The sequence below is a fragment of the Novosphingobium sp. UBA1939 genome, from assembly GCF_002336885.1.
GTDB lineage: Bacteria > Pseudomonadota > Alphaproteobacteria > Sphingomonadales > Sphingomonadaceae > Novosphingobium.
This window is the reverse complement of sequence record NZ_DDFB01000126.1, coordinates 1-57,671: the sequence shown is the minus strand read 5'-3', so window position 1 is coordinate 57,671 and position 57,671 is coordinate 1. Positions and strand designations below refer to the sequence as shown.

The window sequence follows — 57,671 nt, the reverse complement described above, 5'->3', positions numbered from 1 at the left end:
ATAGACGTTGAAGTGGTTGAGCCAGAACGCGGTGAGCTGCTCGCGCAACTGACTGGGCGCATAGAGCGCGCGCAGAAGCAGTCGGGTCTGGTCCTGCTTGAAGGCATCGCCGAGCAAGTCGCGACGTACTTCCTGCGGGGTGGGCGGGGCCGGGGGTTGCGTAGCCGTGGCACCGGATGGCCCGGCCTGCAACGGGTTCGGAGCGGCCGGACCGTCGGAGGCAACGCCTTGACCCGGCGGCGACATTGTCGCCTGCGCCGCCTTCGCCGCTGTTACCTGTTCGCGGAAATCGCGCACCAGAGCGACGGTGCTTTGGCCGCGCATCGGCAAGGCATCGACCATTGCCTGGGCTGCGGGGGGCAATCGTTCTGAAGCGGGTGGATGCAGCTCCGCCTGCAACCAGGCTTCCGCACCCATCGCCCGCATGCGCTGCACCTCGGCTGAGGTTGCCCCCCAGGTCAGCCGGTTGACCATGGCCAGGTCGAGATCGGGGGAGGGCTCGTCCTCGGCGAGCGCCGGTCTTGCGACCAGCGCCAGGGCAAGGGCGGCCAAACTCTGTCCCAGCAGCGGACGACGCATGGGCGGGCTCCGTTCGGTATCGTCACGGTTCCATGATCCGTGCGCCCTTGCGCGGAGATGAATAGTGCGGATCGGTCATGCCGATGACCGATATTTCATGAAATAGATAATATATTACAGTTTTTTACCGCAGCATCTTGAGGTCCGGCCGCCGGTGGGCCAACCGGCTCCGCCGCGACGGAACCGGCTTGTCCGATCACTTGCGCGGTTCGGGCGCGGGCGTGAACAGCAGGTCTTTGTAATCGAAACTGAAATCGGCGATGGGCGATACTGGCTTCGCGGAAATGGACGATACCTTGCCGTCGGCATCGAGCTGGAAGGTGAGATAGGCCTTTTCGATCCCCGGATCGTCGAACTGGGCGATGAACGTATCGTACTGATAGTGGACAAGGCGCCCGCTCATGCCGGCCGTGGGCACGAAGCTGACCGTCAGCCCCTTGGCGTCCGAACCGATCGCCAGCTTGCCGTACCAGGGATCGCTGTAGGTCCCGGCATAGCGGTCGAGCGGCAGCGAAGGGCCAACCTGCGCCGGCGTGGTCGCCGCCTGCTTCATCGCCGCAACGGCATCGACGATGCGCTTGGCGCGATAGTCGTGAAAGCGCTGCGGCCAGTCCTGCCGGGGCAGGCCCAGGTAATGATCGAGCAGTTCGTACATCAGCCCGTGGCGCGGCTCGCTTTCCTCGGCGTTCACCTCGATGGCGAAACCGACGTTCTTCTCGGGGATCAGGCACACGATCGAGGTGAAGCCGAGCAGCCCGCCGGCGTGCCAGACGATGCGCGTGCCATGATAATCGCGCACTTCCCAGCCCAGCGCATAGGCATCGAACGTCGGCGTGGTCGCCGCGATCGGTTCGGGCGCCGGGGTGATCGGGATCGGCGTGACCGGCGACCACATCTCCTTGCCGGCCGCCGCGCTGAACAGGTGGCCGCCTTCGGGCAGCGCGCTGCCGGCAAGCTGGATCTGCAACCAGCGCGCCATGTCGTTTGCGCTCATCGCGATCAGGCCCGCCGGGGCCATCGCCCGACCCAGCTGGTCGCGCTCGTCGAGTACGACTTGCGGGCCATCGCCGCGCACCATGCCGACCCGGCCATGCGGCTGCGCGCGATTGGGCGCGGAGGTCTGCGTCCTGAAGTCGGCCGCCGCATCGCGCATCCCGGCCGGCGCGAAGACATGCGCCTTCATGTAATCTTCCCAGCTCTGCCCGCTGACGCGCTCGATCAGCAGCCCCGCCACGCCGTAGAGGATGTTGTCGTAGGCATAGCCGCTGCGAAAGCTCGTTGCCGGCTTGATGTAGCGCAGCCGGCGCATCAGGTCGTCGCGCGAGATCGCGCCGCGCGGCACGGTGAGCAGGTCTCCCGCTCCCAGCCCCAGCCCGCTGCGATGCACCAGAAGGTCGCGGATCGTCATCTCGCGCGTGACCCAGGCGTCGTACATCTGGAAATCGGGGATGTGGTCGATGACCTTGTCGTCCCAGCCGATCTTGCCGGCATCGACCAGCGTGGCGAGCGCGGCGGCGGTCAGGGCCTTGCCGGTCGAACCGATCATGAAAATCGTGTCCGCGTCCACTTTCGCGGGCGCGCCAAGCCGGCGTTCGCCATAACCCTTGGCGAGCACGACCTTGCCGTTCTCGACGATGGCAACGGCCATGCCCGGCGTGCCCGAGGACTGGCGGATTGCCTCGATCCGCGCATCGATGTCTGCCGGCGGCGCGGCAAGGGCAGCGTGGGGAACCGAGGCGGCAAGGCAAAGCCCTGCCAGCAGGGACAGACGTTTCATCGGGCTTCTCCTGGGGCGAGCTGGCCATTGCGGAACCGCCAGAGACCGATCGTCAGCAGCGGCAGGATGTAAAGGGCAAGGAGCACGAAGGCGAGCGCGCGATAGCCGTTGGCAATCAGCGCGATCAGTCCGACGCGGTCGGCCACCACCATGCACAGGACCAGCAGCGCGATCGTGATCGCGGCCCGCAACGGCACCGTCGGCGGGGCGCCGCGGTTGTGCCGCCAGGCCGCGGCGATGCGTTCGTTGATCGCATGGACGGCACCCGTGCCGCTTTCGAGCAGCGCGGAGAATATCATCAGCTGGAACAGCACATGGAACAGGGGCTGGCCAAGCTGGCGCAGCAGAAAGTCCGAAGGCAGCGCCTCGCCGGCGATGCCGGGCAGGAAGGCGGCCATGCACACGAAGAACATCAACGCGGGCAGCATCGCCAGCGGCCCGGCGATCGCCCCGGCAATCACCGCGTCGCGGTTGCTGGCGAGGTGGCGGGTGACCGGCAGGATCACGATCGCGCCGATGATGTTGTAGCTGGCATATGTCAGCCCGCCCCCGAACCAATCGGCAAACCAGCCGTGACCGGCCGGCGCGCCTTGGGCAAAGGCGGCGGCGATGCGGTCTCCGAAGCTCGACAGCGCGAGGACGAGGAACACCGCATAGACGCCGTAGAGCAGCACCGAAACCCAGGTGAAAAGCCGCTCGACAGCCGTGTTGCCGAAGGCGGCGAAGCCGGCGATGCCGGCCATCAGCGCAACCGTACCGGCCATCGGCGGTAGGCCGGCGGTGTGAACGATCTCGCCCGCCGCCGCGCCGAACACCGCGAGCAGCAGCATCACGAACAGCGCATAGGCGATCTCGAACAGGATCCAGCCACGGCCCAGCAGCACTTTGAAGAAGGCGCGATAATCGCGCGCCCGCGCCGCACGGGCGACAAGGAACGTCGCCACGCAGACCGCGCTCCAGATCGCCGTTGCCAGCGCGATCGCGGCGATCCCGCCCCAGGCGCCGGCCGGCAGGAAGAACTCGGCGATCTCGCGCCCGGTGGCATAGCCGCCGCCGATCACGACGGCCTTGAACGATAGCCCCGGCAGGAGGAGCCGCTTGAACCAGCTCTCCGGAGCGGCTTGGCTCATCCGGTGCAGGCGTCGAGCAGGCGCTCGAACGCCATGCCGCCGCGGATCGGATCGGCAACGGGCAGGCTTAGACGCGCGGCCACGGCGGCGATTTCCGCTGCCGCCGCATCCTCGCTCATGCCCGCAGTGTTGAGGCTGACACCGGCGCAGCGGATCGCCGGATTGGTCAGCCGGCCCAGCGCGATCGTTTGCGCGATGACATCCTCGATCGCCGGAACGGCATAGTCGGGCATGCCGAGGATGCGTTCGCGACCAGGCTGGTGGCAGACGACGAAGAGATCGGGTTGGCTGCCGTGAAGCAGGCCGAGCGATACTGCCGCATAGGCGGGGTGATAGAGCGAACCCTGGCCCTCGATGACGTCGATATGCGCCGGATCGGCCGCGGGAGTCAGCGCCTCGGCGGCACCGGCGACGAAATCGGCCACGACCGCGTCGATCGGGATACCCGATCCCGCGATCATGATCCCGGTCTGCCCGGTCGCCCGGAACGTGGCATCCAGCCCGCGCTCCTGCAGCCCCCGGGCGATGGCCAGTGCCGTGTATTTCTTGCCGAGCGCGCAATCGGTGCCAACGGTCAGCAGGCGCCTGCCCGAACGCTTGCGGCCGGTCGCCACACTAACGCCCTCGGGCGGGGTGCGGACATCGACAAGCCGGCGGCCGTTGTTTTCGGCCAGGCGGCGCAGTTCGGGAATGGCGTTCAGCTTCACATGCATGCCGGCGACGATGTCGAGCCCGGCATCCAGCGCGGCGAGCAAGCTCGGCACCCAGTGCGGCGGGATTGCCCCGCCGGGACTGGCGACGCCGATCAGCAATGCACGGGCGCCACGGGCATAGGCCTGCTCCAGTTCGAGCCGTGGAAGGCCGGTGGATACTGCCGCACCCGGCAGCACGAATTCCCCGACGCAGCGCTCCGGCGCCCAGTCACGCAATCCGAACGCGGTCTTGGCAAATCCCGGTTCGGTCGTGTCACCGAGAAAGAGCAGGTAAGGGCCGGGCAGCGTCAGGCTGCCCGACGCCTTGGCGGCCGGTGCGGCGGCCAGTGGAAATTCAGTATTGAGCACTGAGCGAAAGTCCGAATGTGCGCGGGCGGATAACGCCGGTGATGATCGCCCCGCCCGGGTTCAATGGCAAGCCATTCGCGGTCAGCGCGCCGGTCGAGGTCTTGCCTTCCGCATCGGTCAGGTTGCGGACGTAGGCCTCGATGCCGAACTTACCGAAATCCAGGCCCGCGCGCAGATCGACGGTGGCGTAGGAAGGAAGCTGGCGCTGCCGGCCGTTTGCGGCGCGGAAGGTGGCGTCGAAGCTGCCGCTCTGCTTGGATAGGAAGCGCAGCGAACCCCCTATGAAGGCCTTGGTGGTTCCGCCAAGATCCCAATCGTAATCGCTGTTGAGCGAGATGGCATACTTCGGCGTGAATGGCAGTTGATCGCCCTTGCGGCCGCCCACCAGCGCCGGCGCGTCCGCCTTCAGCTTGGCGTCGGTATAGGCGCCGTTGAACGAAACCACGAAGCCCTTGGTCGGCCGCATGGTCAGGGTGAATTCGGCGCCCTGACTCTTTGCGCCGGCGCCATTGATGTTCACGCCGAAGCCGTTGACCACCGTCAGGAGCTGGATCTTGTCCCAGTCGATATGGAACACCGCCAGGTCCAGCCCGAGGCTGCGATCCGCCGTCTCGCCCTTGAAGCCTACTTCGTAGCTGACGGCCGTGTCCGGATCGAAGCTGGACGGGGTTCCCGCCGGGGCATTCGGCGCGATCACGTTGGGGCCGCCCGGACGATAGCCCTTGGCGACGCGGGCATAGAGCGTCGCGCGGTCGCTGATCTTGAACTTGGGCGCCACCGAATAGGTGAAGACGTTATCGGACGAGCGCAGGTTGCTGTTGACCGGCACATTGCCGGCAAGGACGCCGCTCGCCGCCTGGCTGGCGACCTGCTTGTTGTGGCTATAGCGCCCGCCGAAATCGACGTCGAACATGGTGCCGAGATGCAGGGTCAGGTTGGCGAAGCCCGCATATTCCTTGTACTTGGATTGCAGATCGACATGGCCCAGCACGAAGGGGAAGGCGATCGGTGTCGTCGTGCCCGGCGTATAGGCGGCGTAGTCCTGCAGCAGCAGGCCCTTCTCATCGTTGTAATAGCCGCCGATCAACCAATCGAGGCTGTTCCCGACCGCACCGGCGAGCCGCAGTTCCTGCGTCCACTTGCGCGTGTTGACCTTCTGGTTGAGCACGAAATCGTTGGCCGGCGCGCCCAGCAATGCCTGCACGATGCCGCTGAGATTGAACGTCGCGTCGTCGCGGAAGGTCTGCTTCTGCGTCGCGTAGCTGGTTGCGCTGGTCAGGGTGGCGAAACCGAGGTCGGCAGTGATCGTGCCGCTGTAGACCCGATAATTGACATTGGTGAATTCGGGCGAGAACTGCGACTGGGTGGGGCGGCCATAGAGCGTGCGCAGCGTGGCCGGATCGCTCTCCACCGAAGAATCGGCATTGGCGCGGATGTTCTGGAGATAGGCCGTCAGACGGACGTCGAACATCTCGTTCGGCTTGAACAGCAGCGAAGCGCGGCCGCCATAGACCTTGGAGTCGTTGATGTTGCTGGCGACGTCTGAGGTGACCGGGCTGGCGAACGACGTGCCCGATGTGCCGATGGAATCGATCCAGCCGCCGTTCTTGTGGTAGAAGCCCGATGCGCGGAACGCGAGCGTCTCGCCCAGTGGCAGGTTGATCATGGCGTTGCCGTGGTACGACATCGCGCCGCCCTTGGTCGCCTCCGCCGCGCCGCGCACCGCGCCTTCGGTGGCGCCAAGCTTGGGCGCGTTGGTGACGTACTTGATCAGGCCGCCCAGCGTGGAGGCGCCATAGAGCGTGCCCTGCGGCCCGCGCAGCACTTCGACGCGCGCGATGTCGAAAGTATCGAAATCGCCGGCCAGCACCGCGCCGTTGGCGAGGGCCGTCGACGAGCCGAACGGCGTTTCGTCGACATAGACACCCACCGTCGAGGCGACGCCGCCGGTGTTGAGGCCACGCAGCACCAGACGGCCCGCGCCGGGTGTGGCCTGATTGAGCTGAAGGCCCGGGACGTGGTTGAGAAAGTCCTGGAAGTTGTTGGCCTGCGATCGTTCGAGAAGATCGCCAGAAACGACCGAGATCGATTGCGGCACGTCGATCAGGGTCTGTTCTCGCTTCTGCGCGGTCACGACGATTTCATCGTCGCCGAACGTGCCCTTTTCGGAATCGGTCGCCGACTGCGCCAGGGCCGGGCCGGATGCGATGGCCGTCAGGCAAGCGGTCATCAGCAAGGTGGTGCGAGCTCGTCTCATGGTATTCCTCCCGAATTCGGGTCCGTTGGGACAAGGCGTGCCGGAAGGGCCCTATGTGAACCCCACACCCGTCCGGAACGCCGCGTGACATTATTATCCTGATAAGGACGTTATTGTCTCAATAGGAAAACTGTCAATCCATTTCGGCCGATTTGCGCACATTCTGCGCTGTCCGTTGTTCGATCGTCTCTGTCGGGGCGCTCAGAAGGCGGAGGAGCAGGGCGGACAGGCAGGCCAGCCCGGCAAGGACGAGAAAGAACGGCGCGGGAGCGAGGCGGCTCCACAACGTGCCGACCACGCCGGCGCTGAGGCTGCCGGTGAAGGTGATGAAAAACCAAGCCGCAACGGTAGTCGCGCCAAGGCTCAGAGGCGCGAGGCGCGCGAACAGGCCCAGACCGGTCGGCAGGATGAACAGTTCGCCGAAGGTGAAAATCAGGAAGAACGCGGCAAGCCACATCCAGTTGGCCCGCGCTGGTCCGGTCGTCCAGGCGATGGTGGCGAGCATCGCGTAGGCACCGGCGACGATCAATGCGCCCATCGCCATGCGGTGTAGCGGCGCGGTATCGCCCGCGGCTTCCGCCCGGCGGCGCCAGAAGTGGAGAAGGGGCGGGGTCAGCAGCATGACGAACAGCGGATTGAGCGACTGGAACCACGTCATCGGTATGGCAAGGCTGCCCGCGCTCCGATCGATCCCGCTGTCGGCCCACAGGGCAACGGTGTTGCCCACCTGTTCGTAGGCGGAGCGGAACAGCGTTACCGCCAGACCGATGCCGAGCAGGACGGCGGCCACTTTCGGATCGAAGGCGAGCGGCCGCGCCTCGGTGGCGCGGGCGGGCTTGCGTTCGGGGGGCAGGTGGCGCTGGCCGGACAGGTAGATCACCAGCCCCAGACCCATCCCGATCCCGGCCACGCCGAAACCGTAATGCCAGCCATAGACCTCGCCCAGCGTGCCGCAGATCAGCGGCGCCAGGAAACCGCCGATGTTGATGCCGACGTAGTAGACGTTGTAGGCCCAGCCACGGCGTTGATCGTCGGGCTTGTAGAGATCGCCGACCTGGCTTGGCAGGCAGGGCAGAAACAGGCCGTTCCCGATCGCGATCGTGGCGAGCGCGGCATAGAACAGCGGCTCGAAGGTCATCATGAAGTGCCCGGCGCACATGATCGCGCCGCCCAGCACGATGGCCCGTCGCTTGCCGAGCACACGGTCGGCGATCAACCCGCCGAGGATCGGGGTGAAATAGGCGCCCGCCGTATAGGCGCCGTAGATGAACGACGCGTGGGCCTGGCCCAGCAGGAGCTGCTTGGTCATGTAATAGACCAGCAGCGCCCGCATCCCGTAGTACGAGAACTGCTCCCACATGTTGGTCAGGAACAAGACGGTCAGCCCGCGCGGCTGACCGAACCAGGTCTGTTCCGGCATCATGCGGTAACGGGCGCGCCCGATCCCCACACGGCCGGGCCGGCGAAAATATCGCCGTTGGCATAGGTGACGCCCGGCACCCGGTCGCGGGCGAGGAAGGTAGGCCCGTCGAGATCGACGACATCGCAGAGCTGGCCCAGTACGAAGCCCGGCGCCATGGCCAGACTAGTGCCGACCATGTTGCCCACCATCACGTCGAGACCGAGCGCGCGCGCCTTTTCGGCCATGAGCAGGCCTTCGGTAAGCCCGCCACACTTGTCGAGCTTGATGTTCACGACCTGATAACGGCCGACCGCACCGGGGATGTCGTCGAGCGAGAGGATGCTCTCGTCGCCAGCGATCGGGATAGGCGAGGCGAGCCCCTCCAGATCGGCCTCGCGTCCGCGCGCCACCGGCTGTTCAAGCAGCGAAACCCCCTCGGCGACCAGCACCTCGATCAGCGGTCCGAGATCGGCCGCCGCAAAGCCCTGGTTCCCATCCACGCCCAACCAGACATCAGGCCGCGCGGCGCGGATGGCCCGTACCCGCGCGCTGTCGAGGTCCAGATGGCCGGTGAGCTTGACCTTGATCGCGCGGGCTTCCGCGTAGTTCACCGCGCCCCGCGCCATAACGTCGGGCGTATCCGCGCCGAGCGTGAAGGTTGTCCGCAAGGCCCGCGGGCTGGACTGCCCGGCAAGCTGCCACACCGGCACGCCCGCCCGGTTCGCTTCGAGTTCCCACAGCGCGCAATCCACCGCGTTGCGCGCGCCGCCCGGTGGCATGATCGTGCGCAGTTCCTCGCGCCCGATCCCGCTTTCGATAGCGGACCGCGCCGCCGCGATTCCGGCAAGCATATGCGGAACGTCATCGCCCAGGAAGAACACGCCGCCGCCTTCGCCGCGCCCGGCGTGATCGCCATCGTCCAGGGTTACGACAATCACCTCGGAACATTCGAACACGTGGCCCGCAATGCGGAAGGGTTGTGCCAGCCGCAGCGTCTCCGTCGCGACCGTGAGCGTGAGGGCGGCCATCAGTAGGCCACCGTCATCGCCACCAGCCCGAAGGTGACCGCGAAGTAGAGCACCATCAGCGAGGCGAGCAGCAAAAGAACGGCCCACAGCTTGCTGAACCAGCCGCGTTTGCCCTTCCACGCTTGCCAGGCATTCCAGGCGGCGATCGGCACCGCGCCGAAGAACGCGATCAGGCCAAGGATCTGCAATACCCACAGCCAGGGATCGAGCCCGCCCGCCAGGAAACTGGCGCTTTCCAGCAGGAGCGAGAAGGCCACGACCCAGCCGATCAGCACGGCAACGGATACGGCACTGACGACGCGCACCGCCCGGTATGCCTTGAGAGCACCGCGTTCGAGGCCAAAGGCCGCCTTGTAGCGCCGCCGCGTGAACCAGCCCCATGGCCAGGCGATCAGCGTCAGCACAAGTACGCCAAGGCTGGCGTAGAGTGCCGGCAAGACCCACGTGGCCGACCGGCTGGCGGGCACGCGATCGAACACTTCGAACGGGGAAAAGAAGTCCATCGACCAGCGGACGACCTTGCCGTCCACCACCTTGGCGGCCAGGCGATCATGGCCGAACTTGTCGCGCCAGACGAAGGGCGCGATCTCGACCCATTCGCGCGGGCGGCCGTTCGGCCCTTTCAGGCCGGGGATGACCAGCTCGCCCTTGTCGTTGGTAGCGACCTTGAACTGGCCGAGCAGGTTCACCACGGAGAAATAGTTGGTCTGCCACCGGCGGCTCGCATCCCAGCTGCCCGCCATCATCTTCGCGTGTTCTTTCGCCGTTGCGGCATCGACGCGTCCGTCGGCCGGGCCGGCATAGGGCAGGTAGCGATCGGCGAAATCCATGAACAGCGCGTTGCGCAGGTCGCCCGAAGCGCCCTGCCGCCCGCCGCTGTTGAACGAGACGTAGAAGCCGATCCCGTCCTTCATGAACAGGTGCAGCGAGGTGTGGAAGGCCTCGGTATCGCCCAGATGCCCGATGACTTCGCGCCCGTTGACGTTGGTTTCGAAGAACCCGAGTTCCATACGGTTGAGCGGCGGCACCAGCGAGAAGGGGTCCACCTTGGCGAGCGGGCTGTTGTGCATCATGTCCGCCGTTTCCGGCTTCAGGACGCGCTGGCCGTCGATCTCGCCACGCTGCAGGTGGGCGATCATGAAGCGGCCCATGTCGGTGCCCGATGCGGAAAGCGATCCAGCCGGCCACGGCCCCAGAATCTCGAAGCCCTCGGTCGGCTTGCCATCCTTGTAGCCAATCGACATGTCGGGCACGAGCCGCTGGGGCAGGGGCTGGCGCATCGACGACTGGCGCATCCCGATCGGCCCCAGAACATGCCTTTCGGTATAGGCGAAGAAGTCCTCGCCCGAGGTGCGCTGCACGATATAGCCGGCGAGGGCGGTCCCCCAGTTCGAATAGGCGGGGGTCGAACCGGGCGCGAAGATGCGCACGGGGATGGCGCGCTTCAGGTAATCCCCCAGCGGCATGTCCCACTTCTTGTCGTAGAAGATGATGCCCTTGCCGGTTTCCTCGAAGCCGCCGGTATGCGTCATAAGCTGGCGCATCGTCACCGGCTTGCCCTGGTACGGCGGAATCCGGAAATCGAGATAGGCGTTGACGTCGCGGTCCAGGTCGATCTTGCCCTGTTCGACCTGCTGCATCACCGCGGTCCAGGTGACCAGCTTCGATACCGAGCCGGGCCGGAACAGCGTGCGTTCGGGATCGACCGGCTTGCGCGTGGCGACATCGGCATAGCCGAACCCGCGCGCGGTCAGGATCTTGCCGTCCTTGACCACGGTGACCACCGCGCCGGGAATATCCCCGCTACGCAGCGCTTGCGGCATATAGCCATCGAGCCAGGTATCCACGTCCGATTTGGTGAGCACGGCCGGCGCCGGCTGCGCCGTGGGTTGGGGTGCCGCGCCAGCGACAGTGGGAGAGGGGGCCTGTCCCTGGATCAACCCACCGCCGCACAGCAACAAAAGTCCGCCGACGATGGCCTTGCGCCATGTTCGCATGATCCTGAACTCCCTTGATGCTCACCGGGATTGCTCTGGCCACGCCAGACCAGTACAGTGTGCAAATGCTCCAATTGGGATTAATTTATCCTGATTGGAAAATCAGTCAACGAATAAGGATCGTCCGGATGTCCGCAGCTACTCCCACACTCGGCGCGCTGGTACGCGGATTGCGCAGCCGTAACGGGTGGACGCTCAAGCAAATGAGCGAGAAGGCGGGCATTCCGGTCTCCACCTTGTCGAAGGTCGAACACGATCGGCTTACGCTGACCTACGACAAGCTGCAGCAGATCAGCCAGCGGCTTGGCTTGCGGATGTCCGAACTGTTCGCCGAAAGCAGCCGCGAGGAAACGCCGGCCGCACAGGTCACCGCCCGGCGCAGCAAAGGTCTCCTGAACGAAGCGCTGCGCGTCGAAACGCCCAATTACGACTATTACTACCTCTGCACCGAGCTGCGGCGGAAGCGCATGATCCCGGCGATCACCAAGATCCGTGCCAAGACGCTGGAACAGTTCGGCGATCTCGTGCGCCACGCGGGCGAAGAGTTCGTCTATGTGGTCCGTGGCAGCGTGGTGGTCGTGACGGAGTTCTATGACGCGATGGTGCTTAACGAGGGGGAATCGCTCTACATCGATTCCAGCATGGGCCATGCCTATCTCGCCGCGGAAGGCTGTGATGAGGCCGAGGTGCTTGGCGTGATGTCGAGCAGCGATGCCGAGCTGCTGGATTCCCTGCTCGACATTCACGAGGAACAGCTCGGTGGCGCGCCCGAGAAGCGGCAATCCCGCAAGGCCATGGCTTTGCCGCGCCTCTAGAGGTTTCGGCCGGATGGAGACGGGCCTTGGCGCCGGTCCCGGAAGGCGTCCATAACGGTGATAATAGAGATTATGTAAANNGTGCGCGCCTGTCATTGCGCGATACGCTTGTATCCGCCATCGTTTCCGGCAACGGACGAAGGCCGTGCGGCTTGCGGTGGCCAGGATTCGAAGAAGCCCGGCCATCACGCCGGGAACGTGAGAGGAAAACGCATGAAGACCGTGTTCGATGGCGTCACCATCACCACGCAGGATGCCGTCGCGATCGTCAGTTTTTCGCGCCCGCCGCTCAATTATTTCGATGTCGATCTTATCAATGCGCTGGCCGATGCGCTGGAAGAAATCGATCGTACCGATGATCTGCGCGCGGTCCTGCTGCGTTCCGAAGGCAAGGTCTTCTGCGCCGGCGCGAGCTTTTCCGGCCGCGAAGGGTCTGGCCAGGGCGAACTGGCCGATCCGGGCGATCTCTATCGCCAGGCGGTCCGCTTGTTCCGGACGCGCAAACCCATCGTTGTCGCGGTTCAGGGCGCCGCCATTGGCGGAGGGCTTGGCCTCGCCATGGTGGGCGATTTCCGGATTGCGGCGGAAGACGCCCGGTTCGCCGGGAATTTCGTCAAGATCGGCATCCATCCCGGCTTCGGGCTGACCCATATCCTGCCGCGCGTGATCGGCCATCAGAACACCGCGAAGCTGTTCTACACCGGCCGCCGATATACCGGAGCCGAAGCCGCGGCCATGGGCCTGGTGGACGAGGTAGTGTCCGCCGAGCACCTGGCGGAAGCCGCCCTCGCCTTTGCCACCGAGATCGCCGAAGGCGCTCCGCTTGCGGTCGAAGCCACGCGCGCCACGCTGCGCCACGGGCTTGCCGATGCGGTGGCCGCGCAGACGGAACGGGAATGCCGCGAACAGATCGCGCTGTTCGCCAGCGCGGACTTCAAGGAAGGCGTACAGGCGGTCGCCGAACGCCGGCCGGGGCGCTGGCAGCGGCGATAAGAGTAGCGCCCTGGCCTGTGCCGCCGCGGCGTGCCATGTTCTAATCGAGCCGTTGCAGCCAGCCATCGATCGACCAGCGGCCCGGGCCGGATTGCCACAGAAAATAAAAGCCGCCGGCGGTAGCGAAATCCTTGGTGAAGAAGGCCAGTTCGCCGGGATCTGCCAGATTGTTGTGGTAGAGCGAAGCCGCCACCAGGCAGAAGCCGCCAAGCAGAAAAGCGGCCCAACGGGTAGCCGCACCCAGCCACACCGCCAGCCCGCACAGAATCTGGAAGGGGATGACCAGATAGATCATCTCCCCCGGCAGACCGCCCTTTTCGATGTAGGCGGTCATCCTGCCCATGTTGGCGTATTTCATCACGCCGAAAATCACGAATGGCAGCCCCAGCAGCAGCCGGGCCACCAATGCCCCCAGCGATCGGAACGCCGTGCTTTCCAGCGCTTTGCGAATGCTGTCCGTCGCGGCCATGGTCCTCTTCCTCCCGTCCCTTATTGCTTTAGTGCTAAGATAAATCCGGCCGCCTTCAAGCGCCAGCGGAATTGCATCTTGGCGCCACTGGGCGATTGCGCATCGTCTGGAAAGCGGCCATTTCCGTGGCGATCCCGCACCGGCCGGATGAACCGGCCGGCCCTTCGTTGGTAGAATCATGCAATCCAGTGCCAAGCCGCTTCCGACCAAGTCCCGCGCCAGATCAACCAGCCCGGCCGAGCAAGCCAAACTGCAAATGGCCAGCCACGAACAGCGGCTGGACGCGGCGGTCGATACGCTGGTGGACGAATGGGCGGATGTCATTCCGGGGCTGGACCGCGATGTCCGCGCGATTGCGGCGCGGATTGCCCGCATCGACGACCGGCTGCGCGCCGGCGTGGGCAAGATTCTCGATCAACACGATCTTTCGGACAACGAATTCCGCCTGCTGGCAGGGCTGATGCGCAGCGGTGCGCCTTATCGCTGCGCGCCCAGCGATCTGGCGGGGCGCTATGTCCCTGTAACGTCGGGCGGCCTTACCGGCGTGGCACGCCGGCTTGAAACGCGCGGCCTTATCCGCCGCTGCGCCCATCCCAGCGATCAGCGTTCCATGCTGATAGAGCTGACTGCGCCGGGCAAGGAATTGGCGATGGCGGCGATGGAACAGTTCGCCGCAGTGGAATCCGCGCTCATGAACGGCCTGTCCGCATCGGCCCGCGCCAATGGCAACGCCTTCTTGCGCAAGCTGATGCTGTCGATCGAAATGACCCTCCCATAGGAGGGGTCAGGACCTGTTCACCGGGATCGTGTCGACGGCGATCGCCCCTTCTGCCGAACGGGAGAGCCGAACATGCCGGACCCAGCTTTCGTCCTGCAGCGGGAAATCCGTGCGCCCGTGGCCGCTGCGGGTTTCCTCGCGAGCGAGCTTGGCGGTGGCTACCAGTTCGGCGGTCAGCGCCAGATTGCGCAAATCCTCGGCCGCGACGATGTCTGACGTGTCGATGCCGCTGGCGGCAATCCGGCGGATTTCCTGCAATTCGGCAATCGCCTCGGTCAACTGCTGGCGGTTGGACACCACGCCCGCCTTGCTCCACATGATATTCTGCACTTGTGCGAACAGGCTGGCGGGGCTGATCGTCCCGCCTCCGCCCGACAGCCGCGCCTGCTCTTGCGCAACAGTATCCGGCGCGATCGACGGGGACTTCTGACCTGCGGCGAAGCCGGCGGCGCTGCGCCCCGCAATCGCGCCGAAGGTCTGGGTTTCCAGAAAGCCACAGCCCTGCATCCGGTCGCCGCCGTGGATGCCGCCCGAAGCCTCGCCCGCGGCGAACAATCCGGCGATCCGGGTTGCGGCATTGGTATCGATCCGCGCGCCGCCCATCAGGCGCTGGAACATCAGCGTGATCGGCACGATCTGGCCGCCCTCGTAAGTGCCGACCGGCGCGCGGGAACGCGCGACCTGCCCTTCCTCGACATGCCAGACCACCGGTCCGCGCCCCTCGAAGTTCTCGGTATAGACAGCGCGCGCCATCATGTAGCGCGGGGCGCATTCGAGATTCTCCGGATCGTATTTCTCCATGATCCGTTCGCCCAGCGCATTGACGTAAGCCGCGCCAAAGATTGGCCCGGCAGGCGGGGAATCGCGGAACTGGGCGAATTCCATATCGATCAGCGGCACTCCGGCGTGGAAGGCCAGACTGTAGGAATCGCCGGTCGTGCGGGCCTTGGGATCGACCACCTCTTCGCACAGGATCGAATAGAGGCGGTTGACTCCGCCCGATGCCAGCACCACCGCCTTGGCGCGGATCACATAATGCACGCCGTCCGGACCAACGGCATAGGCGCCCGCCACCGTATCCCCGGCCAGCAACAGGCGGGTGATCATCGTGTTCTCGTGCAGTTCAATGCCCGCGTCGAGCATGGCCTGCCGCATCGGCTGGATCACATTGGCGTGAACGCCCTTTCCGTGCCCCTGCGCCATCAGCGTGCGCCGCACCGAATGGCCGGCACGCTTGGAAAGGAACCAGCTGCCATCGGCATTGCGGATGAATTCCACCCCGCGCCGCTCCATATCCTCCGCTAGGGAACGGCCGTGCGCGGCACATTGCGCCACCAGATCGCGATCGCAGATCCCACCGCTTGCCGCCGTCCAGTCGTCCAGGAAAAGCTCCGCGGTGTCCGCCTCGTCCAGCAGTGGTACGCTGAAGCCCACCAGCGCATGGGGGCTGGACCCGCTCTCGCCGATTTCCCCCTTGTCGACCAGCAAGACCTGCGCGCCGGCGGTCGCTGCTTCCAGAGCAGCCCGCGTCGCAGCGGAACCGCCGCCGATGACCAATACGTCAGTCTCTACCATCTGGACCACGGCTGTTCTTCCTGTTCTGCGGGTGCGGGACGATCCGCCCCGACGGGCCGGCGTGCGGTTATGCAGACTCCCTATTTTTGCTCGATCACGCTGTCAATATATCTTAGCACTAAGATAGTTTCATGATCGCGTCCGGGCGATTCGGGCGCGGCGAGGGCTGCCAGGGAGGTCGATGCGCGATGGATGAAGGCGCGGTACAAAAGCCGGCAACGGGAGGCTCCGGGAACGATCCCGGCACGACCGGACCCGCCAAGTCCGACCTGCCCGAGGCGGGAAGCTTTGTCGTGGAATTGGCCCGTTCCGGCCTGACGCTGACCGTACCGGCAGGGGAATCGATCCTGGACGTGGTGCGCGCGGCGGGCGTGCAAGCCAATTCCAGTTGCGAACAGGGAACCTGCGGCGCCTGCGAAACCCGCGTGCTGGCGGGCATACCCGATCACTATGACGCGGTGCTGACGCCCAAGGAGCGACGCGAAGGCAAGGTCATGATGATCTGCAGCTCCGGCGCGCTGTCCGACCGGCTGGTGCTCGATCTGTGATGCACGCGCCGATTGTTTCCGCCCGCCGCGATAGCGTAGGGTGATGACAAGACGCGTCGATATTGATATACATTTTTGACTACCGATCTTAGGGGTGGCGCGCCGGGGCGGATTGCCGGGCAAGGCGGCGTGGTCCTGCGGATCGGGAAGGCCTTTTAAGACCCATGCGACACGCGAAATGGCAATCGCGGCGCAGACCACGGAGAGCCGCCCTTGCTGTCGATATTGAAGAACGCCTGGTACGCTGCCGCCTATTCGCACGAGGTGGGTGCCGAACCGCTGGCCCGCACGCTGATCGACCAGAATGCTGTCCTGTTCCGGGGCGAGGACGGCGAAGTGGGCATGATCGTCAACCGTTGCCCGCACCGCTTCGCGCCGCTTTCCGCTGGCAAGCAGATCGGCGATACGCTGGAATGCCCCTATCACGGCTTGCGCTTCAACCGTTCGGGCCACTGCGTGTTCAACCCCCACGCCAAGAACAAGGGACCGTTGCGCGCGGCCGATATCAAGGCCTGGCCGGTCATGGAGCGGTACGGCATCGTCTGGTTCTGGCCGGGCGATCCGCACCTGGCGACCCCGGAAGCTTTGCCAAGGGTCGATTTCCTGGAAAAGCCCGAAGAATACGCGCTGGTTCGCGGGCTGTTGCATGTGCGCGGCCATTATGAGCTGGTGGTCGACAATCTGCTGGATCTCAGCCACGCGGCGTTCATCCACCCGCAGTTCAGCGGCGGGAACTACACGGCCGAGCAATTGCTGGCGGCCACCTCGCAACGGCTGGAGCGGCGCGAGGGTTCGATCGTGAACCACCGCCTGCGCAGCGGGCTCGGGCCGTCATCGGCCCATGTCAATCTGTTCGGCATGGATGCGGCAACCCCGGTTCACACCGACACGACCATGACCTGGTATCCGCCGGCGTTCCTCGATTTCGCCGTGGGCAGCTGGGAAGTGGGCCAGGACCGCGAAACCGGGGTGCATATCCCCCAGTTGCATTTCATCACTCCCGAGACCGAGTTCACCTCGCACTATTTCTTCGTCAACGGCCGCAATCGTCGACAGGACGAGCCGGAGGTGGACAAGGCCATGCTCGATTTCTTCGATCTGGCGTTCGGGCAGCAGGACGAGCCGATGATCGAGATGGTGCAGCGGAACATGGGCACGGTCAGCGATATCAACGAACTCGATCCGATATTGTTGCCAACCGATGCCGCGCCGGTTTCCGCCCGACGGATGCTGGCGGCGATGATCGCCGCGGAACAGGCCGCCGAAGTAGGCCCGGGCGCAGCCGGGGAAAGCCCGACCAGAGAGGACTCGCCGGCACTCTCCTGATCTGTGCGAAATTTGGTATATTATATAGTATACACTTTTGGAGTTGATGTGGTAGGCTGCCGCGCAGCGCGATCAACGCGCGCGCATCATGGTGGCCAAGGCCCGGCACAGGGCAATCTGGGAGAGAACGCTTGGTACGGACACTGTTGACCGCACTTGCGCTATGGATTGCCGCCGCGACGCCGGTCGTGACACTTCATGCCGCTGAGGTCGGCCCCGGAGTGGGCCAGACCGAGGATGTCGGCGCCACAGGCTACGCTACAAAGCGGCTGGTGCTGGCCTCCGCCTGTTCCGAAGCCTGCCCCTGGGGCGAACTGGGCGAATTTTTGCGCGATGCGGTCCGGCCCGACGGTTACGAGATCATCCTGTGTCGCAATTGCAACCGCACCGAAGGGCCAAGGCTGGTCGCCAACGCGGCCTTGCCACCCCCGCTGGTCGAAGACGACCTGCGCCACGGAACGACCCGGCGCATCAATGCCCATGTCGACTTCGGCATTACCGAGGCGTCGATGCTGGGTTGGGCCTATCGTGGCCAATATATCTACGCCAAGGACGGTCCCTATACCGGACTGCGCCTGATCGCGCGGATCGAGGACCCGACCTATCTGCTGGTGGCGGTCAAGCCGCAACTCGGCATTTCCAGCCTCGCCGAAATCCGGGCGCGCAAGCTGCCGGTTCGGATCATCACCGATTTCCAGCCGAGCGTCATGCCGGTGCTGGATTATTACGGGATCGACCGGAAAAGCCTGGAAAGCTGGGGCGGCTCGCTGGTGGGCACCAAGGATATCACCGCGGCAACGCCGTTCGACGTGGTGATATCAAGCCTTGCCAGCCCGGCGAACAATCCCGAATCCGCATTCTGGACCACGCTTACCGTCGCGCATGACCTCAAGTTCCTGGACCTGGATACCGCGCTGATCGATCAGCTGGTCGATAAGGCGGACATGGTGCGAACCACCGCGCGCTGGGGCCTGTTGCGCGGGGTCGATCGCGCGATCACCACCGCTGGACGCTCCGGCGAGGTGGTATTCGCGCGCGCCGACATGCCCGACGATATTGCGTACGCCATTGCCCGAGCGATCGATCACCAGCGCGGCGAGCTCAAATGGTTCGTACGGCCCTATTCGATCGATCCGCTGACCGTTGGCAACGGTCGCGGCGTACCGCTCCATGGCGGGGCGGCGCGCTACTACCGGGAAAAGCACTACCTCGACTGAAGCCGGAGCCGGACCGAGGCGGACACGAGCCCCCTCCTCGCCCCCGCCCAACAGGTTGCGCCCGACCGGGCACGAAAGGACAAGCGATGCCGCTATCCAATAGTTTCAAGGTTCCTGCCGCGATTACCGGGGCGATTGCCGTGTATATTCTGGCCGTCGACAAGTTCGATACCTTCATGTTCTTTGGCTTGCCCGTGCTGGCCGGCATCGTGGCGGCGCTGGTGCTGCGCGGGATAGACCCGGTGCGCACCAACGCCGATCACGTAACCGATGCCTTGCGCGTCTATTACGGCCTGCATCTGATCTGGTCTTCGTCGCGCTACTGGTTTGCCGGCGGCCAGCCGGTGATCCCGCATCCGATCGGCGGTCCGTTCATTGAATCGCTGGTCGCGATGGGCCTGTTCCCCGGCATCAAGGCGATGGAAGGGGTGATCGGGCTTGTGCTGCTAAGCAACCGCTTCGTTCCGCTCGCGCTCGTGCTGGAAATGCCGACCTCCTTCACGGTGTTCTATCTCAACACCTTCATCACCGCCGCGCCGCGCCAGCTTATCACCGGACCGCTGGAACTGGGCGTGAACTGCCTGCTGCTGCTGGCCTACTTCCGCTACTACCAGCCCTTTCTGGTCGCCCGCGCCTATGCCGCTCCGCCGCGGTTTCTGGCGGTCAGCGCGATCGATGCCCCCAAGGGCCTGGGTCCGAGCTGATCGCCGAGGCACAGCACAAATCCGAACCACCTTGCACGGAAAGAACGCACATGCCGCCGCATACCGAAATTCCCGGCACCGCCAGTCTGGCTGGCGCGGTGGAAACGCGCGATCTGGCGCAATTGGTCGACGAAGCGCCGTGGAGCACCTACCAGAAATGGCTGCTGGGCTGCTTCGCGCTGGTGTTCGCGGTCGATGGCCTGGCCAACCAGTCGCTGGGCATCGCCCTGCCGGCGTTGATCGCGGACTGGGGCGGCGCCCGCGCCGCCTTCGCGCCCGTGGCCGCGTCCAACCTTGCCGGCGTGGCGCTGGGCTCGATTCTGGGCGGGCTTATCGGCGATCGCATCGGACGCCGCTGGGCTTTGATTTCCGCCATTTTCCTGTTCGGTTTGATGACGGCTGCCGGCGGCCTGACGCACAGCGTTACCCAACTGATCCTGGTACGCTTTATCGACGGCGTCGGCATCGGGGCCGCCATCCCCAACGGCGCGGCGCTGATTTCCGAATTCACACCGGCCAGCCGCCGGGGACGAGCCATCGCCATCGGCATGGTGTTCATCCCCATCGGCGGCATCCTGGCCGGCATGCTGGGGGCCGGCGTGCTGCAGATGCTGGGCTGGCAGGCGATGTTCTTCATTTCCGGCGCCCTGCCCATGCTGCTGGCGCTGGCATTCATCCGCTTTCTACCGGAATCGCCCGGCTTTCTGCTGCGCGCCGGGCGGCCCGAGGTTGTGGCGCGGGTGCTGGGGCGATGCGGCATCCAGCTCGATGCGCGGCAGGTCTATTCCACCCCGCCCGGCCACGCCTCGCTGGCCGGCCCGCTGGGCACGCTCCTCGCCCCCGCTTTCCGGCGCCAGACGCTGCTGCTGTGGGGCGGCTTTTTCACCTGTCTCATGGCCTCCTACACCATCTTCAGCTGGGTGCCGACCATGTTGCACACGCTGGGTTTTGACCTGACGCTGACCAGCCTTGGCATCACCACATTCCATATCGGTGGCGCGGTGGGCGCGTTGTTCAGCGGGGTGCTGGTCGACCGCAAGGGCTTCAGCTCCGCGCATATGACGCTGGCGGCGGCGGCGGCCGTGGTCGCGATGGTGATGGCCGTGATGCTGCATCAGAACATCACCATCGCGCTGCTGGTCCTGCCGATGATCCTGACGCTCGGTTTCTGCATGGCCGGACTGCACAACACGCTCTACACGCTGGCGGCGGAAACCTATCCCACTGCCGCGCGCGCGACCGGCGTCGGCACGGCATCGGCCACGGGGCGGCTGGGCGCGGTACTCAGTTCCTATACGGGCGTCATCTCGCTGGATATCGGCGGATCGGGCGCGTTCTTCGGCGTGATCGCCATTCTGCTGGCGCTGTGCGGACTGGCTGGTCTGGCCGCGCGCAAGCACACCGCCCCCGGCCCGATCGCTACAGCCTGATCCCCTCATGCGGAGAACACACATGCCGCGCACTGGCCGTCTCGCTATCCCATCCGTTGCGGCGCTGGCGGCACTCGCGTTTGCGAGTGCCCCGGCCGCCGCACAAACCGGTACGCCAACACCGCGCGTCACAGTGCGGGAAGGCGCGCTTGCAGGCGTGGCGGAAAGCGGCATTCGGCGTTTTCTCGGCATCCCCTATGCCGCGCCGCCAGTGGGCGACCTGCGGTGGAAGGCGCCCCGACCGGCCGCCCCATGGCGCGGCGTGCGGCGCGCCGACGCGTTCGGCCCAATGTGCGCGCAAGTGCAGTTCCCCGGCGCCCCACCCAAGCGCATGAGCGAAGATTGCCTGACGCTCAACGTCTGGGCACCCGCGCAACGGCGCGGCCGCCTGCCCGTTATGGTCTGGATTCATGGCGGCGGCTATATGTTCGGTAGCGGCAGCGAACCGCAGTTCGATGGCACCGCGCTCGCCAAAAAGGGCGTGGTGCTGGTCACGCTCAACTATCGGCTGGGGCCGCTTGGCTTCCTCGCCCATCCCGATCTCACCAGCGAGGCGCCCTATCGCTCCTCCGGCAACTATGGCATCCTCGATCAGATCGCTGCCTTGCGCTGGGTCCGCCGCAACATCGCGGCCTTTGGCGGCGATGCCGGCAATATCACGATCTTCGGGGAATCCGCCGGCAGCGGCTCGGTCAACATACTGCAGGCCTCGCCCCTGGCGCATGGCCTGTTCGACAAGGCGATCGGGGAAAGCACATCGCAGTTCGATCCCGACGGCGGGCTGATCGGCCGGCAGGACCGGGCATCGGCAGAGCGCTATGGCGCGGCCTTTGCCGCGAAACTGGGCGCGAGCTCGATCGCGCAATTGCGCAAGAAACCGGCGGACGAGATCCTGCGTGGCGCGCCGTTCTTCTGGCCCACCGAACGCGACGGCTACGTCCTGCCCGATCTGGTCTACAACATCTTCGCGGCGGGCAAGCAGAACGATGTGCCCACGCTGGTCGGGTCCAATTCCGACGAAGGCTCCACCCTGAAGATGAAATGGGTAACCCCCGGCCCCGGCAATCAGACGCAGTATGACAGCGTCTATGGCGACGTGGCCGATCCACTGCGCCAGTCCGCCACCGACGCCGTCCAGTGGCAAATGCGCGCCTGGGCACAGCTGCAAGCCAGGACCGGCAAATCCGGATCATGGCTCTACTGGTTCGATCAGCCGTGGCCCGCCCAGGTGGAAAAGGGCGCGTTCCATGGCGCGGAGATCGTATACGTGTTCCAGAATCTTCGCGCCGAAAGCCAGCCCTGGACCGCGCGCGACCGGGCGCTATCCGATCTTATGTCCAGCTATTGGGTGAATTTTGCGCGGCGCGGCGATCCCAATGGCGCAGGCCTGCCGCATTGGCCGGGTTACCGCGCCGCCAATCCGCAACTGATGCGCCTTGCACCCGTGCCCGGCGTAATCGGCACCCCGCGCGAGGCGGCGCAACGCTTCCTCGATGCCTATTTCGACGCGCGCCGCTAAAGCCCTTTGGCGCGCAGCAAGCGCGCGATCAAACCGGCGATTTCGGCGTTGTTGGTTTCGGTCGGGAAGCCGTGGGTGTTACCGGTTATGCCGTGCTGATCAAGCTGGACATGCTGCACCGGCACACCGCCCCAGCGCAGGAAGGCAACCGTGCAATGATCATAGGCGGCGTGATAGGATGACCCGCCTGTGACGACCACAACCGGAATGTGCGCAAGGTTGGTGATCGTGCGCCGCTGGCCCTGCGGCAGCCAGCAGCCGATCCGGTCAGGTCCTTCCGGCGCCGCGCGTACCAGCGCACCGAAATCAGCGGCGCCGGCCACCGGCGGCGAGAAGCGGATCGGCGCATAGGTCAGTCCGAACGGCCGTGCCACCGGGTCCCCCGGCTGCCCCAGCGGCGGCGCATTGTAGAACGGAGGGCCGTTCGGCTCCGCCGCGATGATCGCTTTCACCAGTGCCGGGCGCGCATCGGCGATCTGCCAGCCCGTGGTGCCGGCGCGTGAATGGGTAACCAGAATGGCCGGGCCGATCCGGTCCAGCAAAGCCGCCCCGGCCTCGCGATCGATCCCGTCCACCCGGCTGCTGATCGCCAGCGGATCACCCGGCGCGCCGAACGGCACCTCGATGGTCGATTGCCGGCCGCGCACTATCTGTTCGTAGGCGGGATCGCCGGGCTGGAGCTTGCCGGGAAAGCGGGTGGCGGGTCTGGCCGCAGGCGGCGCTTCCCCGCCCGTGCGTTTCGGCAGCGCGGTCGGCGGCGGCAGCATCGGCCCGTCCACCGCGTCAAAATGCGCCGACCGCCCCAGTGTCGGCCTGTCCACGACGTAGACGGCATAGCCCTTGCGCAGGAACAGCGTGGCCCAGCCCTCGCGCCCGTCGGGCGTGCTCCAGAATCCCGCTCCGGTCGAGGCGCCGCCGTGAACGAACACGAGCGGATAGCGGTGGGTGCGGCGTGCCGGGATCTGGTATTCGACATACATGGCATCGGCCATGACCTTGCCCGATGGGGTCTCCGCCTCATGCCCGCCGACGTAGAAGTTGCCCTGCTCGGCAATCACCAGTGGCGGCCTGGCAGGCGCCCGATTGCTCTTGGCAAAGGCCCGGCCGCCGACAAGCCCCAGCGCCACCGCGACGGTGACCAAACCATGGAACCTGCTCATGGAACTCCCTTTGCAGCTGTTGAGGGACGCACTTTCGTCGCCTGTCAGTGTCGCAAGACCAGGCTTATCGCGGTGATCGCGGTGGCAGCGGCAAGGCCGGTCAGCGCGGCCAAGAGCTGGCGTGCCGGGGGCAAGCGCGATGCGTCGAAGGTATCCGCTCCGCCGCCACCACCCAGCGAAGGCTTCCCGGCCGAGACCGCCAGCATCGGGCGATAGCGATCGAGATGGCCCACGGACATGATGGCGTTGAGCGTGATGATCACCACCGCCACCCCGATCCCGAACGGCTTGCCATGCCCGCTGGTAACAAAGGCGATCATCAGCGTGATCGGCCATGCCGCGACGATCGCCAGCGCGGCAAGGCAATCGGCCAGCAAGGCGAGGCCGATCGCGATTTCCAGCGCCTTCACGATGGCCATCACGCCGGATGAGGCAAGCGCGGGTACCAGCCCCGGCCCCGGCTGGATCGATTTGTCGGCATAGAACGCAAGCCAGTAGTTCAACCCGTGGAACAGGAACCAGCCGCCGTAGAGAAACTGGCAGGCGTAAGCGATCCCGGTGAACGCCCTGCGCCCACCGGGATCGCCTGTTTCGGCTGCCAGGGCTTCCGCCGATCGATCATCGTGGCCGCGATGGATCATGGGAAGAGCCCCGCAAATGCCTCAGTAGAACTTCTTCGAGAGCTGCAGCGAGACAAACCGCCCCAGCGAGCTGGAATAGGATGGGTCGAACCGGATCGGCGTGCCGCCGGAATTCACCACCAGCGGCGGCGTTGCATCGAACAGGTTTTGCGCGCTCAACGATATTGCCAGGCCGTTCGACCAGCCGGAATCGCTATCCTTGAACTTGTAGCGCAGGTTGAGGTCGAAGGTCGTGTAGGAACCGATGTTGCGATAGCTGTCTGGCACCGCTGCTGGCAGGAAATCGCGCGTAATCGTGCGCGAATTCACGAAATTGATAAAGGCCGTGCCCGAAAATCCGCCCTTGTCGACGCCCAGTTCGATCTTGCCGGTGAAGCGCGCCGGATAGCCGAAATGGTTGACCTCATTCTTGAGCACCGCGCCAGGAATGGGCGCGGTCTTGTAGCGGAACGTATAGTTTGCCTGCGCTCCGATACGGAAATCGGCGAAATTGCCGGGAATGTCGTAAAGGAAGTTGAAGTCGATGCCATCGGTCTTGACGACGCCGCTGTTGTTGCGGCGCGCATCGACGATCGCGATCAGGGTCGTCGGATCGACCACGCCCAGGACCGGCAGCCCGGGATCGCTGGTCAGCTGGTTCCAGTAGGCGACATACTGCGCCAGCGTCATCTTCGACTTGGTGGGGAAGTATACCGGGTTGTACACCACGAAACTATCGTAGAGGCCCGAATTGAGCACTGCGCCGATCGGCGCGTTATAGGCTGCCGTATCCACCTTATCGGTGTAAACGATGTTGTAGTACGTCACCCCGAGGTGGACGTTCTTGACCAATTCAGGTGAAACATCGAACCCGATCGACCATGTCTTGGCCTTTTCCGGCTTCAAGTCGGCATTGCCGCCGATCGGATAGGCATACTGGAACGAGCCATTCGCCGGGCTGAGCCCGACCGCGGCGCCGGTGGCGTTACGCGGCAGGAAACCGGCGGTCGCATACTTGTTGACGTCGACCAGTGTCGGCGCGCGGAACGAGGTGCCATAGCTGCCATGGAAGGTCAGCCCGCCCACCGGCGAATAGTTCACCCCGATCTTGGGATTGGTGGTGTGGCCAACATCGCTGTAGTGGTCGTACCGGACCGCGACGTCCAGTTCGAGCCGGGCGATCCCGGGCATCGCGTTGCCCGATCCGACAAGAGGCACGAACAGTTCGGCATAGCCCGATTTGACGTCGCGCTTGTTCGACGTGGGAACGCCGGTGGCGATACCGACATTGTCGGTACGGGTGTTTGATACCTGGCCGGTCCCCGACAGGAAATCGTGGTGCAGTTCGCCGCCGAGAGCCACGCGTACGCTACCACCGCCGATATCGAAGAGGCTGCCGCCAATGTTCGCCGAACCACCGGTCAGCTTGTAGGTGGAACCCAGCTTCGTATAGGCTCGGAACAGGTCGAGCGTTGCGGGCGAATTGCACGTCGATGCGCTGGAATCGCAGAACGGATTGAAGAAATCGACGCCGGCAGGCTTGGTGGTGCCGGCAACCGTTGCGCCCAGGGCGCGGTTGAGGCCGCTGGTGTTGAGCTGGTTATCGACACGGTTGGAGCCGACATCGGTGCTGTAATATCCGCTGAGGTTCGCGCTCCAGCCGTGCCCGAGCTTGAATTCCAGGCCCCCGGAAATGGACCAGATCTCTTCATAGCCGGCATTCGTCGCCGGCCCGAGCGCGTTCAGGAAGTTGTATGGCACCAGCACGTTGCCGTTGGCCGGGCAATCCAGTGTCGCGCTGTTATCGGCCTTGCCGGCGAAGCACGGGCTATAGGGGTTGGTGTTGGGCACCGTCAGCGTCGCGGTCGAGGCGACGCCCTTCAGGACATAGCTGTGCCGCGAATAGAAGCCATCGGCGCTGAACGTGATCGAATCGCCCAGGTGCTGACGGAATGTGCCGACGACGGCGTGGCGTTCCCCGCTGGGCACCGCATCGGCGCCTTTCCAGGCATTCTGGCGATTGGTCGTCGTGCTCAGCTGCCCCAGCGTGATCCCGCCCGTGGTTCCGGCGGGAATGCCATAGGCCGTACCGTTGGCCGTGAACTGGACGTTGGCCGGGCTGGAAAAGATCGGATTGGCGCCCCCACCATAGGGTGAAAGATCGCTGTTGAACAATTCGGGACGGTCGTCCGCCTCCAGCGCGGTGCGCTTCTGGTATTCATAGGCCAGGAAGAAGCCACCGGTATCCCATTTGCGGCCCGCCGCGATCGACCCGATATATTCCTGCACCGAATTCGCCAGGCCGACGCGGAACTGCGCCTCGAGCGTGTTTTCCGGCTGGCGGGTAATATAGTTGACCACGCCGCCGATCGCGTCGGAGCCATAAATGGCCGAGCCGCCATCGGCCACGACCTCGATCCGCTCCACGGCGATACCGGGGATATTGTCGGCATCGAACAGCTGACCGTTGGGGCCCTGCGGGGCCACACGATGCCCGTTGACCAGGCTGAGCGTCGAGGCAGTGCCCAGACCGCGCAGATTGATCGATTTGGCAAAGAATGAATTGAGCGACGTGTTCTGGATGACCGAACCACCGAGTTGGTCGTTGGAACCACCAAAATTGATGACTTGCGGAATCTTGCGCAACGCATCGTTGGTCGTGCCGCCGCCCAGCTTTTCAATGTCCTCGCGGCCGATCGGAATCAACGCCGAACCCACCGGGTTGATGCCTTTGATGCGCGTGCCGGTGACGACGATATTCGGCTCGTCCTTCGCCACATCGGCAGGCTTGTCCGCCGTGTCGTTGTCTTGCGCGAAAGCGGGTGCGGACACCAGCGCGAGCGCTACCAGCGAAGTCGATATGGACAACCGGGACGCGGCAGCCGGACGGACTGAAAACTTCCTCGCAATCATCACCTTCTCCCTCAACCAACCCCGGTCTTTTGCCAGGCAATCGAACACCGAAGCAGTGGTCACCAACTCGGTATCTTAAAATAAATACTATTTTGGTATACTCTCGAGTTCACCACCCGTCAAGACAACCGTTGCTGCGCGTGACGGGAGCGACATCGATAATTTTTCGTAATTTCAGCACATTAAAGTATGATACAAATATTCGTGAGCAACGACTGCGCTCTGACAGGCGGAGATTTTCAACGCCGCCGGCCCATCATCGCGGCCTGTCGCCCGCCGGCGAAACCCCCGCCTTGCCACCAAACAGCGCAGGCGGTGCAACCGGAGGCCGCATGGCCAGCATCGGCCGGTAACTCTGATAATAGGCCAGCATCAGCGCCAGGTTGACGCCGAGTTCCGGCGGTCCGGTAAGCACGCCGCTCAGCCGCGCCGTAACGAACGTGTTCAGATAGAAGATCGTTACCGCCGTCGGCATTTCCAGCACGAGCGCCAGCGGCACGAACCGGTTCGACAGCAACAGCAGCGCGACGATGCCCTCGATGGTCTTGATCGCGGGGAAAGCCCCCATCGCCACCAGCGATGCGACAAAGGGGCCGCCGATCGGGTGGTGGATCACCGGCTGCATGTCGGTGCTCCAATAGCGCACCGAAGACCACAGCAGATGGCCGCCCATATAGATCCGCAGCACGTCGGCGATCTGCTCCGCCGTGGTCCGCCCGACGTTGCGCCGCGAATTGTACGCCGCAACCAGAACGCCCGCGATCAGCGGCAGGCCGAAGAACAGAAACGAATCGAAACTCAGCAGATTGAAGGCCAGGCCGGCGATCACCAGGATCAGGCCCGCCGCCAGCTTCGCGCCGTTACCCATAAGCCCATCCCCTCCGCCACCGCTCGATCGCGCCGCGGCCCGCAGGTGGATCATTCCCGCCGCCTGCCGTGCGTTGATAGGATCAGCCGCCTTATCGTGTCAATATTTGATATACTATTTTGCATATTATTCTATGGGACGGAAAAGGATCAATCCACCGGCGGTTTGCCGCCGATGATGTCCGCCCCCAGCCAATCGAAATGATCGTCGGGCACGCGCGGCGGGGGCGCCGCGCGGAAACTGTCCGCCGCGTTGATATCCCCCCGCCCCACATATTGCGCCCGCGCCGGATAGGGATAGACCGGGCGGCGGCGCGTCGTTCCATCAGCCAGCGCGGCGGTGCCTACCACCGCTCCGGGCGATGTTCCGCGCTCCACCCAGTTCACAACGGGGCCAAGCATGTCGTGCTGATAGGCGATATAGCCGCCGGTGCAGTGGTATACGGCCGGAAGCATATAGACCCGCATGAAAGGATCAGTCCCGGCAAAGCCGCCCATGGCATCACGCACGCGCTGATAATAATCGAGCAGCAGATAGGATCCGCCGGCGTTGTCGGCTTCACCCTGCCACATGATCAGCTTTCCCCCACCCGCCTTGAACGCGGACAGATCGGGACCATTGGCGTTATAGTATCCGCCCGCGCGCAACAGATCCTTCAGCGCCGCTTCATCGGGCTGCCAGCTGCGCCAGTCGAAATCCTGATTCGACCGACCGCCATAGATCATGAACTTGATCTGATTTGCCGCGAGGGCGTGACCGTTGACGAGGAAACTGCCCGGCCCGGTCCACAGCAGTTCCGAACCATAGGGTTCGCCCCCGAAAAACAGCGCCCGCCCTGCCCTGTCCACCGGGCCGCGATAGAGCTTGCGGATCACATCGGCCTGCTGCGGGCTGATGCAGCCCGAAGTGACACCGGGCTTGCAGACCAATTGCCCGGGATCGAAACGGCAAGCTCTTGGATTGTCGATTTGCCCGTCTTTCAGTCCATCGAGCCCGTCGCACGCCGCAATCACCGCGTCGTGCAAGAGGCTGGTCACGTGCGGTGTCAGGACCGGCTTGCCGGCGGCATCCTGCGCCACCTGCGATTCATGGATGATCCGCACGACCCCGGCGGTGATCCACAGGGCAGGCGCGCCGGCGACGATGCCGTCGAAATCGTCCGGAAAGCGCTGCGCCTCCATCATCGCTTCGCGGCCACCGTTCGAACAACCCAGAAAATAGGAATACTGCGGTGGGCGCCCATAATAGACGGAAAGGATCTGCTTGCTCGCCAGCGCCACGACATGCGCGGCACGGTAAGCGAAATCCTCACGCAGTTGTGGCGCATAGGCCGCCCACAACGTGTCGAACGGTTCGGGGCCGACGTGGCCGGAATTGTTGAAGCTGACCGCAAAAGCACCGCCAAACGCCTGCCGGTTATCACAGCTTGGCAGAACGTGATCATAGATCACCCCGCACGCACCGCCGCAGCCGCCCTGCAGATAGCGCCCGGTATAGGTTCTGGTCGGCAGGTGCAGTTCGAACTGAATCTGCGGCGCAATCATGCCCTTGACCAGGCAGAACTCCTGCCCGCCATCGCGTGTCTGCACCTGGGCCGAGGAAATCCGGGTTGGCGCGCCAGCTATGCCCAGGAAGTCATGGCTCGCCAGATCGCCGCAGGCCATGACCGGCGGAATGGCTGGCCGTTCCGGCAACGGCATATAGACAGCGGCGGGCACGGATTGCGCCAACACCGGGCCGCTGCCAACCACCATGGCCCAGAGCGTGCAGATCATGGTGGCCAGATGCCGGGCGGCCGCAAGTTGCCTGGCGGCGCGGCACCTCACCGTCGCCGCCCGCTGCAACGATGCGCCGCGAAGAAATCGAAGGTTTCGGGCAGATAGCGGACCCAGGCATCGCCATGCGTGCCATCGGGCACCAGATGCATGCGCGCCCTGACCCCGGCCGCGCGGGCGCGGGCGGCAAGCCGCTGCGTGTCTGCCGACTTGGCAAGCGTATCGCGGCCACCATGCACGAACAGCACACCGCCGATCGAGCGCAGGCGTTCGACCGGATAGCCCGGCCAGGGCGGACCATCGCTGGCGGAGATCGCGCACCATTTTTCGGGAAAGCTGCGGGCCAGATGCAGCACGCCGGTCATGCCCATCGAATTCCCCATCACATAGACGCGGGCGGGATTGATCCGGTAATCCGCCATTGCCCGGTCGATCACATGCAGCACATCGGCCTGCGCCAGCGCGGATTCGGCCTGGGGAGTCATCGCGCGCGGCGCGGCGCGGGCGGGCAGCGCCGAAGGCAGCGGCAGGTTCGCGCCATAGTCCGCCATGCCATTGTAGCCATTCGGCGCGACGATCACGAAGCCGTGCCTGTCGGCCTCGCGCTGCAGCGCCCCGCCGGCATCGTCAAAGGGAGACGCGGCGGTGGCGGCATAGCCATGCAGCACCACCACCATGGGCGCGGCGGCGTCTGCCTTCCAGCCGCCGGGCAAATAGACGCGGTAAGGCACCTTTTCGCCCGGCCTTTCAGGCATTTCATACGTCAGTTGCAGTTCCCGGCCGGGCAAAGACGGCGATGCCGCCTGCGCTTCGCCCGCGGCCCGGTCCGGCGGGCCTATTGTGGCAAGAAGTGCCAGTGCCAACCCGCAGCCAGCGGGACCAAAACGGCGGTATTGCCTTGTCTCAACCATCGCGGTCTCAACCATCGCGCGGCTCCCGAAAACAGGCCTTGGCCCTAGAGTTTGATCATTCCCGCAAACAGCCACAGGTTGAACGTCTGCAACGCCAGGCCCACCCAGCCAAAGGCGAAGAATATCCTGCGCTGCCAGCGGCCCATCGGCGGCTGCATCGCCGGCGCCAGGTCAAGCATGGCCCCTGGCACGGGCAGCGGTGCCCGCCACGCCAGGGCGGGCCGATAGTATCCGAAGTAGCACCACATCAGCCAGAGATGCGGCAGCAGCACGCAAAGCCCGCCGACGATCATGTCGGCAATCGCCGCCAGCAGAGCCGGAGTGGTCTCCGCGCCATTGATCCAGCGCCAGATGTCATCCAGAATCAGGGCATCGAGCATGAAGGTCAGGAACGCGACCGGCAGCGCCACGGCCAGCATCGCCGGAACGCCACGGTTGGCCAGCAGCGACAATCCGAAGGCAACTTCCACGATCTTCGCCGACTGGAACATCCAGCCGGTCTTGATCATTTCCACCACCACCGCATGCTTGATCGGCAGATCGGGAGGCATGTTCAGGTGCGGCAGCATCGGAATGAACCCGAAAAACCAGTTCAGCCCGCTGTGCAGATAGAAGATTCCCAGCACCATGCGGGCCGCGAACACCATCCTTGCCTGCATGGATCGCTCTCCTCGCGCCCGGCTGCGTTCCCCGAGCCGTCGTGCTTGACGGCCTTCACAGTCCGAATCATGTTGACACCAATGCTTTAAGCGGGCCTCTATTGTTAGGCAATTATGTAGTATTATATTTCATGCAAATCCAAACGCTGGCCCAAACACTGGGGCGCCTGACGGTGCGCAAGGTTGTGGAAATGGAAAGCGGCCTGCCCCTGCCGGCCATGTTCCCCGCCGTGAATTCCGCCGATCTTGCGACGATGGCTCGCTGGTGGCGCGATCCCGCTTTCACGAGCGAGCCAGCCGGATCGACGCTGATGCTGAGCATGCACAGCTATGTGATCAGCCTGGACGGCGCCAACGTGCTGATCGATGCCTGCAACGGGAACTGCAAGCAGCGCAGCCTGCCGTTCATAAACATGCTGGATACCCCTTATATGGGGAATCTGGAGGCGGCCGGCGTGTCGCCCGAAGAGATCGATCTGGTTTTGTGCACCCATCTGCATTTCGATCACGTGGGCTGGAATACGCGGTTGGAGAATGGCCGCTGGGTGCCCACCTTTCCCAATGCACGGTATATCTTCGGCAAGCGCGATTACGAACATTGGGCGAGCCAGCACGAGGACGCGCTGCACCGCGAAGCATTTATCGATTCCGTTTTGCCGGTGGTGGAGGCTGGCCTTGCCGAGATCATTGATGTCGAAAGCGAAACACCCGTGTTCCAGGCGATCGGCGATGGCATCTGGCTGGAACCGGCCTTTGGCCACTCCCCCGGCTGCTGCGTGATCCATGCCCAGGCGGGCGGCGCGAAGGCCCTGTTCTGGGGCGATGTGATCCATCACCCGATCCAGCTGGTACGCCCGGAGCTGCCACTGATGTTCGACCATGACCCGGCGCTGGCGGCGACGGTCCGCCAGGCGCTGCTGAACCGCGTCGCCGATACCGACACGATGTGCTTTCCGGCGCATTTTCGCGGCAATTCGGCCGGCTATGTGCGCCGAGATGGCAGCCGCTTCCGCTATGATTTCGTTTAGCCCGGCGGCCGCATAGCGGCGATGCGGTAGGCGCGGACCGATACCAGTTGCAGCACCTCGGCCGCAACATAGGGATCGGCATTCGCCAGCGCTTCCGCCGCCGCCCGATCCGGTGCGTCGATAATCACCACGCTGCCAGCCGGCTGCCCGCCATCGTCCAGCAGTGGCCCCGCCAACCGCAAGGCATCGCCCAGCCCCTTGCGGTAGGCGATGTGATCGGGCCGCAAGGCTTCGCGCTGGGCAGCCTTGCCTGTTTCGGCATATTCGACCAGGAAATGCGCCACCGGTCAGGCCGCCGCATCAACCGGTTGCAGGTTCTCGGCCAACGGCTGAATATCCTGCCACTTCCGCTCGGGCTCGAAAAAGAAGGTTTCGGCGGTGATCTGGTTCCAGTCGAACGATCCCTGCGCCGCCTCGGGCACTTCGCCCGTGGCCATCATGTGCTTGACCGACCGCAGCATCATCCGGCGGAAAGCGACCACCGCCATGTCCGAACGGCCCAGATGCTCCTTGGTGCGATCGGCAATCTTGCCCATGGTTTCGCTGACCGCGTGATCCTGCAAGGCAATGCCGACAATGCCGGACATGTTGCTGGTACGCATCATTTCGCGGTCCTGATTGTACCAGACATCGATGCCGTTGGTCTTGAAGAAGTGCTCGTCATGCGGCGTGTTCGCCTCGGTCATGCGGTGGGCGCGATCGATCGTCTGGCCGGGATCGTAGAAAAACTGGATATGCCAGGTCGAATAATCGTCGCGCGGCACGAAGGCATTGACCAACCGGCGGTTCCGGCGAAATTCCGGTGCACGCGGCCCGTCGGGCGGGATGAAGGTGTAAAACGGCATCGGCACCTGGGTCATCCGGCCGTTCTTGAGATTTTCATCGGCATTGCGAACCGCGCAATAGCGCATCCCATAGCGGGTAAATTCCACCTCCAGCTTGGGCCGCAGGTCCTTTTCATGCGGCCACTTGGCCGGCTGATCCCACGCGCTTTCCCGGTGGAGAATCCCCGCATGCGACGAATCCACCGCGCCTTCCAGCGCCTGTGAATAGTTGCATTCGTAGATGACCTTGAACGCTTCGCAGCTGCCCTTGGGCATGTCGAACCAGGGGAAGTGCGGGAAAGCGGGCTCAAGCTCGCTGGGCCCCATATAGGTCCACACCATCCCGCCCGCCACCCGGGTGGGATAGGCCTTTGTCCGCATGGCATTGGCCAGTTTGGAATTCTCGGGCTCCGCTGGCGTATCCACGCATTGGCCAGTGACGTCGAACTTCCAGCCATGGAACAGGCAGCGCAGACCGCATTCGCCGTTGACGCCCAGCGCCAGCGACGTGCCGCGATGCGGACAATGCTCATCCAGCAAGCCGATCCTGCCTTCGCTGTCCATGAACGCGACGAGATCCTCACCGAGTAGCCGTATCCGCACGGGCTTGCCATCGGCGGCAAGCTCGCTTTCCAGCAAAGCCGGCATCCAGAAGCGGCGCATCAACTGCCCCATCGGCGCGTCCGGCCCAACGCGGCAAAGCAATTCGTTATCGTCATGAGAGAGCATTTGACGCATCCACTTTGTTAGACAATAAGATATATTATCTTGCAGTGACTCGAAAGTCACTACCCAATCTGGAGAAAAATCTTGGATCTGGACGATGTGCTTGCGGTTGAAAACTTTTCGGACCTCACCATTCAGGTGCTGGCCGATCGGCTGCAGCGATCGAGAACGGCCGAGCACTGCATCTATCGCGAAAGCGAGTTGGATGAGCTGTGGCGGCTGGTGGACATCGCGGTCAGCTCCGGGGATCGCGATGGCCTGCGCGATCAGGCCAGCCTGATCCGGTTGCGCGGCATTGTTCACCGCGCCCACGATCTGGTGGGCATGGAGGGCGCCCCGGCCGCCGCCGCCGCCACACTGCGCGAGGCGCTGGCGTAAGCCGGCTGGCGCGGCGGGCTGCGGCGCTGGCTCCGGCCTAGCGCCAGCAGACAAAGCCCATGGCGTTGCCGGTGCCGGCTTCGCTGCGATAGCAGGGAATGTAGTCCAGAACTTCCGGCCGCAGCCCGGCCTCGGCCATCGCGCCGGCCACCGGAATCCAGTTCTTCATTTCCGATGTGCCGTCGCGGAACACGGTTTCGCCCATCGCGAACACGGGTTCGAGATCATTGTTCTCCAGCGCCGCCAGAAACGTTCGGTCCACCTCTTCATCGATCACGAAATGGGTCAGCCCGCCGCTGGCGATCAGGGCCACGCGCTGGTCGCTGTCCCACGCGCGAATTGCCTTCAGGATCGACTGGCCAAAATCGAAGCAGCGCCGGGCGCGGGGCTGGTTGGGCGGATAGAAGGTGTTCACGGTCACCATCACGCTGGGGCAGGGATTGTCGCGCATGATCCGGCGGAACACGAAGCCCCAGGCATGGGGCGTCTCCTCCCGCGGAAGGGCCGACATCGCCGCCACATCGAATTCATCCGCGATCGCCACATCGATGATCTTGCGCGCGAGATCGGGGCAACCGCGATAGTCGGCGCCGCCGGCCGGAATATACCCCGGCAGCGAAGCCGCGATGCCGGGCGGCAGCTCCTGCAGCCGCTGCGCGCCGAGTTCGTGATTGAGGATCGTCTCGCCATAATGGACCGCGAAGGCGGGGTTTAGCGTGGTGCGATAGATCTCGTTCTGGTCGTTGCCGACGATCACCGCGACATCGATCCTGGCCTCGGCAAAGATGTCGGCCAGGCGCTCGATATTTGATTGGCAGGCGGCCTGGCGCTGCTCCCAGACCTGTTCGGTGATCTGCTGGTCCAGCCCCTCGCCGGCGCGTGCGGCCACGAGCTGGTCGAAGCTCCAGTCACCGCCTCTCCAAGCGTGGATATTGGCTTTGTCGGCCGGCACCCGGATGCCCCAGCTTTGCGATTCGGTCACCAGCATCGGCCCGTGGCTCGTGCCAATTCCCAGCACCACTTGCGCCATCGATTCCTCTCCCACTCCGGGTTTCGCCATCGGCCGCGATCCACGGCCCCCAATAACGGGGGTTGATGCCGCCTCCAAATTCGGATACTCGTTTGTATAACAATTTTCATCACAGATCAATGTGGGTCTGCCGCGCGAAGGAGAGGGCGTAATGGACATGACAGTGGCGAGCGATCTCAGCATTGCCAGCAAGTGGCCAACGATCGGCTCGCCCGAGGAGGCCATCGCCAAGGTGCGCGCACTGCTTCCGGAAATCGGGCAGGCGGACACCGGAGCGGACAGCAACCGCCGCCTCGATGCCGGCGTGGTGGACCGGATGCGCGCCAGCGGATTGTTCGGCCTGGTCATGCCACGCAATCTGGGCGGTTCGGAACTCGGCTTTGCGGACCTGGTTCGCGTAGCCGCCGAAATCGGTTCGGTATCCGGGTCTGCCGCATGGATTTTCGGCGTGCTGGCAGGCCACAGCTGGCTGATCAACCTGTTTCCCGAGCAGGCGCAGCGCGAGGTGATGGGCGATCCCACCACGCTGATCGGCACGGTGTTCCGGCTGGGCGGCGATGTGGTGGAAGAAGGAGACGGCTATCGCCTGACCGGCGGCAACGGAAAGTTCTGTTCAGGGATCGACTATGCCACCTGGGTGATCATCGGCAATGCCGTGAAGAAGGCGGACGGATCGATGGAACCCCGGTTTTTCGTGGTTCCCAAAACCGACATCGTGGTGATCGACGACTGGCAGACAATGGGTATGCGCGCCACCGGCAGCCGGTCAATCCGGATCGACAGCGCCTTCATCCCGGCCCACCGCAGTTGCAGCCTTGCCGATATGCTGGCCGGATCCACGCCGGGCGCGAAGCACCACAGCGGCGCCGTCTATCGGATGCCGTTTTCCAACATCGCGCCGTTTTCGATCGTCGGCGCGCCGCTGGGCATGGCCAAGGGCATGGTAACGCGCTTTGCCAAGGAACTTGGCGCGAAGCTTAGCGGCGGTTCCCCCGTTGAAGTGGCGGAACAATCGGCGACGCTGGCGCGGATCGCCGAGGTCGATGCGCAGATCGATGCGGCGCTGGCGCTGGTGATCAGCGATGCCGAGATGATCGACCGCGCGATCGAGCCCGACGACATCTCGTTCTTGCAGAGCGCCCGCATTCCGCGCAACTGGGCCTGGGCGGTCCAGCAGGCGCGCCACGCGGCAAACCGCATCTTCGAGGCTTCGGGTGGCACCGCCATCTACGACGACCAGAAAATCCAGCAGTTGTTCCGCGACATAAATGCGGCGGCACAGCATTTTGCATTCACCTGGGATCGCGCCATGACGGCTTACGGCCGGGCGGCGACGGGTCTCAAGCCCGGCGAATTTGCCATTCCCAAGCGCAACTGACCGCAGCGAAGACCGGGGAGCGAACGGAATGTGGCGAAGCATCGAGCATTACGGCGTCACCTTTTGCCGCTTCTATCTGGGCGGTTTCAACCTGGTGTCGGGCCTGAACTACTTCGTGCTGTTCTGGCCGCAACCCAAGATTGCCGAATCCGCGGGCAACGAGTTCGTGATCGCGGCAATGCAGCTCAAGCTGTTCGCCTTCGCCAAAGTGGTCGAAATGCTGGGCGGGCTGTGTCTTGTCACCAACCGTTTCGTGCCGCTGGGTCTGGTCTTGCTGATGCCGGTCACGGTCAACATTTTCCTGGTGAACGTGCCGTGGGCGCCCTTCCCGCACATCCAGCTTTCGGTGACCCGCAATCTGGTGATGCACGGCATCCTGCTCGCCGCCTACGCCAACTACTATTATCCCATGCTGAAATTTCGCAGCGCGCCCCTGCCCGTGTGGCGTGATCCTTCACGCATCGTCAAATCGCTTTGATCGCAGGTGGCGGGATGATGGCAAATTTCAATTTCGCGCTGGATGGCAAGGTTGACCTGTTCAGCCTGAACCCGTTGGAAATGACCAATTTTGAGATGGCGGGCACGATCATCGGCATTGCCGGGGTCTTGCTAAGCATGGCCTTGCGCCGGCGCACCCGGCACCGGCAGCGCCCGCACCTCTTCACCGCCGAACTGGCGGATGAGACAGACGCCGGACACGCGCAATAGCGCTGCTTTCGCGCATGGATCGGAGTATGGGCAGTTGAGGCGGTTGCTGGAACTTAAGAGCCGCAACGCCGTGCTGGTCGCCGCCTCCGCGATGTTCATGGCGCAGCTGGATGGCGCGGTGCTGGTGATCGCCTTGCCCCGGATCGCCCGCGATTTTCACGTGCCGGTGATATCGTTGAGCCTCTCCATCACCATCTATCTTACCATGCTGGTGGCGATGCTGCCCATCAGCGGCTGGTGCGCGGACCGGTTCGGCGCAAAGCGTGTGTTCATGGCGGCCACGCTGGGCTTCGCATTTTTTTCCCTGTGCTGCGCCCTGTCGACCGGCCTTTACAGCTTCGTGCTGGCACGCGCGCTGCAAGGGGCGGCGGCGGCGCTGTTCGCGCCGGTTGGCCGCCTGCTTCTGCTTCGCCAGACGCCAAAGCACGAACTGGTCGACGCGCTGGCGATTACCGCCATGCCGATGTTGATCGCGCCCACGCTGGGGCCATCGCTGGGCGGGTTCATCGTCCAATATGCGCGATGGGAGTATATCTTCCTGCTCAACCTGCCCATATCGGTGCTGCTGTTTCTGGCCACGCGCGCGACTATCCCGCGCATGGAGCCGGAGGCGCCGCGCAAGCTCGATATCGTCGGCGCGATTCTGGTGAGCGGGGCGCTGACCGCGATCCTGACGGGAATCGACCGGCTGGTCATCGGCTTCGACGCCTTGCTGCCATGGGGGCTGATTCTGGGCGGACTGGTGCTGGCCGGCGCGGCCTGGCTCCATCTTGAATCGCACTCCAGCCCGATCCTGACATTCGGCGCCATGCGGAATCCCGGCTTCCGCACCGCGGCGATCGGCGCCGGCGCGGTGGTGCGCCTGCCGGCCCGCGCAATGTTGCTCGGCCTGCCGCTGATGCTGCAACTCGGTTTCGGCTTCAGCCCTTTGTGGGCGGGGGTGATGCTGATCGCCCTCAACGGCGGCGATCTTGTCACCAAGCCCCTGATAAAACCGGCATTTGATCGTTATGGCTATCGGCGGACCACGATCGCTGGCAGCCTTACGGGGCTTGCCGCCCTGGCTTTTATAGCGCTCGCCCGCCCCGGCGCGATGCTCGCCCCGCTGCTGCTCGCCGCACTGACCGTGTGCGGCATTGCCCGCTCCCTGACCTTTACGGCCATGACGTCGCTGTCTTTCTCATCGCTGACCGCATCGACCATGACATCGGGCAACATCATTGCCAGCATATCGATGCAGATTTTCAACGCCCTGGGCGTTTCGATCACGGCGGTGATCCTGAGTGTGCTGGCAAAACTGGGCGGCCGCGCCGAACCGGCCATGATCGACTATCGCCATGCCATGCTGGTGATCGTGCTGATCGGGCTGGCCGCCACCATCCGCTTGCGCAACCAGATACCCGAAGACCTCGCGCCCGCACGCCCAAGGATGCGTGAAGACCCGGAAGAAGCGCGAGAACGAGCGCGAGGAGACCTCGATTGACCGTGATAGATGCCCATTGCCACGCCTCGCCGCTGTGGTTCGAGCCGGTGGAAACGCTCCTGTTCCAGATGGATCGCTGCGGCGTGCACAAGGCGGTGCTCACCCAGATCCTGGGGCAGTTCGACAATGCCTATCAGGAACAATGCGTGGCCAGCTTCCCGGACCGGCTGGCGCATGTCGGCGCGGTGCAGGTGGCGGCGGCCGACGCAGCCGCAAAGGTCGCTGCCCTTACCCGGCGGGGCATGGCCGGGCTCCGGCTCCGCCCGGATGCCCGAAGCCCCGGAGAGGATCCGTTGGCGATCTGGCGCGCCGCTGCCGATGGCGGTCTGGCAATCAGTTGCGGCGGCCCCGCCGCCAGCATCATCAGCGGGGAATTCGCCGCCATCGTCCGCGAATTTGCGGCCATGCCCTTCGCGATCGAACATCTTGGCGGCTGGACCCGACCGGACTGCGATCACAGGCCGCAGGTCTGGCAGGGCATTCTGGCTCTGGCCGATTATCCCAACGTGATCCTGAAAATCCCGGCGCTGGGGCAACTGGCCCCGCGCACGGTAGGGCAGCCTCTGCCCGCGCACGCACCGGTGCTCGATGCGGCCAAGGGGGCGATCCTGATCGAAGCGCTCGACGCGTTCGGGGCGGAAAGGCTGATGTGGGGCAGCGATTTCCCGGTCGTGGCCTCGCGCGAGGGCTACGCCAACGCGCTGAACTGGACCCGCATGCTGTTCGCGGAGCGCAGTTCCGAAGAACGCGAGGCGATCTTTGGCGGCACTGCCGAGCGGATCTTCTTTGCACGTGCCGCTTGAATGAATCACACAATCGTTATACAAAACGATATATTCTATGATCGGAGTGGTTCAGATGGCCGACGCCAAGGAAACGATAATCTGCATCTCGGCGAACGGTAAAACCACTTCGTCCAGCACGCTGGCAGCCCGCCGGATGCTGGTGGCAACGGCCGAGGGTGTGCTCGACTTCCGCCGCGACGGTCCGGGATATCCATGGCACCTGCAAGACGATGTGCTTCTGGCCGGCCAGCATGTCAGCGCCCTGGTTTTCGACGAGAAAAGCGGATTGCTGTTCGCCGCCCTGCATTTCGAGGGCGGGCTGCAGGTCAGCGTGGATGGCGGGAAAACCTGGGAAGCGCGCAACAACGGGCTACAATCGGGCCATGCCTATTCGCTGCTGGTGCAGCATGTCGGCGACCAGATCATCCTCAATCTCGGCACCGAGCCGGTGATGTTCTATCGCAGCTTCGATCTCGGCAAGAGCTGGACCGCCTATCCCGAATGCACGCAGGTGGAAGGCACCGAACACTGGTTTTTCCCGCGATCAGCACCGCATATCAAGCATATCGCCTCTCCGGCCGGCCATCCGGATACGCTCTATATCTGCATCGAACAGGGCGATCTGCTGCGCAGCGAAGATGGAGGCGAAAGCTGGACCTCGATCAATTCGATGGAGCAGCCGGACGACAAGTTCCGCCGCGATCAGCACCGCGTCACCTTTTTTCGGGATAGTGCCGACGAGATATTCCTCACCACCGGCATCGGCGCCTATCACACGGCGGATGCGGGCAAGACCTGGCAGCGTTTGACGGATACGTCGCATCCCTGCGCCTATCCCGATCCGTTTTTCGTGCATCCCACCAAGGACGTGCTGTTCATGGTCGGCGCCGGAATGAACCCGAACCCCAACTGGGGCGCCCAGGGCACGGCCTATCCGAAATTCATGAAAAGCACCGATCACGGCAAGACCTGGGTGAACGCGATGGCCGGCATGGCCGATCCCATCGCCGGCAATCTGGAAGTGGCGGCGATGCACGATTCCGCCGAAGGCGGACTGGAACTCTACACCGGCTCTGCCTGTGGCGAACTTTATGCCAGCTACGACGAGGCCGGCAGCTGGACACTGGTGTCGGATACCCTGCCCGCCATGTCGAAAGGCCCGCATTTCCGGCATTTTCTCCCGCCCGAAAAGCGCGAAGCCTATGAAGAGAAACTGAAGGCCATGAACGCCTTCGCGTGATCGGCAGACGATGCGCAGGGACCAGAACCTGGACGCGGTCGTCCTCGCGGCGGCACAGCTGAAAAGGCACTATTCATGACAAACCGGGCAATCCGCGCGGCGCAGCCTGTGGTGGCCGCCGCCCTATGATCGACAGCCACGCTCACCTTATTTCCGGCGATACGGCGCGATACCCTCCTTCGCCGCCCAGCGGCGTGATCAACGACGCGGATTTCGAAGATCCGATGACCATCGAGCGTCTCGCCAGCGAGATGGACGCGGCCGGCGTCGACAAGGCCGTGCTGGTGCAACGCGGATCGATCTACGGCTTTGACAGCAGCTATGTCTGCGATAGCGCCGCACGTTTCCCGGATCGGTTTGCCGCGGTCTGCTCGATCGATGCCAGCCAGCCCGATGCCGCCGAACAGGTGTATTATTGGGTGCGCGACCGTGGCGCGGTGGGCATTCGGCTGATGGAACTGGTCAGGGGGAGCGGCCTTGGCTGGCTGGATGCCGCTACCGGCCGGGATGCCTGCGCCGCGGCGCGCGATCTTGACGTACCGGTATGCGTGCATTTGTTCCCGTGGAACCGCATGGACGGGCTGGCCCGGCTTGCCGCGCTCTTGACCGACCTGCCCGGCCTGACCGTGGTGATCGATCATCTGGGAGCAATCGACTGCAGCGCCGCGCCGCCTGATTATGGCGTGGACGAACTGATGGCCAGCATCGCCCGTTTCAGCGGCGCGCACGTGAAATTCACCACCATTCCGCTGGGCCGGCTGGAACAGACCGGGATAGACGTGAAGCCGATCATCCGGCGGGTGATGGACCTGTTCGGCGCAAGCCGGATGATGTGGGGTTCCGATATCACCCAGTCCGCGGGCACTTATGCCTACATGACCGCGCTGGCGCATGCGTCGGTTGCGGGGCTTTCATCGGCCGAACAGGACAGTCTGCTGGGCGGCACCGCCGGCCAGCTCTATGGGCGCAACTGGTCGGCCGGCCTCGGTAGCCCCCGATTCCCGCCCGTTTCACCGAAGGTCGAGCCAAGATGACAGCAACAGTGCGCGCCGCCGTCAAAACCGGCATCGAGAACACGGAAATTCTGGAATTTCCCGTTCCCCGCGTCGGAGATAACGACGGACTGTTGCGGGTGGAGGCATCGGGTGTGGGCGGCAGCGACCCCGAAATGTACCGCCGGGAAAACACCGCGCCCTGCGTCATGGGCCACGAAGTTGTGGGCACCGTCTCCGAAGTGGGCGCCGCCGCCGCCACGCGATGGGGCGTGAAACCCGGCGACCGCATTGCCCTGCACGAATATCTCCCCTGCTGGCACTGCCACTGGTGCCGCCAGGGGGATTTCCGGCTGTGCATGGAAGCCGATTTCTTCAACGTGAAGGACCGGTTCAACACCTTGCGCTATGGCACGTGCAACGCCGACATCGCACCGCATCTCTGGGGCGGCTTTGCCGAGCACATGTATCTTGCCCCCAACGCGGTCATCCACCGGATTCCCCCGCAGATGTCCGCGCGGCACGCCACCATGGCCGTGCCGTTGGGCAATGGCGTGCAATGGGCGGTGTTCGATGGCGGGGCGGGGATCGGCAAGACCGTGCTGGTCTTCGGACCGGGCCAGCAGGGCCTGAGCTGCGCCTTGGCGGCCAAGGTGGCGGGGGCCATGACGGTGATCATCGCCGGCATGTCGCGCGACCGGGCGCGGCTCGATCTGGCGCTGGAGCTGGGCGCGGATATTTCGGTGGATGTCGAACAGGAAGACCTGGCGGGGATCGTCATGCGGGCCACCGGCGGTGCCGGAGTGGATGTGGTGGTGGACACCACCGGCGATCCCGACGGGCGCATCGCCGAACAAGCCGTATCGCTTGCCGCGAAGGGCGCCTGGCTCAGCCTGAACGGGTTGGGGGCATCGGTGCCGCTCGGCGAGGTAAAGAAGCGCTATCTGACGGTCCGCGCGCCGCGTGGCCACAGCTATCGCGCCGTGCAAACCGCGCTCGATATCGTGGCAAGCGGGCGCTGGCCGATCGAAAAGCTGTGCAGCCATGATTTCCCGCTGGCGCTGGTGCACGATGCCATTCTCGCAACCGCCGGACGCGGAACGGAGGGTGCCATCCATGTCACGGTGAGCCCGCACCGCGAAGGGTGAACGAAGCCGCGAGAGCGGCCGGCGGACAGGGGTTGGCGCAGCGGGCTGCATGATCCGTCTCGCGTTGCGCGCCGCGGCCGCCTAAGGTGTCGCTTGGCCTGCTTTTGGATTTTGAACTGGATGGCGGATTGATGCTGAGCGACGAATTGAACGGATCCTTGCCAACCGCTGTTGCCGACGAACTTCGCGCCTTGATCGTGCGCGGTACCTTGCTGCCCGGCGAACATCTCGGCCAAAGCCAGCTGGCCGACCGTTTCGGCCGCAGCAAGGTTCCCATCCGCGAAGCGCTCAAGCTGCTCGCGACCGAGGGCTTCCTGCTGCACGATCAAAATCGCGGATATTTCGTCGCGCCGCTGGAACTGGAAGAAGCGCGCCAGCTCTACAAGCTGCGCCGCTGGCTGGAAACACAACTGCTCACGACGGCGGAATGGCCGGATGCGGCCAAGATCGCGGAATTGCGCGCACAGTTTGACCGGGTGGACGCTCTTGACCAGGTCCGCGATTTCAATGAGTGGGCCAAGGCGCTGGAAAACATGCGTTATGCGCTGTTCGATCTATCGCCCCAGAAGGTGCTTTTGCGCGAAGCCACCCGTCTGTGGCGCCTGACCGATCGCTATCGCGCGCTCATGCCGCGCACCTTCGGCGAAAGCCCCGAACGCAAATTGATCGATGCGCTGGCCGCCCGCGATCGCGCGGCGCTGATTGCGGACTATCTCGCCACGCGGGCATCGATCGAGGCGGCACTGGAGCTGGTGTTCCAGTCCGACGAATAGTGCCGGGCGGCGCGCCTGCGGGCAGGCGCTATTCCGCCCGGCGCGTTTGCAGCGAATGGTACTTGAACTGGCGGCGGGCTTCGTCCAGCCGCATTCCGCCGCGACATGCCGCACGGATACGCTCTTCGGCGGCGGAAATCTCTTCCGCGGCATCCAGCACGGCGTCTTCGTGCGCTTGTGGCAGGACCAGCACCCCATCCGCATCGCCGCGCATGATATCGCCCGGCGCCACCCGCGCGCCGCCGATATTGACCACGCATTCCATCTGTTCCACCTGCACCCGGTCCTTGCCCGTCCGCATCCAGTGGCCCTTGCTGAACACCGGGTAGCCGAGCGTGCGGCACAGCGCGACATCGCGGCTGATCCCGTCGATCACGGTGGCGGCGATCCCGCGCCGGTGCGCAATCTCGGTCAGGATATCGCCCCAGATGGTGGCATCTTCCCGGCCGCCATTGTCGATCACCACCACGCTGCCGGCAGGGATATCGTCGATATAGTCGCCGACGGTTCCCGGCGGGTTCGCCGCCGGCCCACACCGCATGGTATAGGCGCGCCCGGCCATCTCGAACGAGGGGTCACGACCGGAAATCCGATAGCACTGGCCCACGATACCCAGCCGGTCGAGCGCGTCTGACAATGTGGCCGTGTCAAGCGCGAGAGCCCGTGCGACGTTGCGATCCTCTACCATGTCAGACCTTTTTCAGCATGTTTTCGTAATTGCCGGCCAGCACGTCGCTCATCCGCGTGCCGCGCTCGATTTCCGCGATCATGCCCGCTTCACGCCGGCAGATATCCTCCGCCGCTTCCAGCACGGCATCCAGGTTTGCCGGCTGGATGACGATCACCGCGCTGCCATCCGCGACAATATAATCGCCGGGAGCCACCACCACAGCGCCGATTTCAACGGGTACGTTGGTGCCCTTTTCCACCACGCGCGATCGCGCGGTGTAGCAGGTCAACTGGTTGGTGAAGATCGGAAAACCCAGGTCGCGCGCCTCGTCGATATCGCGCACCGGCCCGTCGGCGATCACCGCGCGTACGCCCGCCTTCTGCGCACCGCGCGTCAGCAACCCGCCCCAGCAACCCGCTTCCACCCCGGTGCGCTGTTCCACGACGATGATCGAATGCACGTCCGATGCCTCGATCGCGGTGGTGCCAAGGTGGCGAGGCGGGCCTGGGGGCGGATCGCCCACGCCCAGCTTCATGGTAACGGCGACGCCCGCAATGCGCCCGTCGCCGGCTTCGCGCCGCAGCCCGGTTACCTGTCCGGACAATCCCAGCCGGTCCAGCGCGTCGGAAAGCGCGCACGTGTCTATCGCCTGCAGCCGCCGCAAGGCTTCGGCAACGCTGCTCATGCGGCGGGCACCTCAAGCCGGAACAGACGGGTGGCGTTGCCGAACATGATCCCGTCCTTTTCCGCATCACTGAGCCAATCGAAGCCGGTGATGAACGGGGCAATGTCATCCAGCGTCCGCCCGGTGTGCGGATCAACCGCGGAGCCGACGCCGGGGCATTCGGCTCCGAACAGGCAGCGATCGGCGCCCACGGTCTTGATCAGCAGCCGCAGCGCCTCTTCGGAGTAGAGCACCGTATCGTAATAGATATTGCGCATCTTCTCGACGAAATCCTCGCCCCGGCGGATCGCCGACGCACGGAAGCGGCCAATATGATAGGGGATCGCGCCGCCACCGTGGCTGCACACGATCTTCAGCTCCGGAAAATCCCGGAACACGTCGCTTTCGATCAGCCCGTAAACCGCCATGGTTTCTTCCAGCAGGAAGTTGAGCGTGTAGGGCGCGCGGGCCGAGCGCGATCCGGCCGAGTGGATATGCGCGGGCACATCCAGTTCGCACAGCTTTTCATAGAGCGGATACCAGTAGCGATCGCCCATCGGCGGCGGCTCGATGCCCGAATTTTCGTAAGGGTCGGGGTTGAGCAAGCAGCCCTTGAAGCCCAGCCGCTTCACGCAGCGCTCCAGTTCCGGCAGCACGTTCTCGATCGGCTCGCCCGCCACTTGCGGCAGGCCGCAGATCGGCGCGAAGCGGTTGGGCAGCAGCTGGCATTGCCGTGCAATGATATCGTTGGTGGCTTCGGTGAACCAATGCACGAGAAATCCGGGCTTTTCCGAATGCATCATCTGGAAGGGGCGCGGGCTGAGCAGCTGGTAGTTCGTGCCGACACGGTCCAGCATGTCCAGATGGCCGCAGGGGGCCATTTCCTTCTTATTGGTGTGCGACAGGATTTCCTCATCCGTCAGATCGGGGAAGCGCTTGCCATGTTCGCCGCGATGCGAAAGCAGCAGCGACTTGTAGACCCACAGTTCGGCGGGCGCGCTGACGTGCCCATGGCAATCGACAATCATGAAGCAAGCCCTCTCCCGCGCGATTCCGCCGCTTGGTCTGTTAAGAATACAATTTCGTATACCTATCTAGGTTCAATGGTCAACCCTTCGCAATCGCGCGCCGCATGGCGCGGTGTAATCCGATCCTGACCTTAGCCATTCCTGTGGATCGCTTTGGAGGCGCGGGCAAAATGCCTACATTTTTGCTGAACACACCGCTAAAGCAGATGCCACGCCGCCGCCGCTGGCCCTGCGTGGATTGACGGGCCATGGCAAAGCGACCGAAGGAATGTGAATGGACGAGATTTCAAAATCCGGACGCGGTGTTCCCGCCAAGATCGCCGGGGAATTGCGATCCCTGATCGCGCGGGGAACCATGGCGCCGGGGATGCGCCTGGGGCAGACCGAACTGGCCGAACAGTTCAATGCCAGCCGGGTGCCGGTGCGCGAAGCGCTCAAGCTGCTGAGCTCGGAAGGAATTATAGAACACGATCCCAATCGGGGCTTTTTCGTCACCCGCCTGTCGCGGGACGAGGCGGAACAACTGTTCACGTTGCGGCACCTTGTCGAAGACGAACTGCTGAAGACAGTGGAATGGCCCGATGCGGAATTGCTCGACGCCTTGTCGAAGCGCGCGGAACGGCTGGAGGAACTGCTCGACCAGGGCGACCGCTCCAACTGGTGGAACGCGCACCACGATTTTCACATGGAGATCTTCAACCTCTCGCCCAAGAAAACCATCGTGCGCGAAGCCATGCGTCTATGGGCGCTGACCGACCGCTATCGGGCCTTGTTGCCGCTACCCCGCCGCGCCAGCGAGGAACGCAAGGTGGTCAACAAGCATGAACTGGTCGAAGCGCTGAAGGAACAGGACCGCGCCAATCTGCTGGCGGTCCGCCGCAACCGGCGCGAATCCTTCGAACGGCTGCTGCTGGAGACGCTGGAAGCGCGGGGCCTGTAAGCTCACCCCTGCGCCGCGCCGGGCGATGACGGAGCGGGGCGGCCACGGATGATGTCGGCCGCCTTTTCGGCAATCATGATAACCGGCGCATTGGTGTTGCCGCCGATCACGCGCGGCATCACCGATGCATCCACCACGCGCAGCCCCTCGATCCCGCGAACCCGCAACCGCGGGTCGACCACGGCATCCTCGCCCTGCCCCATCGCGCAGCTACCCGATGCGTGATGGGCAAGGATGCTGGTCTTGCGGTTGTAGGCATCGATCTCGCGGTCCGATGCGATGCCCGCGCCCGGCATCAGCTCCTCTCCGATCATGTTGCCCAGCGGATCGGCCGAGAAGAAAGCGCGCATCTTGCGCACCGCGCGGCGCATCGTCTCGAGATCGCGCTGGTCCTGGTACATGTTGATGCGGATTTCGGGCGGATCGGCCGCGTCGGAAGACCGCAGCCGCACGGAACCTCTGCTTTCCGGCCGCAACAGCACGCAAAAGGCGGTCATCGCGTGCCCGGCGCCCTTGCGTATGCCGGGAAACCATACCCGGCCGTCCAGACGGGTGGGATAGATGTTGGCCTTGATGTCGGGCCGATCCAGACCATCGCGGGTGCGAATGAACCCGAAGCTCGTCACCGGCAACTGGGCCGCCGCCCGATCCAGACCCAGCGCGTATTTCATCATGGTCGCGGCAAGGCGATCGAACCGGAGGGCGTTCTCAAATCCGACGGGCTGGTTCAACGCATAGCCCACCCCGCAGAGCGGATGCTCCTGCAGATTGCGGCCAACGCCGGGCAGATCGACCGCGACAGCGATGCCATGGGCGCGCAGGTCCTGCGCCGGACCGATCCCGGAAAGCAGCAGCAGCTTCGGCGAATTGTAGGCGCCGGCTGACAGAATGACTTCCCGCCCCGCCCGGATGATGCGTCTGCCGGTCCCGTCCGCCACTTCCACGCCGGTGGCGCGGCCGTTCTCGAGGATGACGCGCGTCACCAGCCCGCCCGTCAGCACCGTCACATTGGCGCGCCGCATCGCGGGAGCCAGATATTGCGAGGCCGCGCTGGCGCGCTTGCCTCGGTGCACTGTCACTTCAGGCGGCGCGAAGCCCTCGCCCGCGCCTGGCCCGTGCTGATCGTCCAGTACGGGATAGCCCAGGTTACGCGCGGTCTGCAGCGTGGCATCGGTGATCGGCCCGGCAACATCGACAGGATTGACGCTGAGCGGCCCATCGCCCCCGTGATAGGCGCTGGCGCCGCGCCAACTCCTTTCCGAGCGGATGAAATAGGGCAACACCCCGTCCCACCCCCATCCGGCAGCGCCGAGCGCCGCCCATTCGTCATAATCAGCCGGATGCCCGCGCGAATAGACCATGCCGTTGATCGCTGAAGTGCCCCCGAGACACTTGCCGCGTGGCAGCCACAGCCTGCGCCCGTCCAGCGCGGGTTCCGGCTCGCTCCAGTAGTTCCACGAAAGCCGCTTCACGTATTGAAGCTGCATGAAGGCAAACGGAACCTTGATCAGCGGGTGGCGCCCCTTCCCGCCCGCTTCGATCAGGATGACACTGGCATCGGAGCCTTCCGACAAGCGATTTGCCAGGACGCATCCCGCCGAACCCGCCCCAACGATAACATAGTCCGCCTGTTGAACGCGCGTCATTGCCGGCCCTCCCGAAATTGTGATACGTGATTGTATTACAATTTCAAATATTGTGTTAGCGGGCGAGAGGGCAGACGCTTTGGACGCACAACGATTTTACATCGGTGGGGAGTGGGTAGAGTCCTGCGGCGAAGGCCGGGTGACGGTGCTCTGCCCATCCGACCTGACACCGATCGGCCATGCCGCCATGGGCACGATCGAGGATGCGGATCGAGCTGTCCGCGCGGCAAGTGCTGCTTTTGATGTCTGGCAGTCCAGCAACGTGGCGGATCGGCTGGAACTGATCCAGCGAATGCGCGCGGCATTTGCAAAGGCGGCGCCCGGGATCGCCGACCACCTTGTGCGCGAAATCGGACTGACGCCGATGGTGGCGCAGGGGCAGACCGCCATGTGCCTTTCGCATTTCGACAGCATCATCGATTTGCTGCCGGGCTATCGCTTTTCGGAAGCGCTGGGCGACAGGATAGAGCTGGTTAGGGAACCGGTGGGCGTCGTGGCGGCCATCACCAGCTGGAATGCGCCTGTCAGCCAGATGCTGTGCAAGGCCGTTCCCGCCATTGCCGCCGGCTGCACGGTCGTGGTCAAGCCCAGCGAACACGCTCCACTGTGCGGTTTGCTGCTGGCGGAAGCCATGGCCGAAGCCGACATCCCCGCCGGCGTGTTCAATCTGATCAACGGACGCGGTGTCGATTGCGGCCGCAGGCTGGCCGAACACCCGGATGTCGCCATGATATCGATGACCGGTTCGGTGGCCGGGGGTGGCGCCATGGCCGCGGCCGCCGCGGCGGGCATCAAGCGCATCCACCAGGAACTCGGTGGGAAATCGCCGAATGTGATCCTGCCCGACGCCGATTTTGCAGAGTCGATCACCAAGGGCGTGCATATCTGCATGATGAACGCCGGGCAGACCTGCGCGGCGCCGACCCGGCTGATCGTACCCGCAGATCGTTTTGACGAAGCCGCCGCGATCGCGGTTGCGGCGGCACAGAAACTGATGGTCGGCCCGCCCGACCAACCCGGGGTGACCTATGGGCCGCTGGCCAACAAAGCGCAGTTCGAGCGGGTCAATGCCACTATCGAGCGGGCCATCGCGGAAGGCCAGCCCTTGCTGACGGGAGGCCCCGGGCGCCCCTCGCATGTGGACAACGGCTATTTCGTGCGGCCGACCATCTTCGGCCCGGTCGCGCCCGATGCCCGGATCGCGCAAGAGGAAATCTTTGGGCCGGTGCTCTGCATCCTGTGCTATTCCGATATCGACGATGCGATCCGTATCGCGAACAGCACGGATTTCGGACTTTCCGCCTATGTCGAAACGCCGGACCCGGTGCTGGCGCGGCGTGTCGCCGGGGCCATCCGCGCCGGATGGGTGAACATCAACTACCCTCCATGGACCGGGGCCGCGCCGTTCGGCGGCTATCGCCGCTCGGGCAACGGCCGGCAATACGGCGTCTGGGGCTTCGAGGAATTCCTGGAGACAAAGGCGATCGTCCATTGAACAGCGATGCCCCGCGCCCATCTCCGCGCGCCATCGCCTCCTTGCTGGTCCTGTCCTGCATCGTCGGGCTCAACACTGTTGATCGCAACATGCTGGGGCTGCTGCTGCCGCAGATCCAGCAGGAGATCCCCATCTCGGATCTGATGCTGGGCGTGCTGATGGGGCCGGCCTTCATGATCGTCTATTCGGTGTGCAGCCTGCCGATTGCCTGGCTGGCCGACCGGACAAACCGCCGTGGCATCATTGTATCCGGTCTGACGTTCTGGAGCCTTGTTACCGCAGCGACCGGCTTTGCCCAGAACCTTGCCCAGCTCCTGGCCGCGCGAATCGGACTGGGTATGGGCGAGGCAAGCAATATGGCGCCAGCCTCCGCCCTGATCGGCGACACGTTCGGCGGCCGATACCGGGTGCTGGCCATGGCGGTCTTTGCCGCGGGCGGTCCTGTCGCCATCATGATCTGTTATCCGATCATCGGCAGGATCACCGCAGAACAGGGCTGGCGCGCGGCTTACGCCTTCATGGGGTTGGCAGGGCTGGGCGTCGCCACGCTGACGTTGCTGATCGTGCGCGAAAGCCGGGTTGACCCGGCGCACGCGAAGGCCGGAACGCCGGCCGCGACGCACGCCGCATCAAGCATCTGGCGCGCCACCCGGCAGGTGGCCGGCACACCCGGCTTTGCCCTGCTATGCCTTGCCAGCGTCATGGTCAGTGTGAATTTCGGCGCGATGCTGGCTTGGTTACCCAGCTTCATGGTGCGCCTGCGGGGGCTCGATACAGCGACAACCGGCGCCTTGCTGGGCACCTACAAGGGCCTCGTCGGCGTTGCCGGCAGCATAGCCGGAGGACTGATCGTGACGGGGCTTATGCGCTTTGACCAGCGCTGGCTCGCCTGGGCTCCGATGCTGTTCTGCCTTGGCATCATACCCGCCGAACTGTTGCTGCTGTTCGCCGATGCGCCGAGCTGGTGGCATATGGGTCTGGCCGCCGACACGCTGCTGATGAGCGCGATAACGCCGTGTCTGTTCGCGCTGCTGCTCAGCCTGCTGGACAGCGGGCTGCGCGCCACCGGCGTCGCGCTCTACCTGCTGATCTTCAATCTGGTGGGACAAAGCATCGGCCCGCTGGCCGTGGGGATGATAAACGATCAGCTTTCGGCCGCATGGGGAACGGCCGCCCTTCGGTCCTCCTTGCTGATTGCCCCCCTGAGCGCGGCGGCGGGTGCCGCCCTGTTGCTTGCGCTCGCCGCTCGCCTCGAAAAATCGCAGGCTGCACCCGGGTAACGTGCTGCCCGTCAGCGGCGATCTATCAGATCGTCGCCATCGCCCTCGCGGAGGAAGCGGAAGCTCAACGCTGAAAGTACCAGCATCGCCGCCAGCGCTATCAGCGGCATGGAAAAGCTGCCGCGCGGAATGGTAGCCCCGGCGCGCGTGTGGCCAAGCATGATCGCGCAAAGGCTGATGCCGGCGGCCATCGCCAGGCGCTGCGCCACCGCCGCCAACGATGTTGCCCGGCCCAGTTCCGTCGCCGGAATGCCCGAAAAGTTCAGCGCCCCCAGAAGGGAAAGCTGGATCGCCTGCAACATCCCGAAGCCGAACAGAAACGCTCCCAGCAACCACAGCGAGATGCCCTCAAGCATCGGCAGGAACAGCAACAGCATCGCGGCCAGCGCGATGCAATTGCCGATCAGGAGCAGTCGGAGGCCAAGGCGCCGCCGCAGCGGATCAAGCACCAGCCGCAGCGCGATCTGCCCGATTGCCAGCGCTGCCATCAGATACCCGGCCTCAATCGGCGACGCGCCCAGCCCCAGTTGAAAATAAAGCGGAAAGAGAAACATCGTCGCGCCAAGAACGATGCGGGACCAGGCACCACCCAGCACCGCGACGGCAAAGGTGCGATAGCGCATCAGGCGGAAATCAAGGATGGGGTCCGGCCGACCGGCATGCCGCCAATAGGCCGCCATGGCGACCAGCGCCACGGCCAAGCCCAGTTGCGCGGCACCGGTGAACGCTCCCTTCTCCGCAATCGCCTCAAGGCCGGTCTGGAAGGCCACCAGCGCCAGTGCCACCAAGGCGAAGCCCCACCAGTCGAACCGTGGCGTTTGCGTGGCGGGCATCCGATCCAGGAACCGCATCGCCAGCGCCATGCCGCCCAAGGCCAGCGGGAGATTCGCGAAGAATATCCATCGCCAGTCCAGATAGCTGGTGATCCAGCCGCCCACCACCGGCCCCAGCAATGGCCCCATCAGGCCGGGCACGATCATGTAACTCATCGCCTGAACCAACTGGTCACGCGGGAAGCTGCGGGCCAGGATGAGCCGCCCCACCGGGGTCATCATCGCGCCGCCCATCCCCTGAATGAACCGTCCGGTCACAAGCTGGGCCAGGTTGGCGCTGAAGCCGCAAACGGCCGTGCCAAGGGCAAACACCATGATGGCAAGGACGAACACTCGCCTTGCTTCAAAGCGGTCGGCCAGCCAGCCGCTGGCCGCCATCCACATCGACACGCTGATGAGATAGGCGGTCAACGTAACGCCGATAGTCGTTGCCGGCACATTCATCGCATGGGCAATCTGCGGCAGCGAGGTCGCGATGATCGTCGCGTCGAGCCCTTCCATGAAGAAGCACGCCCCAACGGTAAGCGGGATGGCCCGCGAAGGCGGCGCGCTAGGTGCCGCGTTGCGGCGAACATGTGGCGAAGCGGGCTTCGGCATAGCCATCAGAATGCCGTCAACCGTGTCGCGCCACGCAAACGGTATCGCCGGGTTTCATCGATTGTCCGCATCACCGCCCGTTTCTTGGTCGACATTGTATAATGTTATCGTATACCAATTCGCAAGGCGCGCGTTCCGGTCCACTCGGCGGCGCCGCGCGCCGCGGAAAGGGACGAGGGAGCAATCACGCTATGGGCGCAGGAAGTAAGGCTGGCGCGATACTGCCACTGGATCCGGACGTTATCTCCGGCCTGGCATCCGAAGGCGTAGCCACTGTTCATGAGGCGCAAGATCGCACCGGCTTGATGGCAAGCCATATGCGGCCCGTGTTCAGGGGAGCCCGCATCGCGGGCACTGCGTTTACCGTTACGGTGCCACCGGGCGACAACTGGATGATCCATGTTGCGCTGGAACGCGTCAGACCGGGCGATGTCCTGGTCGTAGCTCCTACCTCTCCGTGCGAGGATGGCTATTTCGGGGATCTTCTGGCGGTCGCTTCCAAGGCCCGGGGCTGCGCGGGGCTGATCATCGATGCCGGGGTACGGGATACGGCAGAGCTGGAAGCGATGAACTTCCCGGTGTGGTCCAAGGCAATTTATGCGCAAGGCACGGTCAAGGCCACGCTTGGAACGATTGACACGCCGATCGTGTGCGCGGGTGCGTCGGTTTGCCCCGGTGATGTGGTGGTAGCGGATGATGACGGAGTGTGCATCGTCAAGCGCGATGCAGCGCGGGCGGTTCTGGACAAGGCCAGGTTGCGCACCGCCAAAGAGGCAGCCATCCGCGAGCGGCTTGCCGCCGGCGAGCTGAGCCTCGACGTCTTCAATCTCAGATCGCGGCTTGCGGATGCCGGCTGGACGGGCTGAGCCTGTCGGATAGGGTTTTTGGCGATGCGCCTGCGCTTCCAGTTTCCGTTTGAGACGGCATTACCCCGCCGGCACGGCCATGCGCAGTGGCACGCCGGTCAGCCCCTGCAAGGCATCGAGCGTGAGCCCGTCGATCATCTCTCCGACCGATGCCCCTTCCGACCCAATACCGAGCAGGCCGAACGAACGAACGATCAGCGCCTCGATCAGTTCGTCCGGCATGCCGGACGTGCCGGACCCGCCGATCATCACCGAGGCGCCATCGGCCATCGCCTCGCGCACCGAAGCCATCGATTTGTCGATCACCGCTTGTCTCGACAAGGCGGGCGCCATGGCCTCCGCAACCGTCCAGGCGCCGGCGCCTTCGTTGTCAGGCGCGTGGCGGTGAAGCCGCTTCCCAGCCACCGCCCAGAGCGCGGAACACGTCCACTTGCGCGAAGGCCACAGCGCGCTTGGCCGCTGCGAGATCGGCATCGGCGCTAGCCAGCGTGCGCTGCGCGTCGAGCAGGGTCAGGAAGTCGATCCGCCCTTCCCGCTGCCGCGCAACGCTGATCGCCGCCGCGCGCGCCGCCGCATCGCGCGCGGACGCCAGCGTCTGTTCGCGCTCCAGCGCATGGCTGTAGGACGCCAGCGCCCGTTCGGTTTCCTCCAGCGCGCGCAAAACGGTGCCATCGAACTGCGCCAGCGATGCCGCGCTATCGGCCTTGGCCGCCGCGATCCGCGCCCGCACCGGTTCCTGGTTGGGAAACGACCAGTTGATGAGCGGACCCAGCAGCCAGCGGAACGGCCCGCCAGTGAACGGGTTCGCGCCGCCCAGCGCCGTTGCGCCGATCGACCCGCCCAGCGTGATCCGGGGATAGAGGTCGGCCGTGGCTACGCCGACGCGCGCGGCATCGGCGGACAGGCGCCGCTCCGCCGCCTTGACGTCGGGCCGCCGCGCCAGCAGCGCCGCGCCATCGCCCACCGGGATCGGCTGGGCCAGCGCGGGCGTGACCGTGCCGGCGCTGGCGATCTCGGACGGTAGCGCCTGCGGCGTCCGGCCGGTCAGCGTCGCCAGCCGAAACAGCGCGGCATCGCGGTCCGCCTGAAGCGCGGGGATCTGCGCCTGCTGCTGATCGCGCAGCGCGGTCACGCGGATCACGTCGAGCCGGTCCGACCGCCCCACCTCGAACCGCGCGGTGGTGATGCGGATTGACCGGTCGAGCAGCGCCACGGTCTGCTGCGCCACCGCCAGCCGCTCGGCGGAGGTGGTCACGTCGAAATAGGCGCGCACCGTATCCGCGATCACCGCCACGCGCACGGCGGCGGCGTCCGCTTCGGCCGCTTCCAGATCGCCGCGCGCGGCGGTGATCCCGCTTTTCACGCGGCCGAACAGATCGACTTCGTAGGATACATCGAGACCGCCATCGAACGTCCAGCTTTCGCGGTCCACGCCAACCGGCGTCTGCGCGGCGGCAGAGCGGCCATAGTCGGCCGAAGTGGTGACCCCGGTTTGCGGCAGCCTTTGCGACCGCGCGCCGCGCAGCTGCGCCCGTGCCCGCTCGATCCGCGCCACGGCCACGCGCACGTCGGCATTCTGCGCCAGCGTGTCCTCGACCAGCCGGTCCAGCCGGGCATCATGATACAACGTCCACCAGCGGTCCGCCGTCGCCGCCGTGCTGACGGTTGGCGAGGCGCTGCCCAGGAACGGCCCGGCGGCCGCCTGCGGCGCGACAGGGGGCGTGTAGGCTGGCACCGTGGCGCAGGCGCTGAGCGCCGAGGCGCCCAGCAACAGGGGAAGCAATTTCCGGATCATCATCGCAGTTCCTTATTCGGCCGGCTGCGGCGCGAAGGCGGCAGCGGCGCGGCGGCCACGGCCCAGGCGCTCGCCCAGGCCCCGGCAGACCACGTAGAAGGTGGGCGTGAACAGCAGGCCGAACGCGGTGACGCCGGTCATGCCGAAGAACACCGCCGTGCCCAGCGCCTGCCGCAGTTCCGCCCCTGCCCCGCTCGCCACCACCAGCGGCACCGCGCCGAGGATGAAGGCGAAGCTCGTCATCAAGATCGGGCGCAGGCGCGCGCGGGCGGCGTGGACCGCCGCTTCCACGGGCGAAAGGCCGCGATCCTCTTCCGCCTGCTTGGCGAACTCGACCACCAGGATCGCATTCTTGGCGGCCAACGCGATCAGCACGACAAGGCCGATCTGGGTCAGGATGTTGTTGTCCATGCCCCGCAGGTTCACGCCCAGCATCGCCGCGAACAGGCACATCGGCACGATCAGGATGATCGCCAGCGGCAGCGTCAGGCTTTCATATTGCGCCGCGAGCACCAGGAAGACGAAGAACACGGCCATGGCGAAGACCACGCCAGCGGTGTTCCCGGCGGTCTTCTGCTGAAAGGCGATGTCGGTCCATTCGCCGCCATAGCCGGCGGGCACGGTCGATGCGGCAAGCGCTTCCATCGTCGTCAGCGATTGCCCGGTCGAATAACCCGGCGCGGTGCTGCCGTCGATTTCGACCGCCGGCATGAGGTTGTAGCGGACCACGCGATAGGGGCCGGTCTTGTCGCGGAAGGTGGAGACCGATCCGATCGGCACCATCTGCCCGGAGTTCGAACGGGTCTTGAGGTTGGCGATGTCCGCCACCGAACCGCGATGGTCGGCATCGGCTTGCGCTGTTACGCGATAAGTCCGTCCCAGAAGGTTGAAATCGTTGACGAATGCGGAGCCGAGATAAACCTGCATCGCTTCGAACACGCGTTCGGGCGGCACGCCCAGCAGATCGGCCTTGCGCCGATCGACATCCGCGAACACGCGCGGGGTGCCGACATCGAACAGCGTATAGACCTGGCTGAGGCCGGGCGTCTGATTGGCCTTGGCGATCACGTCGCCAGCCACCTTGTTCAGCGCGTCGTAGCCCCGGCCTTCGCGATCCTGCAGCATGTAGCGATAGCCGCCGGCCGCACCGATGCCCTGGATGACCGGCGGCGGCACCAGCAGGATGCGCGCCTTGTCATAGCCTTCGACGGCTTTGCCCGCCTGCTCCATGATCCCGGCATAAGTCACGCCTTCCGCACCGCGTTCGGCAAAGCTCTTGAAGGGGAAGTAGATCGCGGCCGAATTGGGCGCCGATGTCTGGGAAGGGCCGTGGAACCCGGCGAACATCACCGCGCCGCGCAAGCCCTTGATCGGCAGGATCTTGGCCGCGACCTCGCGCGTCACCGCGTCTGTGCGCTCCAGCGAGGCCCCGGGCGGCAGTTGCACCACCGCCAGGAAGTATCCCTGATCCTGCGCCGGAATGAACCCGCCGGGCGTCGCCCAGAACAGGCCGATCGTGGCGACGATCAGCGCGGCATAGGTCGCCAGCACCTTCTTGCGGCGGGCCAGCAGCCAGCGCGTGAGGCGGCCATAGCGATCGGACAGGCGATCGAAGCCGGTGTTGAAGCGATCCCCGGCTTGGGCCAGCACGCGCTTCCAACGCGGTGCGGCCGGATCGTTGGCGGCAGACCCGTGCTTGGGGCGGAGCAGCAGCGCGGCGGCGGCCGGCGACAGGGTCAGCGACAGCAGCAGCGAAATCACCGTCGCGGTCGAGATGGTCACCGCGAATTGCTGGTAGAACGCGCCCGAAATGCCGGTGATGAACAGCGTCGGCACGAACACCGCGCACAGCA

52 protein-coding genes (1 of these 52 running past the window's edge) are annotated in these 57,671 nt (G+C 64.7%); 24 read left to right on the top strand and 28 right to left on the bottom strand.

Annotation, left to right across the window (positions count from 1 at the left end):
• From B3547_RS17000 to B3547_RS16965, 8 genes are all read right to left on the bottom strand, one after another.
• Nucleotides 1-579: the 5' end (the start) of a DUF1800 domain-containing protein gene (locus B3547_RS17000; RefSeq protein WP_292964975.1), read on the bottom strand. The gene continues 1,041 nt to the left of window position 1, outside the view; the window shows 579 of its 1,620 coding nt (coding positions 1-579); the start codon lies at nucleotides 577-579; its stop codon lies off the left edge, out of view.
• Between the two features lie 196 nt (nucleotides 580-775).
• A complete protein-coding gene (locus B3547_RS16995; RefSeq protein ID WP_292964972.1) occupies nucleotides 776-2,356 on the bottom strand; it encodes a serine hydrolase in 1,581 nt (526 codons plus the stop codon).
• Nucleotides 2,353-3,486 (bottom strand): hypothetical protein, encoded by a 1,134-nt coding sequence (locus B3547_RS16990; RefSeq protein ID WP_125953518.1) that lies wholly within the window; start codon nucleotides 3,484-3,486, stop codon nucleotides 2,353-2,355. The genes B3547_RS16995 and B3547_RS16990 overlap by 4 nt, the downstream gene beginning before the upstream one ends.
• Nucleotides 3,483-4,547, bottom strand: coding sequence for a DUF1611 domain-containing protein (locus B3547_RS16985; RefSeq protein WP_414690575.1), 1,065 nt, complete (start codon nucleotides 4,545-4,547; stop codon nucleotides 3,483-3,485). Before B3547_RS16985 ends, B3547_RS16990 begins: the two co-directional genes overlap by 4 nt.
• Entirely contained in the window at nucleotides 4,534-6,804 is a 2,271-nt protein-coding gene (locus B3547_RS16980) for a TonB-dependent receptor (RefSeq protein WP_292964967.1), read from the bottom strand. The genes B3547_RS16985 and B3547_RS16980 overlap by 14 nt, the downstream gene beginning before the upstream one ends.
• 133 nt (nucleotides 6,805-6,937) lie before the next feature.
• Nucleotides 6,938-8,254, bottom strand: coding sequence for a peptide MFS transporter (locus tag B3547_RS16975; protein WP_292964964.1), 1,317 nt, complete (start codon nucleotides 8,252-8,254; stop codon nucleotides 6,938-6,940).
• Nucleotides 8,224-9,234, bottom strand: a complete 1,011-nt coding sequence (locus tag B3547_RS16970; protein WP_292964961.1) for a dipeptide epimerase — start codon at nucleotides 9,232-9,234, stop codon at nucleotides 8,224-8,226. Before B3547_RS16970 ends, B3547_RS16975 begins: the two co-directional genes overlap by 31 nt.
• Nucleotides 9,234-11,231 carry a serine hydrolase domain-containing protein gene (locus B3547_RS16965; protein ID WP_292964958.1) on the bottom strand — a complete coding sequence of 666 codons (1,998 nt, stop codon included), beginning with the start codon at nucleotides 11,229-11,231 and terminating at the stop codon, nucleotides 9,234-9,236. The genes B3547_RS16970 and B3547_RS16965 overlap by 1 nt, the downstream gene beginning before the upstream one ends.
• A gap of 128 nt (nucleotides 11,232-11,359) precedes the next feature.
• Here B3547_RS16965 and B3547_RS16960 point away from each other — a divergent pair, with 128 nt between their 5' ends.
• Both B3547_RS16960 and B3547_RS16955 read left to right on the top strand, forming a co-directional pair.
• The gene (locus tag B3547_RS16960; RefSeq protein WP_124809489.1) at nucleotides 11,360-12,046 is read left to right on the top strand and encodes a helix-turn-helix domain-containing protein; all 687 of its coding nucleotides are present in this window, start codon (nucleotides 11,360-11,362) and stop codon (nucleotides 12,044-12,046) included.
• Nucleotides 12,047-12,259: 213 nt separating this feature from the next.
• Nucleotides 12,260-13,039, top strand: coding sequence for an enoyl-CoA hydratase/isomerase family protein (locus B3547_RS16955; RefSeq protein ID WP_292964955.1), 780 nt, complete (start codon nucleotides 12,260-12,262; stop codon nucleotides 13,037-13,039).
• A 40-nt stretch (nucleotides 13,040-13,079) separates the two neighbouring features.
• On the opposite strand, the gene B3547_RS16950 is transcribed toward B3547_RS16955, so the two are convergent.
• Complete coding sequence (locus B3547_RS16950) at nucleotides 13,080-13,508, bottom strand: DoxX family protein (protein WP_292964952.1); 429 nt, start codon at nucleotides 13,506-13,508, stop codon at nucleotides 13,080-13,082.
• Nucleotides 13,509-13,764: 256 nt separating this feature from the next.
• On the opposite strand from B3547_RS16950, the gene B3547_RS16945 reads away from it, so the two are divergent.
• The gene (locus B3547_RS16945; protein WP_158453870.1) at nucleotides 13,765-14,286 is read left to right on the top strand and encodes a MarR family winged helix-turn-helix transcriptional regulator; all 522 of its coding nucleotides are present in this window, start codon (nucleotides 13,765-13,767) and stop codon (nucleotides 14,284-14,286) included.
• 6 nt (nucleotides 14,287-14,292) lie between these two features.
• Here the strand turns inward: B3547_RS16945 and B3547_RS16940 are convergent, their stop codons facing one another.
• Nucleotides 14,293-15,861 (bottom strand): FAD-binding protein, encoded by a 1,569-nt coding sequence (locus B3547_RS16940; protein ID WP_292965015.1) that lies wholly within the window; start codon nucleotides 15,859-15,861, stop codon nucleotides 14,293-14,295.
• A 188-nt stretch (nucleotides 15,862-16,049) separates the two neighbouring features.
• Between B3547_RS16940 and B3547_RS16935 the strand changes: the two genes are divergently transcribed.
• The 6 genes from B3547_RS16935 (at nucleotide 16,050) to B3547_RS16910 (ending at nucleotide 22,605) form a co-directional block, all read left to right on the top strand.
• Nucleotides 16,050-16,409, top strand: coding sequence for a 2Fe-2S iron-sulfur cluster-binding protein (locus B3547_RS16935; protein ID WP_292964948.1), 360 nt, complete (start codon nucleotides 16,050-16,052; stop codon nucleotides 16,407-16,409).
• Between the two features lie 213 nt (nucleotides 16,410-16,622).
• Nucleotides 16,623-17,735 (top strand): aromatic ring-hydroxylating dioxygenase subunit alpha, encoded by a 1,113-nt coding sequence (locus B3547_RS16930; RefSeq protein WP_125953507.1) that lies wholly within the window; start codon nucleotides 16,623-16,625, stop codon nucleotides 17,733-17,735.
• Nucleotides 17,736-17,923: 188 nt separating this feature from the next.
• Nucleotides 17,924-18,952, top strand: a complete 1,029-nt coding sequence (locus B3547_RS16925; protein ID WP_292964942.1) for a TAXI family TRAP transporter solute-binding subunit — start codon at nucleotides 17,924-17,926, stop codon at nucleotides 18,950-18,952.
• Between the two features lie 86 nt (nucleotides 18,953-19,038).
• The gene (locus B3547_RS16920) at nucleotides 19,039-19,656 is read left to right on the top strand and encodes a hypothetical protein (RefSeq protein WP_292964940.1); all 618 of its coding nucleotides are present in this window, start codon (nucleotides 19,039-19,041) and stop codon (nucleotides 19,654-19,656) included.
• Nucleotides 19,657-19,706: 50 nt separating this feature from the next.
• Nucleotides 19,707-21,086, top strand: a complete 1,380-nt coding sequence (locus tag B3547_RS16915) for an MFS transporter (RefSeq protein WP_292964937.1) — start codon at nucleotides 19,707-19,709, stop codon at nucleotides 21,084-21,086.
• Nucleotides 21,087-21,108: 22 nt separating this feature from the next.
• Nucleotides 21,109-22,605 carry a carboxylesterase/lipase family protein gene (locus tag B3547_RS16910; RefSeq protein WP_292964934.1) on the top strand — a complete coding sequence of 499 codons (1,497 nt, stop codon included), beginning with the start codon at nucleotides 21,109-21,111 and terminating at the stop codon, nucleotides 22,603-22,605.
• Here B3547_RS16910 and B3547_RS16905 read toward each other — a convergent pair.
• The 7 genes from B3547_RS16905 to B3547_RS16875 all read right to left on the bottom strand — a co-directional run bounded on the left by B3547_RS16905 (nucleotide 22,602) and on the right by B3547_RS16875 (nucleotide 31,511).
• Entirely contained in the window at nucleotides 22,602-23,765 is a 1,164-nt protein-coding gene (locus tag B3547_RS16905) for a hypothetical protein (protein WP_292964931.1), read from the bottom strand. The genes B3547_RS16910 and B3547_RS16905 overlap by 4 nt on opposite strands.
• Before the next feature lie 44 nt (nucleotides 23,766-23,809).
• Nucleotides 23,810-24,406: a hypothetical protein gene (locus B3547_RS16900; RefSeq protein WP_292964928.1), complete on the bottom strand. Its 597-nt coding sequence runs from the start codon at nucleotides 24,404-24,406 to the stop codon at nucleotides 23,810-23,812.
• Nucleotides 24,407-24,427: 21 nt separating this feature from the next.
• The gene (locus B3547_RS16895; RefSeq protein ID WP_292964925.1) at nucleotides 24,428-27,217 is read right to left on the bottom strand and encodes a TonB-dependent receptor plug domain-containing protein; all 2,790 of its coding nucleotides are present in this window, start codon (nucleotides 27,215-27,217) and stop codon (nucleotides 24,428-24,430) included.
• Nucleotides 27,218-27,554: 337 nt separating this feature from the next.
• Complete coding sequence (locus B3547_RS16890) at nucleotides 27,555-28,166, bottom strand: hypothetical protein (protein ID WP_292964922.1); 612 nt, start codon at nucleotides 28,164-28,166, stop codon at nucleotides 27,555-27,557.
• Between the two features lie 149 nt (nucleotides 28,167-28,315).
• On the bottom strand, nucleotides 28,316-29,941 hold the full coding sequence (locus tag B3547_RS16885; protein WP_292964919.1) for a tannase/feruloyl esterase family alpha/beta hydrolase: 1,626 nt from the start codon (nucleotides 29,939-29,941) through the stop codon (nucleotides 28,316-28,318).
• Between the two features lie 47 nt (nucleotides 29,942-29,988).
• Nucleotides 29,989-30,804 (bottom strand): alpha/beta hydrolase-fold protein, encoded by an 816-nt coding sequence (locus tag B3547_RS16880; RefSeq protein WP_292964916.1) that lies wholly within the window; start codon nucleotides 30,802-30,804, stop codon nucleotides 29,989-29,991.
• Nucleotides 30,805-30,896: 92 nt separating this feature from the next.
• A complete protein-coding gene (locus B3547_RS16875; RefSeq protein WP_292964913.1) occupies nucleotides 30,897-31,511 on the bottom strand; it encodes a hypothetical protein in 615 nt (204 codons plus the stop codon).
• Here B3547_RS16875 and B3547_RS16870 point away from each other — a divergent pair.
• Nucleotides 31,502-32,539 (top strand): MBL fold metallo-hydrolase, encoded by a 1,038-nt coding sequence (locus tag B3547_RS16870; protein WP_292964910.1) that lies wholly within the window; start codon nucleotides 31,502-31,504, stop codon nucleotides 32,537-32,539. The two genes, B3547_RS16875 and B3547_RS16870, sit on opposite strands and share 10 nt — an antisense overlap.
• Here the strand turns inward: B3547_RS16870 and B3547_RS16865 are convergent.
• On the bottom strand, nucleotides 32,536-32,823 hold the full coding sequence (locus B3547_RS16865; protein WP_292964908.1) for a YciI family protein: 288 nt from the start codon (nucleotides 32,821-32,823) through the stop codon (nucleotides 32,536-32,538). The two genes, B3547_RS16870 and B3547_RS16865, sit on opposite strands and share 4 nt — an antisense overlap.
• Before the next feature lie 3 nt (nucleotides 32,824-32,826).
• On the bottom strand, nucleotides 32,827-34,269 hold the full coding sequence (locus tag B3547_RS16860; RefSeq protein ID WP_292964906.1) for a Rieske 2Fe-2S domain-containing protein: 1,443 nt from the start codon (nucleotides 34,267-34,269) through the stop codon (nucleotides 32,827-32,829).
• Nucleotides 34,270-34,290: 21 nt separating this feature from the next.
• Here B3547_RS16860 and B3547_RS16855 point away from each other — a divergent pair, with 21 nt between their 5' ends.
• Nucleotides 34,291-34,467: a hypothetical protein gene (locus B3547_RS16855; protein WP_292964904.1), complete on the top strand. Its 177-nt coding sequence runs from the start codon at nucleotides 34,291-34,293 to the stop codon at nucleotides 34,465-34,467.
• 37 nt (nucleotides 34,468-34,504) lie between these two features.
• On the opposite strand, the gene B3547_RS16850 is transcribed toward B3547_RS16855, so the two are convergent.
• A complete protein-coding gene (locus B3547_RS16850) occupies nucleotides 34,505-35,527 on the bottom strand; it encodes a protocatechuate 3,4-dioxygenase (protein ID WP_292964902.1) in 1,023 nt (340 codons plus the stop codon).
• Between the two features lie 121 nt (nucleotides 35,528-35,648).
• Between B3547_RS16850 and B3547_RS16845 the strand changes: the two genes are divergently transcribed.
• The 9 genes from B3547_RS16845 to B3547_RS16805 all read left to right on the top strand — a co-directional run bounded on the left by B3547_RS16845 (nucleotide 35,649) and on the right by B3547_RS16805 (nucleotide 44,004).
• Complete coding sequence (locus B3547_RS16845) at nucleotides 35,649-36,875, top strand: acyl-CoA dehydrogenase family protein (RefSeq protein ID WP_292964900.1); 1,227 nt, start codon at nucleotides 35,649-35,651, stop codon at nucleotides 36,873-36,875.
• Nucleotides 36,876-36,903: 28 nt separating this feature from the next.
• A complete protein-coding gene (locus tag B3547_RS16840) occupies nucleotides 36,904-37,353 on the top strand; it encodes a hypothetical protein (RefSeq protein WP_125953492.1) in 450 nt (149 codons plus the stop codon).
• Nucleotides 37,350-37,583 carry a hypothetical protein gene (locus B3547_RS16835; RefSeq protein WP_292964895.1) on the top strand — a complete coding sequence of 78 codons (234 nt, stop codon included), beginning with the start codon at nucleotides 37,350-37,352 and terminating at the stop codon, nucleotides 37,581-37,583. Before B3547_RS16840 ends, B3547_RS16835 begins: the two co-directional genes overlap by 4 nt.
• 43 nt (nucleotides 37,584-37,626) lie before the next feature.
• The gene (locus B3547_RS16830; RefSeq protein WP_292964892.1) at nucleotides 37,627-39,066 is read left to right on the top strand and encodes an MFS transporter; all 1,440 of its coding nucleotides are present in this window, start codon (nucleotides 37,627-37,629) and stop codon (nucleotides 39,064-39,066) included.
• 2 nt (nucleotides 39,067-39,068) lie between these two features.
• Nucleotides 39,069-39,869 carry an amidohydrolase family protein gene (locus tag B3547_RS16825; RefSeq protein ID WP_292965012.1) on the top strand — a complete coding sequence of 267 codons (801 nt, stop codon included), beginning with the start codon at nucleotides 39,069-39,071 and terminating at the stop codon, nucleotides 39,867-39,869.
• 37 nt (nucleotides 39,870-39,906) lie between these two features.
• Nucleotides 39,907-41,091, top strand: coding sequence for a WD40/YVTN/BNR-like repeat-containing protein (locus B3547_RS16820; RefSeq protein WP_292964889.1), 1,185 nt, complete (start codon nucleotides 39,907-39,909; stop codon nucleotides 41,089-41,091).
• Nucleotides 41,092-41,216: 125 nt separating this feature from the next.
• Complete coding sequence (locus tag B3547_RS16815) at nucleotides 41,217-42,125, top strand: amidohydrolase family protein (protein WP_292964886.1); 909 nt, start codon at nucleotides 41,217-41,219, stop codon at nucleotides 42,123-42,125.
• Complete coding sequence (locus tag B3547_RS16810) at nucleotides 42,122-43,231, top strand: zinc-dependent alcohol dehydrogenase (RefSeq protein ID WP_292964883.1); 1,110 nt, start codon at nucleotides 42,122-42,124, stop codon at nucleotides 43,229-43,231. Before B3547_RS16815 ends, B3547_RS16810 begins: the two co-directional genes overlap by 4 nt.
• A gap of 158 nt (nucleotides 43,232-43,389) precedes the next feature.
• On the top strand, nucleotides 43,390-44,004 hold the full coding sequence (locus B3547_RS16805) for a GntR family transcriptional regulator (RefSeq protein ID WP_199558047.1): 615 nt from the start codon (nucleotides 43,390-43,392) through the stop codon (nucleotides 44,002-44,004).
• Between the two features lie 28 nt (nucleotides 44,005-44,032).
• Here B3547_RS16805 and B3547_RS16800 read toward each other — a convergent pair whose 3' ends face one another.
• The 3 genes from B3547_RS16800 to B3547_RS16790 are packed head-to-tail and all read right to left on the bottom strand — an operon-like array spanning nucleotide 44,033 to nucleotide 46,366.
• A complete protein-coding gene (locus B3547_RS16800) occupies nucleotides 44,033-44,692 on the bottom strand; it encodes an RraA family protein (protein WP_292964879.1) in 660 nt (219 codons plus the stop codon).
• Between the two features lies 1 nt (nucleotide 44,693).
• Nucleotides 44,694-45,359, bottom strand: a complete 666-nt coding sequence (locus B3547_RS16795; protein ID WP_125953483.1) for an RraA family protein — start codon at nucleotides 45,357-45,359, stop codon at nucleotides 44,694-44,696.
• Nucleotides 45,356-46,366: an amidohydrolase family protein gene (locus tag B3547_RS16790; RefSeq protein WP_125953482.1), complete on the bottom strand. Its 1,011-nt coding sequence runs from the start codon at nucleotides 46,364-46,366 to the stop codon at nucleotides 45,356-45,358. The genes B3547_RS16795 and B3547_RS16790 overlap by 4 nt, the downstream gene beginning before the upstream one ends.
• Before the next feature lie 274 nt (nucleotides 46,367-46,640).
• On the opposite strand from B3547_RS16790, the gene B3547_RS16785 reads away from it, so the two are divergent.
• A complete protein-coding gene (locus B3547_RS16785; RefSeq protein ID WP_125953481.1) occupies nucleotides 46,641-47,306 on the top strand; it encodes a GntR family transcriptional regulator in 666 nt (221 codons plus the stop codon).
• 2 nt (nucleotides 47,307-47,308) lie between these two features.
• Here the strand turns inward: B3547_RS16785 and B3547_RS16780 are convergent, their stop codons facing one another.
• Nucleotides 47,309-48,952: a GMC family oxidoreductase gene (locus B3547_RS16780; RefSeq protein ID WP_292964870.1), complete on the bottom strand. Its 1,644-nt coding sequence runs from the start codon at nucleotides 48,950-48,952 to the stop codon at nucleotides 47,309-47,311.
• Nucleotides 48,953-48,971: 19 nt separating this feature from the next.
• Between B3547_RS16780 and B3547_RS16775 the strand changes: the two genes are divergently transcribed.
• Both B3547_RS16775 and B3547_RS16770 read left to right on the top strand, forming a co-directional pair.
• Entirely contained in the window at nucleotides 48,972-50,447 is a 1,476-nt protein-coding gene (locus tag B3547_RS16775; protein WP_349676500.1) for an aldehyde dehydrogenase family protein, read from the top strand.
• Nucleotides 50,444-51,727: an MFS transporter gene (locus B3547_RS16770; RefSeq protein WP_292964864.1), complete on the top strand. Its 1,284-nt coding sequence runs from the start codon at nucleotides 50,444-50,446 to the stop codon at nucleotides 51,725-51,727. Before B3547_RS16775 ends, B3547_RS16770 begins: the two co-directional genes overlap by 4 nt.
• Nucleotides 51,728-51,738: 11 nt before the next feature.
• On the opposite strand, the gene B3547_RS16765 is transcribed toward B3547_RS16770, so the two are convergent.
• The gene (locus tag B3547_RS16765; RefSeq protein ID WP_292964861.1) at nucleotides 51,739-53,061 is read right to left on the bottom strand and encodes an MFS transporter; all 1,323 of its coding nucleotides are present in this window, start codon (nucleotides 53,059-53,061) and stop codon (nucleotides 51,739-51,741) included.
• A 287-nt stretch (nucleotides 53,062-53,348) separates the two neighbouring features.
• Between B3547_RS16765 and B3547_RS16760 the strand changes: the two genes are divergently transcribed.
• On the top strand, nucleotides 53,349-54,023 hold the full coding sequence (locus tag B3547_RS16760; protein WP_292964858.1) for a 4-carboxy-4-hydroxy-2-oxoadipate aldolase/oxaloacetate decarboxylase: 675 nt from the start codon (nucleotides 53,349-53,351) through the stop codon (nucleotides 54,021-54,023).
• A gap of 60 nt (nucleotides 54,024-54,083) precedes the next feature.
• Here the strand turns inward: B3547_RS16760 and B3547_RS22085 are convergent, their stop codons facing one another.
• From B3547_RS22085 to B3547_RS16745, 3 genes are all read right to left on the bottom strand, one after another.
• Nucleotides 54,084-54,344 carry a hypothetical protein gene (locus tag B3547_RS22085; RefSeq protein WP_292964855.1) on the bottom strand — a complete coding sequence of 87 codons (261 nt, stop codon included), beginning with the start codon at nucleotides 54,342-54,344 and terminating at the stop codon, nucleotides 54,084-54,086.
• A gap of 49 nt (nucleotides 54,345-54,393) precedes the next feature.
• Complete coding sequence (locus tag B3547_RS16750; protein ID WP_292965009.1) at nucleotides 54,394-55,818, bottom strand: efflux transporter outer membrane subunit; 1,425 nt, start codon at nucleotides 55,816-55,818, stop codon at nucleotides 54,394-54,396.
• Between the two features lie 12 nt (nucleotides 55,819-55,830).
• The coding region (locus B3547_RS16745; protein WP_292964852.1) for an efflux RND transporter permease subunit at nucleotides 55,831-57,671 on the bottom strand (1,841 nt) is incomplete at its 5' end.

Bases quoted from the DNA above. Each gene is read 5' to 3' on its own strand.
- B3547_RS16995 (WP_292964972.1), bottom strand. From the start codon at position 2,356: ATGAAACGTCTGTCCCTGCTGGCAGGGCTTTGCCTTGCCGCCTCGGTT.
- B3547_RS16990 (WP_125953518.1), bottom strand. From the start codon at position 3,486: ATGAGCCAAGCCGCTCCGGAGAGCTGGTTCAAGCGGCTCCTCCTGCCG.
- B3547_RS16980 (WP_292964967.1), bottom strand. From the start codon at position 6,804: ATGAGACGAGCTCGCACCACCTTGCTGATGACCGCTTGCCTGACGGCC.
- B3547_RS16970 (WP_292964961.1), bottom strand. From the start codon at position 9,234: ATGGCCGCCCTCACGCTCACGGTCGCGACGGAGACGCTGCGGCTGGCA.
- B3547_RS16965 (WP_292964958.1), bottom strand. From the start codon at position 11,231: ATGCGAACATGGCGCAAGGCCATCGTCGGCGGACTTTTGTTGCTGTGC.
- B3547_RS16960 (WP_124809489.1), top strand. From the start codon at position 11,360: ATGTCCGCAGCTACTCCCACACTCGGCGCGCTGGTACGCGGATTGCGC.
- B3547_RS16955 (WP_292964955.1), top strand. From the start codon at position 12,260: ATGAAGACCGTGTTCGATGGCGTCACCATCACCACGCAGGATGCCGTC.
- B3547_RS16950 (WP_292964952.1), bottom strand. From the start codon at position 13,508: ATGGCCGCGACGGACAGCATTCGCAAAGCGCTGGAAAGCACGGCGTTC.
- B3547_RS16945 (WP_158453870.1), top strand. From the start codon at position 13,765: ATGGCCAGCCACGAACAGCGGCTGGACGCGGCGGTCGATACGCTGGTG.
- B3547_RS16940 (WP_292965015.1), bottom strand. From the start codon at position 15,861: ATGGTAGAGACTGACGTATTGGTCATCGGCGGCGGTTCCGCTGCGACG.
- B3547_RS16935 (WP_292964948.1), top strand. From the start codon at position 16,050: ATGGATGAAGGCGCGGTACAAAAGCCGGCAACGGGAGGCTCCGGGAAC.
- B3547_RS16920 (WP_292964940.1), top strand. From the start codon at position 19,039: ATGCCGCTATCCAATAGTTTCAAGGTTCCTGCCGCGATTACCGGGGCG.
- B3547_RS16915 (WP_292964937.1), top strand. From the start codon at position 19,707: ATGCCGCCGCATACCGAAATTCCCGGCACCGCCAGTCTGGCTGGCGCG.
- B3547_RS16910 (WP_292964934.1), top strand. From the start codon at position 21,109: ATGCCGCGCACTGGCCGTCTCGCTATCCCATCCGTTGCGGCGCTGGCG.
- B3547_RS16905 (WP_292964931.1), bottom strand. From the start codon at position 23,765: ATGAGCAGGTTCCATGGTTTGGTCACCGTCGCGGTGGCGCTGGGGCTT.
- B3547_RS16900 (WP_292964928.1), bottom strand. From the start codon at position 24,406: ATGATCCATCGCGGCCACGATGATCGATCGGCGGAAGCCCTGGCAGCC.
- B3547_RS16890 (WP_292964922.1), bottom strand. From the start codon at position 28,166: ATGGGTAACGGCGCGAAGCTGGCGGCGGGCCTGATCCTGGTGATCGCC.
- B3547_RS16885 (WP_292964919.1), bottom strand. From the start codon at position 29,941: ATGATCTGCACGCTCTGGGCCATGGTGGTTGGCAGCGGCCCGGTGTTG.
- B3547_RS16875 (WP_292964913.1), bottom strand. From the start codon at position 31,511: ATGCAGGCAAGGATGGTGTTCGCGGCCCGCATGGTGCTGGGAATCTTC.
- B3547_RS16850 (WP_292964902.1), bottom strand. From the start codon at position 35,527: ATGGCGAAACCCGGAGTGGGAGAGGAATCGATGGCGCAAGTGGTGCTG.
- B3547_RS16845 (WP_292964900.1), top strand. From the start codon at position 35,649: ATGGACATGACAGTGGCGAGCGATCTCAGCATTGCCAGCAAGTGGCCA.
- B3547_RS16840 (WP_125953492.1), top strand. From the start codon at position 36,904: ATGTGGCGAAGCATCGAGCATTACGGCGTCACCTTTTGCCGCTTCTAT.
- B3547_RS16820 (WP_292964889.1), top strand. From the start codon at position 39,907: ATGATCGGAGTGGTTCAGATGGCCGACGCCAAGGAAACGATAATCTGC.
- B3547_RS16815 (WP_292964886.1), top strand. From the start codon at position 41,217: ATGATCGACAGCCACGCTCACCTTATTTCCGGCGATACGGCGCGATAC.
- B3547_RS16810 (WP_292964883.1), top strand. From the start codon at position 42,122: ATGACAGCAACAGTGCGCGCCGCCGTCAAAACCGGCATCGAGAACACG.
- B3547_RS16800 (WP_292964879.1), bottom strand. From the start codon at position 44,692: ATGGTAGAGGATCGCAACGTCGCACGGGCTCTCGCGCTTGACACGGCC.
- B3547_RS16795 (WP_125953483.1), bottom strand. From the start codon at position 45,359: ATGAGCAGCGTTGCCGAAGCCTTGCGGCGGCTGCAGGCGATAGACACG.
- B3547_RS16790 (WP_125953482.1), bottom strand. From the start codon at position 46,366: ATGATTGTCGATTGCCATGGGCACGTCAGCGCGCCCGCCGAACTGTGG.
- B3547_RS16785 (WP_125953481.1), top strand. From the start codon at position 46,641: ATGGACGAGATTTCAAAATCCGGACGCGGTGTTCCCGCCAAGATCGCC.
- B3547_RS16780 (WP_292964870.1), bottom strand. From the start codon at position 48,952: ATGACGCGCGTTCAACAGGCGGACTATGTTATCGTTGGGGCGGGTTCG.
- B3547_RS16765 (WP_292964861.1), bottom strand. From the start codon at position 53,061: ATGGAAGGGCTCGACGCGACGATCATCGCGACCTCGCTGCCGCAGATT.
- B3547_RS16760 (WP_292964858.1), top strand. From the start codon at position 53,349: ATGGGCGCAGGAAGTAAGGCTGGCGCGATACTGCCACTGGATCCGGAC.
- B3547_RS16750 (WP_292965009.1), bottom strand. From the start codon at position 55,818: ATGATCCGGAAATTGCTTCCCCTGTTGCTGGGCGCCTCGGCGCTCAGC.